This is a genomic window from Pseudomonas sp. MSSRFD41, assembly GCF_014230245.1.
GTDB lineage: Bacteria > Pseudomonadota > Gammaproteobacteria > Pseudomonadales > Pseudomonadaceae > Aquipseudomonas > Aquipseudomonas piscis.
This window is the reverse complement of the sequence record NZ_JACKZK010000001.1, coordinates 505,961-560,223: the sequence shown is the minus strand read 5'-3', so window position 1 is coordinate 560,223 and position 54,263 is coordinate 505,961. Positions and strand designations below refer to the sequence as shown.

58 protein-coding genes (2 of these 58 running past the window's edge) are annotated in these 54,263 nt (G+C 65.8%); 32 read left to right on the top strand and 26 right to left on the bottom strand.

All coding sequences use genetic code 11. The annotated features are described in order from the left end of the window. The 6 genes in view from H7A76_RS02680 to mdcA are tightly spaced (each overlapping or abutting the next) and all read right to left on the bottom strand, a layout consistent with a single transcriptional unit that may run on beyond the window. Positions 1-285, bottom strand: partial view of a malonate decarboxylase holo-ACP synthase gene (locus tag H7A76_RS02680; protein WP_185697072.1) — the start only. 345 nt of this gene lie to the left of the window's left edge; the window shows 285 of its 630 coding nt (coding positions 1-285); it begins with the start codon at positions 283-285; the stop codon falls past the left edge of the window. Continuing rightward, the gene (mdcE, locus tag H7A76_RS02675) at positions 279-1,082 is read right to left on the bottom strand and encodes a biotin-independent malonate decarboxylase subunit gamma (protein ID WP_185697071.1); all 804 of its coding nucleotides are present in this window, start codon (positions 1,080-1,082) and stop codon (positions 279-281) included. Before mdcE ends, H7A76_RS02680 begins: the two co-directional genes overlap by 7 nt. Then, positions 1,079-1,930 (bottom strand): biotin-independent malonate decarboxylase subunit beta, encoded by an 852-nt coding sequence (locus tag H7A76_RS02670; RefSeq protein WP_185697070.1) that lies wholly within the window; start codon positions 1,928-1,930, stop codon positions 1,079-1,081. Before H7A76_RS02670 ends, mdcE begins: the two co-directional genes overlap by 4 nt. Beyond that, positions 1,923-2,222, bottom strand: a complete 300-nt coding sequence (locus H7A76_RS02665) for a malonate decarboxylase subunit delta (protein WP_022641603.1) — start codon at positions 2,220-2,222, stop codon at positions 1,923-1,925. The genes H7A76_RS02670 and H7A76_RS02665 overlap by 8 nt, the downstream gene beginning before the upstream one ends. After that, positions 2,222-3,091 (bottom strand): triphosphoribosyl-dephospho-CoA synthase, encoded by an 870-nt coding sequence (locus H7A76_RS02660; protein WP_185697069.1) that lies wholly within the window; start codon positions 3,089-3,091, stop codon positions 2,222-2,224. Before H7A76_RS02660 ends, H7A76_RS02665 begins: the two co-directional genes overlap by 1 nt. After that, on the bottom strand, positions 3,091-4,767 hold the full coding sequence (gene mdcA / locus H7A76_RS02655) for a malonate decarboxylase subunit alpha (protein WP_185697068.1): 1,677 nt from the start codon (positions 4,765-4,767) through the stop codon (positions 3,091-3,093). Before mdcA ends, H7A76_RS02660 begins: the two co-directional genes overlap by 1 nt. 246 nt (positions 4,768-5,013) lie before the next feature. Here mdcA and H7A76_RS02650 point away from each other — a divergent pair, with 246 nt between their 5' ends. Next, on the top strand, positions 5,014-5,580 hold the full coding sequence (locus H7A76_RS02650) for an NADAR family protein (protein ID WP_185697067.1): 567 nt from the start codon (positions 5,014-5,016) through the stop codon (positions 5,578-5,580). Here H7A76_RS02650 and H7A76_RS02645 read toward each other — a convergent pair. From H7A76_RS02645 to pilG, 6 genes are all read right to left on the bottom strand, one after another. Beyond that, positions 5,577-6,035 (bottom strand): chemotaxis protein CheW, encoded by a 459-nt coding sequence (locus tag H7A76_RS02645; RefSeq protein ID WP_185697066.1) that lies wholly within the window; start codon positions 6,033-6,035, stop codon positions 5,577-5,579. The genes H7A76_RS02650 and H7A76_RS02645 overlap by 4 nt on opposite strands. Beyond that, a complete protein-coding gene (locus H7A76_RS02640; RefSeq protein ID WP_185697065.1) occupies positions 6,028-11,907 on the bottom strand; it encodes an Hpt domain-containing protein in 5,880 nt (1,959 codons plus the stop codon). Before H7A76_RS02640 ends, H7A76_RS02645 begins: the two co-directional genes overlap by 8 nt. Before the next feature lie 28 nt (positions 11,908-11,935). Further along, the gene (locus H7A76_RS02635) at positions 11,936-13,999 is read right to left on the bottom strand and encodes a methyl-accepting chemotaxis protein (RefSeq protein WP_185697064.1); all 2,064 of its coding nucleotides are present in this window, start codon (positions 13,997-13,999) and stop codon (positions 11,936-11,938) included. 131 nt (positions 14,000-14,130) lie between these two features. Further along, the gene (locus H7A76_RS02630; RefSeq protein ID WP_185697063.1) at positions 14,131-14,670 is read right to left on the bottom strand and encodes a chemotaxis protein CheW; all 540 of its coding nucleotides are present in this window, start codon (positions 14,668-14,670) and stop codon (positions 14,131-14,133) included. A gap of 11 nt (positions 14,671-14,681) precedes the next feature. Then, positions 14,682-15,047: a twitching motility response regulator PilH gene (pilH, locus tag H7A76_RS02625; protein WP_022641611.1), complete on the bottom strand. Its 366-nt coding sequence runs from the start codon at positions 15,045-15,047 to the stop codon at positions 14,682-14,684. Positions 15,048-15,104: 57 nt separating this feature from the next. Further along, positions 15,105-15,509 (bottom strand): twitching motility response regulator PilG, encoded by a 405-nt coding sequence (gene pilG, locus H7A76_RS02620; RefSeq protein WP_022641612.1) that lies wholly within the window; start codon positions 15,507-15,509, stop codon positions 15,105-15,107. 294 nt (positions 15,510-15,803) lie between these two features. Between pilG and gshB the strand changes: the two genes are divergently transcribed. The 7 genes from gshB to H7A76_RS02585 all read left to right on the top strand — a co-directional run bounded on the left by gshB (position 15,804) and on the right by H7A76_RS02585 (position 21,958). After that, positions 15,804-16,775 (top strand): glutathione synthase, encoded by a 972-nt coding sequence (gshB, locus tag H7A76_RS02615; RefSeq protein ID WP_185697062.1) that lies wholly within the window; start codon positions 15,804-15,806, stop codon positions 16,773-16,775. A gap of 130 nt (positions 16,776-16,905) precedes the next feature. Further along, positions 16,906-17,805, top strand: coding sequence for an energy transducer TonB (locus H7A76_RS02610; RefSeq protein WP_185697061.1), 900 nt, complete (start codon positions 16,906-16,908; stop codon positions 17,803-17,805). Between the two features lie 81 nt (positions 17,806-17,886). After that, positions 17,887-18,456, top strand: a complete 570-nt coding sequence (locus H7A76_RS02605) for a YqgE/AlgH family protein (protein ID WP_185697060.1) — start codon at positions 17,887-17,889, stop codon at positions 18,454-18,456. Further along, on the top strand, positions 18,456-18,893 hold the full coding sequence (gene ruvX / locus H7A76_RS02600) for a Holliday junction resolvase RuvX (protein WP_185697059.1): 438 nt from the start codon (positions 18,456-18,458) through the stop codon (positions 18,891-18,893). The genes H7A76_RS02605 and ruvX overlap by 1 nt, the downstream gene beginning before the upstream one ends. Before the next feature lie 258 nt (positions 18,894-19,151). Next, positions 19,152-19,658, top strand: coding sequence for a bifunctional pyr operon transcriptional regulator/uracil phosphoribosyltransferase PyrR (gene pyrR, locus H7A76_RS02595; RefSeq protein WP_185697058.1), 507 nt, complete (start codon positions 19,152-19,154; stop codon positions 19,656-19,658). Between the two features lie 27 nt (positions 19,659-19,685). Next, entirely contained in the window at positions 19,686-20,690 is a 1,005-nt protein-coding gene (locus tag H7A76_RS02590) for an aspartate carbamoyltransferase catalytic subunit (RefSeq protein ID WP_185697057.1), read from the top strand. Further along, on the top strand, positions 20,687-21,958 hold the full coding sequence (locus H7A76_RS02585; protein ID WP_185697056.1) for a dihydroorotase: 1,272 nt from the start codon (positions 20,687-20,689) through the stop codon (positions 21,956-21,958). Before H7A76_RS02590 ends, H7A76_RS02585 begins: the two co-directional genes overlap by 4 nt. Before the next feature lie 67 nt (positions 21,959-22,025). On the opposite strand, the gene H7A76_RS02580 is transcribed toward H7A76_RS02585, so the two are convergent. Beyond that, positions 22,026-22,445: a TM2 domain-containing protein gene (locus H7A76_RS02580; protein WP_185697055.1), complete on the bottom strand. Its 420-nt coding sequence runs from the start codon at positions 22,443-22,445 to the stop codon at positions 22,026-22,028. 250 nt (positions 22,446-22,695) lie between these two features. Between H7A76_RS02580 and H7A76_RS02575 the strand changes: the two genes are divergently transcribed. After that, a complete protein-coding gene (locus H7A76_RS02575) occupies positions 22,696-23,319 on the top strand; it encodes a C40 family peptidase (protein ID WP_185697054.1) in 624 nt (207 codons plus the stop codon). A 44-nt stretch (positions 23,320-23,363) separates the two neighbouring features. Here H7A76_RS02575 and H7A76_RS02570 read toward each other — a convergent pair whose 3' ends face one another. After that, positions 23,364-24,398 (bottom strand): type IV pilus twitching motility protein PilT, encoded by a 1,035-nt coding sequence (locus tag H7A76_RS02570; RefSeq protein ID WP_185697053.1) that lies wholly within the window; start codon positions 24,396-24,398, stop codon positions 23,364-23,366. A gap of 203 nt (positions 24,399-24,601) precedes the next feature. Between H7A76_RS02570 and H7A76_RS02565 the strand changes: the two genes are divergently transcribed. The 11 genes from H7A76_RS02565 (at position 24,602) to H7A76_RS02515 (ending at position 32,093) form a co-directional block, all read left to right on the top strand. Further along, positions 24,602-25,300 (top strand): YggS family pyridoxal phosphate-dependent enzyme, encoded by a 699-nt coding sequence (locus tag H7A76_RS02565; RefSeq protein ID WP_185697052.1) that lies wholly within the window; start codon positions 24,602-24,604, stop codon positions 25,298-25,300. A gap of 33 nt (positions 25,301-25,333) precedes the next feature. After that, a complete protein-coding gene (gene proC, locus H7A76_RS02560) occupies positions 25,334-26,152 on the top strand; it encodes a pyrroline-5-carboxylate reductase (protein ID WP_185697051.1) in 819 nt (272 codons plus the stop codon). Between the two features lie 23 nt (positions 26,153-26,175). Beyond that, complete coding sequence (locus tag H7A76_RS02555) at positions 26,176-26,763, top strand: YggT family protein (RefSeq protein WP_022641623.1); 588 nt, start codon at positions 26,176-26,178, stop codon at positions 26,761-26,763. Continuing rightward, positions 26,763-27,056 (top strand): DUF167 domain-containing protein, encoded by a 294-nt coding sequence (locus H7A76_RS02550; protein WP_185697050.1) that lies wholly within the window; start codon positions 26,763-26,765, stop codon positions 27,054-27,056. Before H7A76_RS02555 ends, H7A76_RS02550 begins: the two co-directional genes overlap by 1 nt. A gap of 105 nt (positions 27,057-27,161) precedes the next feature. After that, the gene (locus H7A76_RS02545; protein WP_185697049.1) at positions 27,162-28,301 is read left to right on the top strand and encodes a homoserine O-acetyltransferase; all 1,140 of its coding nucleotides are present in this window, start codon (positions 27,162-27,164) and stop codon (positions 28,299-28,301) included. Between the two features lie 7 nt (positions 28,302-28,308). Then, positions 28,309-28,929, top strand: coding sequence for a methionine biosynthesis protein MetW (metW, locus tag H7A76_RS02540; protein WP_185697048.1), 621 nt, complete (start codon positions 28,309-28,311; stop codon positions 28,927-28,929). 26 nt (positions 28,930-28,955) lie between these two features. Next, positions 28,956-29,390 (top strand): DUF4426 domain-containing protein, encoded by a 435-nt coding sequence (locus H7A76_RS02535; RefSeq protein WP_185697047.1) that lies wholly within the window; start codon positions 28,956-28,958, stop codon positions 29,388-29,390. Then, complete coding sequence (rdgB, locus tag H7A76_RS02530; protein WP_085594454.1) at positions 29,387-29,983, top strand: RdgB/HAM1 family non-canonical purine NTP pyrophosphatase; 597 nt, start codon at positions 29,387-29,389, stop codon at positions 29,981-29,983. Before H7A76_RS02535 ends, rdgB begins: the two co-directional genes overlap by 4 nt. Beyond that, complete coding sequence (hemW, locus tag H7A76_RS02525) at positions 29,980-31,182, top strand: radical SAM family heme chaperone HemW (protein WP_260497894.1); 1,203 nt, start codon at positions 29,980-29,982, stop codon at positions 31,180-31,182. The genes rdgB and hemW overlap by 4 nt, the downstream gene beginning before the upstream one ends. A 9-nt stretch (positions 31,183-31,191) precedes the next feature. Then, entirely contained in the window at positions 31,192-31,515 is a 324-nt protein-coding gene (locus H7A76_RS02520) for a DUF3392 domain-containing protein (RefSeq protein WP_022641629.1), read from the top strand. 29 nt (positions 31,516-31,544) lie between these two features. Further along, a complete protein-coding gene (locus H7A76_RS02515) occupies positions 31,545-32,093 on the top strand; it encodes an RNA 2'-phosphotransferase (RefSeq protein WP_185697046.1) in 549 nt (182 codons plus the stop codon). A gap of 54 nt (positions 32,094-32,147) precedes the next feature. Here H7A76_RS02515 and trmB read toward each other — a convergent pair whose 3' ends face one another. The 4 genes from trmB to H7A76_RS02495 form a co-directional block, all read right to left on the bottom strand. Continuing rightward, the gene (gene trmB, locus H7A76_RS02510; RefSeq protein ID WP_185697045.1) at positions 32,148-32,873 is read right to left on the bottom strand and encodes a tRNA (guanosine(46)-N7)-methyltransferase TrmB; all 726 of its coding nucleotides are present in this window, start codon (positions 32,871-32,873) and stop codon (positions 32,148-32,150) included. Between the two features lie 9 nt (positions 32,874-32,882). Continuing rightward, on the bottom strand, positions 32,883-33,677 hold the full coding sequence (locus H7A76_RS02505) for a thiazole synthase (RefSeq protein WP_022641632.1): 795 nt from the start codon (positions 33,675-33,677) through the stop codon (positions 32,883-32,885). 168 nt (positions 33,678-33,845) lie between these two features. Next, positions 33,846-34,046: a sulfur carrier protein ThiS gene (gene thiS, locus H7A76_RS02500; protein ID WP_221775070.1), complete on the bottom strand. Its 201-nt coding sequence runs from the start codon at positions 34,044-34,046 to the stop codon at positions 33,846-33,848. A gap of 72 nt (positions 34,047-34,118) precedes the next feature. Further along, positions 34,119-34,499: a DUF423 domain-containing protein gene (locus H7A76_RS02495; RefSeq protein WP_185697043.1), complete on the bottom strand. Its 381-nt coding sequence runs from the start codon at positions 34,497-34,499 to the stop codon at positions 34,119-34,121. Positions 34,500-34,573: 74 nt separating this feature from the next. Here H7A76_RS02495 and mtgA point away from each other — a divergent pair, with 74 nt between their 5' ends. Beyond that, the gene (gene mtgA, locus H7A76_RS02490) at positions 34,574-35,296 is read left to right on the top strand and encodes a monofunctional biosynthetic peptidoglycan transglycosylase (RefSeq protein ID WP_085594448.1); all 723 of its coding nucleotides are present in this window, start codon (positions 34,574-34,576) and stop codon (positions 35,294-35,296) included. A 67-nt stretch (positions 35,297-35,363) separates the two neighbouring features. On the opposite strand, the gene rpoH is transcribed toward mtgA, so the two are convergent. The 4 genes from rpoH to ftsY form a co-directional block, all read right to left on the bottom strand. Next, on the bottom strand, positions 35,364-36,218 hold the full coding sequence (gene rpoH, locus H7A76_RS02485) for an RNA polymerase sigma factor RpoH (RefSeq protein ID WP_185697042.1): 855 nt from the start codon (positions 36,216-36,218) through the stop codon (positions 35,364-35,366). 113 nt (positions 36,219-36,331) lie between these two features. Beyond that, the gene (gene ftsX, locus H7A76_RS02480; RefSeq protein ID WP_185697041.1) at positions 36,332-37,354 is read right to left on the bottom strand and encodes a permease-like cell division protein FtsX; all 1,023 of its coding nucleotides are present in this window, start codon (positions 37,352-37,354) and stop codon (positions 36,332-36,334) included. Further along, positions 37,351-38,022 (bottom strand): cell division ATP-binding protein FtsE, encoded by a 672-nt coding sequence (gene ftsE / locus H7A76_RS02475; protein WP_022641638.1) that lies wholly within the window; start codon positions 38,020-38,022, stop codon positions 37,351-37,353. The genes ftsX and ftsE overlap by 4 nt, the downstream gene beginning before the upstream one ends. After that, complete coding sequence (gene ftsY / locus H7A76_RS02470; RefSeq protein WP_185697040.1) at positions 38,019-39,527, bottom strand: signal recognition particle-docking protein FtsY; 1,509 nt, start codon at positions 39,525-39,527, stop codon at positions 38,019-38,021. The genes ftsE and ftsY overlap by 4 nt, the downstream gene beginning before the upstream one ends. Positions 39,528-39,955: 428 nt before the next feature. Here ftsY and H7A76_RS02465 point away from each other — a divergent pair, with 428 nt between their 5' ends. The 5 genes from H7A76_RS02465 (at position 39,956) to H7A76_RS02445 (ending at position 45,305) form a co-directional block, all read left to right on the top strand. Further along, positions 39,956-41,311, top strand: a complete 1,356-nt coding sequence (locus H7A76_RS02465; protein ID WP_185697039.1) for a M16 family metallopeptidase — start codon at positions 39,956-39,958, stop codon at positions 41,309-41,311. Continuing rightward, positions 41,304-42,794 (top strand): M16 family metallopeptidase, encoded by a 1,491-nt coding sequence (locus tag H7A76_RS02460; protein WP_185697038.1) that lies wholly within the window; start codon positions 41,304-41,306, stop codon positions 42,792-42,794. The genes H7A76_RS02465 and H7A76_RS02460 overlap by 8 nt, the downstream gene beginning before the upstream one ends. After that, positions 42,794-43,414, top strand: a complete 621-nt coding sequence (gene rsmD / locus H7A76_RS02455; protein WP_185697037.1) for a 16S rRNA (guanine(966)-N(2))-methyltransferase RsmD — start codon at positions 42,794-42,796, stop codon at positions 43,412-43,414. Before H7A76_RS02460 ends, rsmD begins: the two co-directional genes overlap by 1 nt. A 63-nt stretch (positions 43,415-43,477) precedes the next feature. Next, the gene (locus H7A76_RS02450) at positions 43,478-44,479 is read left to right on the top strand and encodes a hydrolase (RefSeq protein ID WP_185697036.1); all 1,002 of its coding nucleotides are present in this window, start codon (positions 43,478-43,480) and stop codon (positions 44,477-44,479) included. Next, positions 44,472-45,305 (top strand): AraC family transcriptional regulator, encoded by an 834-nt coding sequence (locus H7A76_RS02445; RefSeq protein ID WP_185697035.1) that lies wholly within the window; start codon positions 44,472-44,474, stop codon positions 45,303-45,305. The genes H7A76_RS02450 and H7A76_RS02445 overlap by 8 nt, the downstream gene beginning before the upstream one ends. An 83-nt stretch (positions 45,306-45,388) precedes the next feature. Here the strand turns inward: H7A76_RS02445 and H7A76_RS02440 are convergent, their stop codons facing one another. Continuing rightward, complete coding sequence (locus H7A76_RS02440; RefSeq protein WP_185697034.1) at positions 45,389-46,243, bottom strand: sulfurtransferase; 855 nt, start codon at positions 46,241-46,243, stop codon at positions 45,389-45,391. Positions 46,244-46,279: 36 nt separating this feature from the next. Continuing rightward, on the bottom strand, positions 46,280-46,951 hold the full coding sequence (locus H7A76_RS02435) for a TetR/AcrR family transcriptional regulator (RefSeq protein ID WP_185697033.1): 672 nt from the start codon (positions 46,949-46,951) through the stop codon (positions 46,280-46,282). Positions 46,952-47,096: 145 nt separating this feature from the next. On the opposite strand from H7A76_RS02435, the gene H7A76_RS02430 reads away from it, so the two are divergent. From H7A76_RS02430 to H7A76_RS02410, 5 genes are all read left to right on the top strand, one after another. After that, positions 47,097-48,527: a coniferyl aldehyde dehydrogenase gene (locus H7A76_RS02430; RefSeq protein ID WP_185697032.1), complete on the top strand. Its 1,431-nt coding sequence runs from the start codon at positions 47,097-47,099 to the stop codon at positions 48,525-48,527. Positions 48,528-48,607: 80 nt separating this feature from the next. Further along, the gene (locus H7A76_RS02425; RefSeq protein ID WP_185697031.1) at positions 48,608-49,153 is read left to right on the top strand and encodes a twin-arginine translocation pathway signal protein; all 546 of its coding nucleotides are present in this window, start codon (positions 48,608-48,610) and stop codon (positions 49,151-49,153) included. 90 nt (positions 49,154-49,243) lie between these two features. Then, positions 49,244-50,839 (top strand): GMC family oxidoreductase, encoded by a 1,596-nt coding sequence (locus H7A76_RS02420; protein ID WP_185697030.1) that lies wholly within the window; start codon positions 49,244-49,246, stop codon positions 50,837-50,839. A gap of 115 nt (positions 50,840-50,954) precedes the next feature. Then, the gene (gene coaD, locus H7A76_RS02415) at positions 50,955-51,434 is read left to right on the top strand and encodes a pantetheine-phosphate adenylyltransferase (RefSeq protein WP_022641651.1); all 480 of its coding nucleotides are present in this window, start codon (positions 50,955-50,957) and stop codon (positions 51,432-51,434) included. Positions 51,435-51,570: 136 nt separating this feature from the next. Further along, positions 51,571-51,822: a YfhL family 4Fe-4S dicluster ferredoxin gene (locus H7A76_RS02410; protein ID WP_016963552.1), complete on the top strand. Its 252-nt coding sequence runs from the start codon at positions 51,571-51,573 to the stop codon at positions 51,820-51,822. Positions 51,823-51,903: 81 nt separating this feature from the next. Here the strand turns inward: H7A76_RS02410 and mutM are convergent, their stop codons facing one another. Next, the gene (gene mutM, locus H7A76_RS02405) at positions 51,904-52,716 is read right to left on the bottom strand and encodes a bifunctional DNA-formamidopyrimidine glycosylase/DNA-(apurinic or apyrimidinic site) lyase (protein ID WP_185697029.1); all 813 of its coding nucleotides are present in this window, start codon (positions 52,714-52,716) and stop codon (positions 51,904-51,906) included. Then, entirely contained in the window at positions 52,716-53,528 is an 813-nt protein-coding gene (locus tag H7A76_RS02400; protein WP_185697256.1) for an HDOD domain-containing protein, read from the bottom strand. Before H7A76_RS02400 ends, mutM begins: the two co-directional genes overlap by 1 nt. 214 nt (positions 53,529-53,742) lie before the next feature. Here H7A76_RS02400 and H7A76_RS02395 point away from each other — a divergent pair, with 214 nt between their 5' ends. Continuing rightward, on the top strand, positions 53,743-54,263 hold the beginning of the coding sequence (locus H7A76_RS02395; RefSeq protein ID WP_058437100.1) for a class I SAM-dependent rRNA methyltransferase. The gene runs 676 nt beyond the window's last position; the window shows 521 of its 1,197 coding nt (coding positions 1-521); the start codon lies at positions 53,743-53,745; the stop codon falls past the right edge of the window.

The window sequence follows — 54,263 nt, the reverse complement described above, 5'->3', positions numbered from 1 at the left end:
GAGCGCCGGCCAGGCCCGGCTCGACGGCACGTGGCGCAACGCCTCCGGGCGGACGCCACGCTGCACCGCGTCCAGCGCCAGCAACGCCGGGTAACGCTGCTCCCGGGCCGGGCCACGCAGCCCCACGGCGACCGAACCGGCAGCGCTCACCGCCCGGCGCACCACCACCGGTTGCCCCTGCTCCAGCACCTGCCGCGCCCACTCCGGCGCATCGGCCGCCAGTTGCCCGGGCCCCAGGCCCCACAGCAGGTCATGGGGCAACCAGTGAGCGCCGGCGCTCACCATTGCTCCCGCAGCAGTTGGCGGACCCGGCTCGAGGCCTCCCGGTTCGCCGCCCCCAGGCGCCCTTCGAGCCCAACGCCAGCGGCCCGTACATCGACAATGGCTTGCAGCAGGCATTCGCTGACCTGGTCCAGGTCCTGGGGGGTCGGTTGTTCGATGCGCTGCACCGGCAGGGTTTTCCACAAGAGGCCCAGGCCGGCATAGCTGTCGATGTCGTAGGCCATGGGCGGCACGCTGGCGGCCAGGGCTTCCAGTTCCTCGACGCTGCGCAGGGTGACCCGCGCCGCCGAGGCCTTGCCCATGGCGTGCACCATCACGCCCGGGTCGCGCAGGGCGATCAGCCGGTTGGCCTGGTAGCCGTGGGCCAGGAACGCCCCGGACATGGCCTTGCCCACCAGCAAGCCGAGCACCGGATGCCCCGCCAGGCGGGCCCGGGCGTAGCTGTCGGCGGCGCCGGCCAGGGCCTGGTGGATGCCCAGGGCTTCTTCGCGCCGGCCATAGGCCTGGCTCGGCACATCGACGATGGCGATCAGCGGTCGCTTGCGCGGCTGATCGCGGTCGGCGTCGATCACTTCATCCACCGCTTTGGCCAGGCCCCAGCCCTCCAGCAGGCCGACCTCGCCCTGGCGGGCGCGGGGAAAACGATTCTCCGGGTCGGCCACCACAGCGATAAAACGAACCGATTGCCCCCCCAGTTCACCATCGGCCACCCGCAGCGACGACGGCAGGCCGGCCACCGAAGCGGTGCCGCCACTCAGGGCGTTGAACCAGTTCAGGCCCCGCAAAGAACGTGCACTCATGAGCGGCCTCCTTGATACAGATCGCGAACCGTCGCCGCATCGATTTGCGCCGCCGTGTCCAGCCGGGCCAGGCATTGCAGATAGTGTTCGGCCTGGTGGCTGCGTTGCCGCTCGGGCAGACCGAGGGCCAGCAACTCGCGAACCTGGGCCCGGATCTGCGCCACGTCATCGGCCACATAGCGATCCACCAGGCCGCTGGCGAAACGCTGCTCGCCGCCGCTCAGGCTCCAGATGAAAGGCCGGTCGCGGGAGTCGTACTCCTCGATCCCGGCTTCCTGTTCGATCACCTGCGGCCCGTTCAGGCCCAGCCGCGCTTCTTGGGTCACCAGCAGGTAGCTGCACAGGCCGGCGGCGATCGACATGCCACCGAAGCAGCCGACGCTGCCAGCTACCACGCCAAGCACCGGCTGGTACTGGCGCAGGTCGACGATCGCGGCATGGATATCGGCGATCGCCGCCAACCCCAGGTTGGCCTCCTGCAACCGCACACCGCCGGTCTCCAGCAGCAGCACGGCGCGGGTGGCGATGCCCTGGCGGTTGTCCTCGGCCGCCAGCTCAAGGGCGCCGGCGATCTTCGCCCCGCCCACTTCGCCGAGGCTGCCGCCCTGGAATGCGCCTTCGATGGCGGCGATCACCACCGGCAGCCCAGCGATGCTGCCCTTGGCGATCACCACCCCATCATCGGCCTGGGGCACCACGCCCTGGCGCGGCAACCAGGGCGACATGACCCGCTGGAAAGGGTCGAGCAGTTCGCGAAAGGTGCCGGCGTCCAGCAACGCCCGGGCTCGCTGCCGGGCACCCAGTTCGACGAAGCTGTGCTGGTCGAGCAAGCGTGCGCTGTCAGTCATGGGCGATTTCCTCCAGGCCCTGTTCAAGGCGTAGGCGCACCACCCCCGGGGTGGCGCCGAAGTCATGGATGTCGATCAGCAGCGCCGGTGGCGTCTGCCCGGCGAACATGCGCTGGAACAGGTGCTGCCAGCGTGCGGCGCTGCCATTGACCGAGGTCTGGACCTGGATCTTCAAGGTGCCGGCCGGCGCCGGCTCCAGCAGTACTTCCAGGTCGCCGGAGCCGACACAACCCACCAGCGCACGGCCGCGACCGGAAGGGCCGGCGGGAAATTCAAAGGACAAGGTTTCCATCAGTTCGCTCCCTGGTCGGCGGCGGCCTCGATCCGGTCGAGCAGCAGGCAGGCGGCCAAAAGGTCGGCGGCGCCACCGGGCGAGGCATTCAAGGTCAGAAGTTGCAGGTCCAGCTGGTGCAGGCGCCGGCGTCCGGCGAGGCTGGCGCTGCCACCGGCCTCCAGCACCGCCCGGGCGCCATCCTGCATGGCCCGCAGGCCCGCTTCGCCCGCGCGGTAGAGCACGCAGGTGTCGGCCAGCCGGGTCATGATCGCCAGCAGCGCATCGAGCCGGGCGTTCTGCTCGCCATGGCCCCGGGCACGACTGCGCCGCAGCTGCGGCAGGCCCCATTGCAGCACCGCGGGAAAGCCCCGCTGGGCCTCCTCCCGGGCGCCGCCTACGCCGTAGCGCTGCGCCACCTGGGCACCATGGCTCAAGGGCCGTGGCGCATGCCGGTCTTCCAGCAGCGCCAGGCGCGCGGCGCGCCAGGCGACGCTGCCGGCCGCCCCGGAGCCAGGTTCCAGGGCGGCGGCGGCCACCAGCAGGCCCAGGGCCCAGATCGCCCCGCGATGGGTGTTCACCCCGCCGGTGGTGGCCAGCATCGCCCGCTCGCCTTCGCGACCGCTGCGCCCCAAGGCTTCGCGCAGCGGCAAGTCGATACGGGCGAATTGTTGCGCGGCCTCGGCCATGTCCTTGAAGGCCGGCCACAGGCTCAGGGCCGAGGCGTGCATCAGGCCCAGGTGCAGGTCACTGTGGGCACCATTGCCACGGCGGTCCACCAGGGCCGGCTTGGGCGACAGGTCGGCCTCGTCGATCAGCGCGTCCACCGCCAGGTCCGCCAGGCGCTCGGCCAGCCCCAGGGGCCGGGATTGCAGGTTGAATGCATGCATTACCAGCTCCTGAACTTGGCAGGTGGGTGATACAGGCCGCCGGACCACTGCACCAGGTCGGCGATGCTCTTGGCCGCCAGCAACTCGCGGCTGGCGTCGGTGCGGCGAATGCCCAGGTCCTCGGGCAAGGCGACCAGGCCCTCGCGGCGCATGCGCTGGGTATCCCTGGGGTCATGCCGCAGGCCGATGGCGGTGACTCCGGCCACGGCGGCGATCATCGCTCGGCGCTCCTCCAGGGTGCGGGCCTTGTACAGGTAGGCGATGCCTTCTTCGGTGAGCAGGTGGGTGACGTCGTCGCCATAGATCATGATCGGCGCCAGGGGCATGCCGCTTTTCTTCGCCACGTCCACCGCGTCCAGGGTCTCGACGAAGGTCGGTTTGCCGCCCTCCTGGAAGGTCTCGACCATCTGCACCACCAGCTTCTTGCCCCGCTCCAGCAGGGCCTGCGGCGCCGCGCCCTGGTCCAGGCGCATGTCCAGCCAGGCCGGGGTGCCATGGCGCCGGCCCCGGGGATCGTGGCCCATGTTCGGCGCTCCGCCGAAACCGGCCAGGCGGCCACGGGTCACGGTGGAGGAATGGCCGTCGCCATCCACCTGCAAGGTGGCGCCGATGAACAGGTCCACCGCGTATTGCCCGGCCAGCTGGCAGAACATCCGGTTGGAGCGCAGGGAACCGTCGCGACCGGTGAAGAACACATCGGGACGGGCGGCAATGTAGCTTTCCATGCCCAGTTCGGTGCCAAAGCAATGCACGCTGTCCACCCAGCCGCTTTCAATGGCCGGGATCAGGGTCGGATGGGGATTGAGGGTCCAGTTGCGGCAGATCTTGCCCTTGAGCCCCAGGGACTCGCCATAGGTGGGCAGGATCAGCTCGATGGCCGCGGTATTGAAGCCGATGCCGTGGTTCAGCGATTGCACGTTGTGCTTCTCGTAGATGCCACGGATCGCCATCATCGCCATCAGCACGTGCACCGGCTTGATATGGCGCGGGTCGCGGGTGAACAGCGGCTCGATGTAGAACGGCTGGTCGGCCACCACCACGAAGTCCACCCAGGAGGCCGGGATATCCACCCGGGGCAACTCGCTGACGTCGTCCACCAGCTGGTTGACCTGGACGATGACGATGCCATCGCTGAAGGCCGCCGGTTCCACCAGCGCCGGGGTGTCCTCGGTGCTCGGGCCGGTGTAGATGTTGCCGGCGCGATCGGCCATGAAACCGGCGCACAGCACCACGTTGGGCGTCAGGTCCACCACCAGCCGGGCATAGAGTTCGATGTAGGTATGGATGGCGCCGACCTCCAGCAGCCCGTCTTCGAGCAACTGGCTGATGCGCAGGCTCTGGGTCCCGGCGAAGGAGAAGTCGAGCTTGCGGGCGATACCGCGTTCGAACAGGTCCAGGTGCTCGGCGCGACCGACGCTGGGCATGATCATGTGCAGGTCGTGGAGCCTGGCCGGATCGACCTTGGCCAGGGACCGGGAAAGGAAGTCCGCCTGCTTCTGGTTGTTGCCCTCCAGCACCACCCGGTCGCCGGGCAGGATCAGCGCCTCCAGCGCCGCGACGATCTTGTCGGTCGGCAACACCACGCCATCGGCGATGGCCCGCACCTGCTCGAGGCGCCGCTGCTTCTCGCTGCGCCGCCGCGACCAGCGCGGGTCGGGAGATAGTGTCGTTGTCATGCTCGCTCCACAGGTTCGCTGTCGTGGCAGCCACCATAGGAGCGCAGCCCGGCGGGCATCAATCAAGCTCGGCGTGGGAAAGTTACGCCAAGCGTAACGATTCGCCGGCCGGTTCCAGGCCCGGCGCGTTCCTGGCGCGACTCAACGATCTTCATACCACCCGGCGATGGCATCCCTCCTGGCGCCCGGTACACAATGCGCGCCGGATTGGCCGCTCAACGGCCGGAACACATGATGAGAGTCAGCATGGACACACCGATTCGCTCCAACCAGGACTTGCTGGGACAACTACAACGCGGCCTCAAGCCCGACTACCTGATGTTCTGGGGCCACCAGCCGCCCCGGGACGGACGGGTTTCCCAGAGCTGTTTCAGCCAGTGGTTCGACGCTGGCTTCGAGATCGATGGCATTCACTACCCCACCGCCGAGCACTACATGATGGCCGGCAAGGCCCTGCTGTTCGACGACCAGCAAACCCACGGGCGCATCCTCAAGGCAACCACCCCGGCGGACGTCAAACAGTTGGGCCGCGAAGTACGCGGCTTCGATGACACGCAATGGCAGGCAGCGCGTTTCGACATCGTGGTGCGCGGTAACCTGGCCAAGTTCAGCCAGCATCAGGCCCTGGGCGAATACCTGCTGTCCACGCGGGATCAAGTGCTGGTGGAAGCCAGCCCGGTGGATCGGATATGGGGCATTGGCCTGACAGCGGACGATGCCAAGGCCAGCCGGCCTGAGCAGTGGCGCGGGCTCAACCTGCTGGGCTATGCCCTGATGGAAGTGCGCGACCGCCTGCTGGCGGCCGAGGCCTAAGGCGCCAGCCCGGCCTCCACCAGCAGCTCCTCGAGGGCCGGCAGGTCCGGCACCCTGGCCACCTGCTCGGCGACCTGCACCGCGGCTTTCTCCAGGGAGGCCAGGGGTACGTCGACATAGCTGAGCTGGCTGTCGAGCTTGCAGGAGCGCGGGATGCCCTGCACCAGCAAGGCGATGAACTTCAGCTCCGGGCGCCCGCCCAGGGCATTGAGCACGACGATTCGCGCTCGCTCGCCGATCACCGTGGGGTTGCCACAGGCCGCCTCGAAGCTGACCAGCGCGATCTGCCGGTCGCGCCACAGCACTCGCCCCAGGTACCAGGGTGGCGAGTCCAGGTCGAAGCGCCCCTGCTGGTAGTCGATCAGCTCGGCCACCGCCACGTTGGGCAGGATCAGGGTGCGGTCGGCCAGGGGCAGCAACAGCCCGGTGAGGGTGCTGGAGCGATGGTCAAGCATGGTTCTTGCTCCACAGGGCGATGCTTTCCAACAGCACCGACTCTTGATAGGGCTTGCCGAGGTAGTCGTTGACGCCGATGGCCATGGCCCGGTCGCGGTGCTTCTGGCCGGTGCGCGAGGTGATCATGATGATCGGCAAGCGGTGCAGGCGCGGATCGTTGCGCACCTGGATCGCCACTTCGAAACCATCCATGCGCGGCATCTCGATATCCAGCAGCATCAGGTCCGGCGTGTGCTCGGCCAGCAACGCCATGGCGTCGACGCCGTCCTTGGCGGTCAGCACGCTCATGCCATGGCGCTCCAGCAAGCGGCTGGTGACCTTGCGCACGGTCACCGAGTCGTCCACCACCAGCACCAGCATCGGCCGCGGCGCCTGCGCCTCGCCGGCACCCTCCTCGCCAGGCGCCCGGGGCTGCGGCGGCGCGTCCTGGCGGGCGCGGATATGGGCCAGCAGGTCGAGGATCAGCACCACCCGGCCATCGCCGAGGATGGTCGCCCCGGACAGCCCCTGGACCGCGGCGAACTGCGGCCCCAGGCTCTTGACCACGATTTCCCGGGTGCCGAAGGTAGCATCCACCTGCACCGCGACCCGCTGTTCGTTGCATTGCACCAGCAACACCGGCAGCGCCTGCACCTGGCCCAGCAGCTTGGGCCGCGGCACGGTGTGCAGCAACTCGCCCAGATAGCACAGCTGGTAGCACTGGCCGGCGTACTCGTAGCGCGGCGGGTCGAGCTGGTAATAGGCGGCCAGCTCTCCCGGCATGACCCGCACGATGCCGTCCACGGTGTTGAGCGGGATCGCGTAGTGCTCGTCGCCACACTGGACCATCAACGCCCGGTTGACCGAAACGGTGAACGGCAGGCGGATGCGAAAGTGCACGCCCCTGCCGGCCACCGAGTCGATGCTCATGCTGCCGCCCAGCTGGCGCACTTCCTCGTGGACCACATCCATGCCCACCCCGCGCCCGGAGATCTGGGTGATCTTCTCGGCGGTGGAAAACCCCGGCTGCATGATGAACTGCAGCACCTCGCGGTCGCTGACCTGCGCCTGCGGGTCCAGCAGGCCACGCTTGATGGCCTTCTTGCGCACGGCTTCCAGGGGCACGCCGGCGCCGTCGTCACGCATGTCGAAGACGATATCGCCGCCCTCGCGGGACAGGTCCAGGGTGATCCGCCCCTGCTCCGGCTTGCCCGCCGCGCGCCGCGCCTGGGCTGACTCCAGGCCGTGGTCGACGGCGTTGCGCAGCATGTGCTCGAGGGGCGCGACCATGCGTTCCAGGACATTGCGATCCATTTCGCCTTCGGCGTTGCCGACCACGAACTCCACATCCTTGCCCAGCTCTTCGGCCACCTGGCGGACGATACGCCGCAAGCGCGGCACCATGCGCTCGAACGGCACCATGCGGGTACGCATCAGGCCTTCTTGCAACTCGGTGTTGATGCGTCCCTGTTGTTGCAGCAAGTCGGCAGCATCATGGTTGCGCCGGTCGAGGGTGTCCTTGAGGTCCAGCAGGTCCGAGGCCGACTCGAACAAGGCCCGGGATAGCTGTTGCAGCTGGGAATGGCGGTCCATCTCCAGCGGGTCGAATTCTTCGTAGCCCAGGCGCTCGGCTTCCACCTGCTGGCGGCTGAGGATCCGGCCCTGGGTCTCGGTATCCAGGCGGCGCAACTGGTCGCGGATCCGCTCGATGGTGGTTTCCATCTCGGTCAGCGCCACCCGGGCGTCATTGACCTGTTGTTCGATGCGGCCGCGAAAGATCGAGGTCTCCCCGGCCAGGTTCACCAGGTCGTCCAGCAGCTCCGCCGAGACCTTGACCATGTCGGCCGCGGCCGCCACCTCCGGCTGCGGCGCGACCGGCTCGGGTTTGCCGACCGGCGCCGCCAGTTCCGGGGTCGGGGTCGCCGCCCCCCGCGGATGGCTCAGGTCGTGGATGGCATCGATGAGCTTGCGGGCAGCCTCGATCGGTTGCCCGGCCCGGGCGGCGTCGAGCATCTGGGCCAGGCGGTCGTGGCTCTTCTGCAACAGGGTGAAGAGCACCGGGCTGGGTTGCAGCAAGCCGGCGGACAAGCCTTCGAAGAGAAACTCCAGCTCATGGGCCAGGTCGCCGATGGCGCTGATCTCCACCATCCGCGCGCCGCCCTTGAGGGTGTGCAGGTCGCGCAGCAGGGTCTCCACCTCCTGGCGGGACTGGGGATCGGCCTGCCAGCGGCTCAGGGCGGCGGCGGAGCTGTCGATGATGTCGAAGCCTTCTTCGAGGAAGATTTCCAGCAGTTCCGGGTCCTGGGCCGAGTGATCCGCCTCCTCGCTCTCGGCCCCGCTCTCGCCAGGGCCACTGGCCTGCTGCCGATAGCTGCGCAGTGCCTCGACCTGGGCCCGGGAGTCGTCCAGCGGCCGTTGGCCCTGCAACTGCCGGAGCAGCACCGCCAGTTGCTCATGGCTGCCACGCAGCAGCAGGCCCAGGGGTTGGCCATGGCTGTAGCGACGATCCACCAAGCCTTCGTACAGCGACTCCAGCTCCTGGGCCAGCTCCGCCACCGGCGCCACCTCGGCCATCCGCGCACCGCCCTTGAGGGTGTGCATGTCCCGTTGCAGGGAGGACAGCGGCGCGCCGTTTTCCGGATCGGACAGCCAGCGTTGCAGGGCCTGGTCGGCGCTGTCGAGGATATCCACCGCTTCCTCGAGGAAGATGTCCACCAGCTCGTCATCGGCTGCCTGCGGCGCCTGTTGCGCAAGGCCCGCGGTGGCAGCGCCCAGCTCGCTGATGCTCAGGGCCCGGCTGCCATCGCTCTTGACCAAGCCGGTGGCGGACGGATCCAGGCTTTCGTCCAGCAGCGCACGCAAGGCCCGGAGCCGCTCGGGCTGCGGGCTGACTTCCTGGCCGGCGGCCAGTTCGTCGAGCATGTTGATCAGCGCCTCATGGGCGCCCTGGGCCTCGTGGAAAAAGCGCTCGCTGACCGCCAGGCTGCTTTCTTCCACCGCGCCGTACAGGTCGAGCAAGGCTTCGCACAGTTCATCCACCGGCTGCAGGTCGGCCAGGTGCGCGCCTTCGCCCAGGGTGGTCAGCTCATCCAGCAGGTCGTTGAGTTCCTGGCGCTCGCCGGGATGCTGCTGCCAGCGCAGCAACAGGGTTTCGGCATCCAGCAGGATGTCCATGCCCTGGGCCAGGAAGTCGTTGATCAGTTGCGGGGCGCGCTTGGCCCGCGGTGCGCTGTCCGGGGCATCGAGCACGGCTTCCAGGCGTTCGCCGAGCAGGGCCAGGGCCCGGCCGGCCAGCGCCCGGGCGCCGTCGATGGCCGCCAACGGCGTGCTGTCCAACTGACGCAGGCCCTTGCGCAGCAGGCCCTCGGCCTCCAGCAGCAGCTCTACCTCGTCCAGGTCCAGGGGGATCAGGTGGGCGCGATACTCGCGCGCCAGCTGGTCGAAAGGACCGGCCAGCTCGGCGATCGGCCACACGCCGGCCATCGAGGCGCTGCCCTTGAGGGTGTGCAGGGCCCGTTGCAGGGCATCGCTGGCCTGCAACGGCAATTGTTCGGCGGCCTGGTCGAGGAAACGGTTGACGCTGTCCAGGTGGGTCTGGGCCTCGGCACGGAAGATCTCCAGCAACTGCGGGTCCAGGGCATCGTCGCGCGGCGCCGTGGGCGTGGCGCCGCTGGCCAGGGCATGGGCCCGGGCCGCCAGGCGGTCGACATCATCACGCTGGCGCTGGGCATGGGCGGCGTACTCGGCGATCAGTTCCGGCAACAGGCCCAGGGTATCGCCCACCAGCTGGCGCACCTGGACGCTGGGCTCCACGCTGTGTTCCAGCACCCGGTTGAGCAGGTTCTCCACCGCCCAGGCCAGCTCACCCAGCACCAGGGCCCGGACCATCCGCCCGCTGCCCTTGAGGGTATGGAAAGCCCGGCGCAACTCGCTCAGGGCGGACCGGCCCTGGGGATCGGCCTCCCAGCGCGGCAGGTACTCGCGGAGCATCTCCAGCACTTCCTCGGTTTCTTCGAGAAAGACTTCGCGCAGCTCGTCGTCCACCGGCGCCTCGCCCACCGGCGGCGGCAGCAGGCTGCCGGGGGTGCTCAGGGCCGGCGGATTGAGGAGCGAAACCGGCGTGGCCAGGGCGTCGGCCAGGGACTGCGCGACCTGGGGATCGTCCGCCAGCGTCAGCGCCTGCTCTTCGTGCGCCGGCAGCGGTGCCTGGGCCTGCGGCGCATACCCCAGGGCCACCAGCCCCTGCTGGGCGATGTCGAGGATCTTTTCTCCCGGCGCCTCGGGATCTTCGTTCAAGCGTTCCAGGTAGTAGTCCAGGCTAGCGATCACGTCCGCCAGGTGATCCAGCTGCTGCCAGTCCGGCAGGGCCCTGGCCGTCAACAGCCGCTCGCCGATAAAACCATTGCAGGCCTGCAGCAGCCCCGCCGCCCGGGGCAAGGGGATCATCGCCAGGGCTCCGCGCACCTGGGTCAGCAGCTCGGGCAGGGCCAACAGTGGCTCATGCTCCCAATCGGCCTCGATGGATTCGAGCAACAGTTCCTTGGCCTGTTGCAGGCAGGCCCGCGACTCCTTGATCACCAGTTGGTGGATCTGGGTCAGGTCGGTGGTGGGCAGGCGGCTTTCCTCGCGGCTCTCCGGCTCCACGGTGCCGGCCATGCCCGCCAGGGTAGCCTCGACGTACAGCAGCGCCCCGGCCACGTCCATCAGCACCGCGTCGTCGGGCGCGCGCTGGCCCTGGGCCAGGCTCTGGATCACCGCCAACTGGTCGATGATCACCTTGCGCGGCTGGCCGAAACCCAGCACTGCCAGGGTGTCGGCGATCTGCCGCAGGGGCGCGAGCAGGCCATCCAGGTCGTCGGCATGCTGGCGGTCGCTGCGCACGAACAGGTCCAGGCGTTCCTTGACCCGCACCAGGCCGTCGCACACCGCGGTCAGCACCGAGCGCAGGGCATCGCGGTCGGGGCCGGCCATGCGCGCCCGCTCTTCATCGACCACTGCGCTGTCGGGCAATGCGTCGTCCAGTCCGTAACGTTCTTTCATGGTCAGCATCAATGGGGTGGGATGGCGCGCCTTGGCGATATAGAACAACAGGCTCTTGAGCAGCTCTTCGGGGGCGGCCCGGTTGACCCCGGGCATGCCCTGCTCTTGCAGGCGCTTGAGTTCCTTCTCGGCATCCTTGAGCAAGCTGCGCACCGCCGGGCTGTTGGCAACCACGCCCTGGCGCATGCCTTCCACCAGCGCCGAGGCGATATGCCACAAGGGGGCCAGCGGCGCATCCTGGCACAGGGCTTCCAGGCGCTCGAAGACCTTGGCCATATGGCCCAGGCTGATTTCGTCGTCCTGCTCGCGCAGCAGGTCCACCAGGGCGGTTTGCAGCATATGCCGCAACTTGCGCAACTGGGTCGCCAGCTCCTGGGGCTCCAGCGCCGCCAGGGCCTTGTCGGTCAGCGGCGGCAGGCTGGGCAACTGCGGGCTGAACAGGCTGGTTTCCGAAAGCAGGCTCTCGCCACGGGCGCTGCGCAGGTCGTTGAGCAACGGCAGCACCACCAGCGGCAGGTCGCGACGTGCGCTCTGCACCCGGTCCAGGTACTGCGGCAACTGGCCAATGGCCTGGCGCAGCAGGCGCAGGGCTTCGTCGCGCTGGGCCACGCGCTCCTGCTGCAGGGCCAGGGCGAGCTTTTCCATCTCTTCGGCCAGCAGCGCCGCGCCGTAGAACTCCGCCATCTGCAAGCTGCCGTGGACCTGATGGATGCCTTCCAGGCATTGCTCGAGGGCATCGGGCGCCCGGGGATCCTCGGCCAGATGCTCCAGCGCCTGATACGCCAGCTTCAGGGTTTCGGCCATTGCGCCCTTGACCCATTCCAGGGCCACGTAGTCGTGCCGATCAACCATAACCACTCCAGTCAAAGCCTTGTTTCAGTCAGCGGTTGTCATTGGTGGCAGGCGCCCGGGTCGCCGGCAGGGTGAAGCCGGAAACCGAGCGGCGCAGCTGGCTGGCCATCTTCGCCAGGTTGCCGATGCTCTCGGCGGTCGCCGTGGAGCCGGACGAGGTCTGCGAGGTGATCTGCTGGATCACGTTCATGGTCAGGGAAATCTGCCCGGCCGAGGAAGTCTGCTGCTGGGCCGCGTTGGAGATGCTCTGGATCAGCGCCGCCAGGGTCTTGGATACGCCTTCGATCTCCTCCAGCGCCACTCCGGCATCCTGCGCCAGGCGTGCCCCGCGCACCACTTCGGTGGTGGTCTGCTCCATGGAGATCACCGCTTCGTTGGTGTCGGTCTGGATCGCCCGGACCAGGGTCTCGATCTGCCGGGTCGCGGCCGAGGAACGTTCCGCCAGCCGCTGTACCTCGTCGGCCACCACGGCAAAACCGCGACCGGCATCACCGGCCATGGACGCCTGGATGGCCGCATTCAAGGCCAGGATATTGGTCTGGTCGGCAATGTCGTCGATCAGGCTGACAATATCCCCGATCTCCTGGGAAGACTCGCCAAGGCGCTTGATCCGCTTGGCGGTGTCCTGGATCTGCTCGCGGATGTTGTCCATGCCATGGATGGTGTTGTGCACCACCTCGTTGCCCTTGTTGGCGATCTCCACCGAACGCTCGGCCACCGCCGAGGACTCGGCGGCGTTGGCCGATACCTGGTCGATGGATTGGGCCATTTCGTTGATCGCCGTGGAGGCTTCGGAAATCTGCTGCGCCTGGTGCTCGGAGGCTTCGGCCAACTGCATGGCGGTGGTCTGGGTTTCCTGCACCGCGCTCGCCACCTGGCCGGCGGTGAGGTTGATGGTGGCCACCAGGTCACGCAACTGGTCGACGGAGTAATTGATGGAGTCGGCGATGGTCCCGGTGAAGTCCTCGGTCACCGAGGCGGTCACCGTCAGGTCGCCATCGGCCAGGTCCTCGATCTCGTCCAGCAGGCGCATGATCGCGTTCTGGTTGCGCTCGTTCTTCTCGGCGGTCTCGCGTAGCTGGCGGTTGGTCTCGCGGACCATCACCAGGCCGATGAGGATGATCGAGGCCAGGGCCAGCAGGCCCAGGACATAACCGCCGATGGTGTCCAGCTTGCGGCTGCCGGCCAGGTTCTCGAAGCCGATGGCCAGGCGCGAGGCTTCGTCCAGCAGGGTCTGGGACAGGCTGAAGATATTGCCGGCCGACTCACGCACCTGGAACAGCTCGGGGGACGTCTCGAGGATTTCGTCCACGGAGCCTGAGACGAACTCGAACAGCTCGGAAATCTCCGTCAGCCGCGCCCTGGCATCAGGGTCCTCGACCTGGCTGATCTTCAATCCCGGGTTGCCTTGCAGCATGCCGTTGAGCACCTGGCCGAAGCGTGCGGCGTCGCGACCGAAGGCATCGGCGGCCTGCACGGCATTCTCGTCCCCGGCCAGCACGGTGTTGACCGCGCCGAGGATCCGCTCGGCCAGCAGCGACTGGCGCTGGGCCATGGCCACCTGGCTGGCGGGGGCGCCGCGCTGGAGGAGGATCTCCACCACCTTCTCGTATTCCACCTGCAACTGCGGCACGGTCTCGGCCAGGGTCGCGGCCACCTGGTGCAGCGACAGCACCGTCTGCTCGCTGGCGAGGATCGCGTCGGCGTTCTTCAGCAGTTTTTCCCAGTCCAGCTGCACCGCGCGCATCTCCTGGCGCAGCGCCACCGGGGCACCCGGCAGGCCGGTGGCCGGGTCGCCCTTCTTCAGGTAGCCCCAGCGCTGGGCAAAGTCATTGCGGGCATCGGCCAGCAGCTTGAACGCGGCAGCCTTGCCGGCCGCGGCCTCGGTGGCGTTCTTGGCGATGCGCTGGGACAGTACCCGCAGCTCGCCGGCATGGCCGATGTACTGCTTGTCGTAGGTGGCCTGGGTGTTGAGGTAGGCGAAGTTGGCGAACAGCAACATGATGAACACGATCAGCGCGATGAACAGCGCGACGATCTGCGAGCGGCTGCGGGAGCCTTCCTGGGGCTTGCCGGGTTTGGCTTTGGTCATCGATCAGGCCTGTGGCGAGCGGGGGATCCCGCATTCGGTCGCCCGGGACAGCCAGGCGGCGTGGATAGATCCAGGAAGGCCGGGGCCTCCCGTGGTACTGCGAACGGGTAATGCAGGCGCCTGGGCGCGGTTCACGCCGCCACCTCCAGGAACCCTGGCGAACGGACCAGGGCGAAGGGGCTGAACACTTGCCAGATCTGCTCGCGGCGAAACTGTCCCTGCAGATAGGGATTGATCGCGGTGTCGGCAAGATCGCTGAGGCCGGGCTCCAGGGTGTCCTGGGCAAAATGCTTGAGGCCCGCCACTTCATCCACCAGAAGGCCGACGAACAGCTCCTTGTATTCCACCACCAGCACCCGCCGCTGCAAGCGCAAGGGCGACACCTCGTGGCCGAGGAATGCGCACAGGTCCATGATCGGCAGCAGCCGCCCGCGCAGGTTGGCCACACCGCGAACCCAGGGCTTGACCCTCGGCAACAGGGTATGGCGCGGCTCGTGCAGGACTTCACTGACCTCGCCCATGGCCGCCACGTACCAGCGGTTGCCCAGGCGGAAACCGATGCCGCTCCAGCTGTGCTGGCGGGTTTCCTGGGATGGCAGGTCGGCGGCCAGCAAGCGGCAGCGCTGGTCGATCTCCAGCAGCAGTTCGAAGGCGGTCCGGGATTCGCTCATGGCACGGGCGGTCAGCCGGCCAGGACGTTGTTCAGGGTCTTGATCAGGGTCTCTTCTTCCACCGGCTTGGTCAGGTAGTCCCTGGCGCCCTGGCGCGTGCCCCAGACCTTGTCGGTTTCCTGATCCTTGGTGGTGATGATGATCACCGGGATATGGCTGGTCTCGGCATCCTTGGTCAACTGGCGGGTGGCCTGGAAGCCGTTGAGGCCGGGCATGACGATGTCCATCAGCACTGCATCGGGCTTCTCTTCCCGGGCCAGGGCCACGCCGTCGGCGCCATTCTCGGCCTTGAGCACTTCGTGGCCGTGCTTTTCCAGCATGCCGGTGAGTTTGTACATTTCGGTCGGCGAGTCATCGACGATCAGGATACGAGCCATGGTCTTCCCCATACGGTATAGGCGCGCGATCCACTGGCCGGGCGCCGCTGTGCGTGTCTACTGTGGCGCAAGCGCGACGAAGTCCGGGACATGGGCCCTGATCGCGCTGAGCAGTTCTTCCTTGCTGAAGGGTTTGGTCAAAAACTGGTCGGAGCCGACGATGCGGCCCTTGGCCTTGTCGAACAGCCCGTCCTTGGAGGACAGCATGATCACGGGAGTGGACTTGAACGCGCTGTTGTTCTTGACCAGCGCACAGGTCTGATAACCGTCGAGGCGCGGCATCATGATGTCGACGAAGATGATCCCGGGGTGATGGTCGACGATCTTGGCCAGGGCTTCGAAGCCATCCACCGCGGTGATGACCTCGCAGCCGACGTTCTTCAGCAGCATCTCGGCCGTGCGGCGAATTGTCTTCGAATCGTCGATCACCATGACCTTCAAGGCGTTGGATTGCTGTTCCATGTCTGCTCTACCGTCGCCCCAGCGAATCGATTTGATCGGGTACCGCTGGCCAATGCCCCAAACCCTTGAACTTCAAGGCCCCGGCCCGGCATGCGAGCCTTTTTAGCACACTCTCCCCCCTGCAATCCATGGACTACGCAGGGCAGTGGTTTTTCCTTGACCCAGGTCTCTGTCAGCGCCACTCTGACGCCACTTTCAGGAGCTGTTCCCGTGTGTCCGGCAACGCCGGCCCGTCACCGGACAGCGACCGACCCCCAGCCTGCTTCCACCCATTTGATTGAAGGAATCCGCCCCATGAGCGTTCGCGTCGGGATTGTCATGGACCCTATCGCCAGCATCTCCTATAAAAAGGACAGCTCGCTGGCCATGTTGCTGGCCGCCCAGGAACGCGGCTGGAGCCTCTTCTATATGGAGCAGCGCGATCTCTATCAGAGCGCCGGCGTGGCCCGGGCCCGCATGCGCCCGCTGCAGGTCTTCGCCGACCCACAGAAGTGGTTCACGCTGGAAGACGAGATCGACAGCCCGCTGAGCGACCTGGACGTGATCCTGATGCGCAAGGATCCGCCCTTCGACATGGAGTTCGTTTACTCCACCTACCTGCTGGAGCAGGCCGAGAGCGCCGGCGTGCTGGTGGTCAACAAGCCCCAGAGCCTGCGCGACTGCAATGAAAAGCTGTTCGCCACGCTGTTCCCGCAGTGCACCCCGCCCACGGTGGTCAGCCGCCGCGCCGATGTCCTGCGCGAGTTCGCCGCCCAGCATGGCGACGTGATCCTCAAGCCCCTGGACGGCATGGGCGGCACCTCGATCTTCCGCCACCGTGCGGGCGACCCGAACCTGTCGGTGATCCTGGAGACCCTGACCGTGCTGGGCAGCCAGCAGATCATGGCCCAGGCCTACCTGCCGGCGATCAAGGACGGCGACAAGCGCATCCTGATGATCGACGGCGAACCGGTGCCCTATTGCCTGGCGCGGATTCCGGCTGCCGGCGAAACCCGGGGCAACCTGGCCGCCGGAGGACGTGGCGAAGCCCGCCCGCTGAGCGACAAGGATCGCTGGATCGCCGCCCAGGTCGGCCCGACCCTGCGGGCCAAGGGCTTGCTGTTCGTCGGCCTCGACGTGATCGGCGAGCACCTGACGGAAATCAACGTCACCAGCCCGACCTGCATCCGCGAAATCGACAATGCCTTCGGCACCAACATCGGCGCGATGCTGATGGATGCCATCGCAAGCAAGCTGCAAGCCGCAAGCAACAAGCCGCAAGCTTGACCTGCATCACATGCAGCTGGTCGCTTGAAGCTTGAGGCTTACAGCTTGAAACCAACATTGCGTTATCATGCGCCGCCTGTGAAACCGTGATGTTGGTTTGTGCAATGCCTGCTGTGATGTCGAACTGCCAATGAGCCTTACGTCCGACCTGCCACCCGAGCTGGCCCACGGTGGCGTCCGCGCGGCCGATCGCCTGGGATTCACCCTGTTCCTCGCGGCGCTCCTGCACCTGGTGCTGATCCTCGGCCTGAGCTTTTCCTTCGCCGAGCCCCAGCAGATCAGCAAGACCCTGGAAATCACCCTGGCCACCTTCAAGAGCGAGACCAAGCCGAAGAAGGCCGACTTCCTGGCCCAGGACCACCAGCAGGGCAGCGGCACCCTGAACAAGAAGGCCATTCCCAAGACCACCGAAGTAGCGCCCTTCCAGGACAACTCGGTGAAAAAGGTCGTGCCGCCACCGTCGGTCAAGCCGCAAGTCAAGGAGGCCGCGCCCAAGGCGGCCGTGGCCACCACCGCGCCCAAGCCGAAGAAGACCGTGACCCAACGCGAAGAGGTCAAGCGCGAACCGACGCCCAAGGCCGACGCGCCATCGTTCGACAGCTCGCAGCTGTCCAGCGAGATCTCCAGCCTGGAAGCCGAACTGGCCAACGAACAGCAGCTGTACGCCAAGCGCCCACGGATCCACCGCCTGAGCGCGGCCTCGACCATGCGCGACAAGGGCGCCTGGTACAAGGACGAATGGCGCAAGAAGGTCGAGCGCATCGGCAACCTCAACTACCCCGAGGAAGCCCGGCGCAAGCAGATCTACGGCAACCTGCGGTTGATGGTGTCGATCAACCGCGACGGCTCGCTGTATGAAGTGCTGGTACTGGAGTCTTCCGGCCAGCCACTGCTGGACCAGGCCGCCCAGCGCATCGTGCGCCTGGCCGCGCCGTTCGCCCCCTTCACTGGCGACCTGTCGGACATCGACCGCCTGGAAATCATCCGTACCTGGCGCTTCGCCCGGGGCGACAAGCTGTCCAGCAACTGACCGCCCGGCCAGCGCCACGCCCCTGCTCGCGGGCGCATCGCCAGCTTGTCAGCCGGGCCCGCCACCGCCACACTAGCGCTCATGAAGAACCTCAGCCCCAGCTACCTCAAGCATCATTTCCTGATCGCCATGCCGCACATGGCCGACCCGAACTTTGCCCAGACCTTGACCTACATCGTCGAGCACAACGCCAATGGCGCCATGGGGCTGGTGATCAACCGCCCGCAGGACCTGAGCCTGGCCGATATCCTGGAGCAACTGCGCCCTGACGAAGACCCGTCGCTGCTGTGCCAGCACGTGCCGATCTTCAGCGGCGGCCCGGTGCAGACCGATCGCGGCTTCGTCCTGCACCCCAGCGGCCCGATCTACCAGGCCACGGTGGAGCTCGATGGCGTCTCGCTGTCGACCTCCCAGGATGTCTTGTTCGCCATCGCCGACGGCGTGGGCCCGACCAAGAGCCTGATCGCCCTGGGCTACGCCGGCTGGGAAGCCGGGCAACTGGAAGCCGAGCTGGCCGACAACGCCTGGCTGACCTGCCCGTTCGACGCCGACATCCTGTTCAACACCAGCAGCGAACTGCGCCTGGAAGCGGCCGCCCGTCACCTGGGGGTCAACCTCAGCCTGCTCACCAGCCAGGCGGGCCACGCCTGATGGCCTTGCGACTGATCCTGGGCTTCGACTACGGCACCCGGCAGATCGGCGTTGCCGTGGGCCAGGCCATCACTGGCCAGGCCCGCGAGCTGTGCACCTTGAAGGCGCAGAATGGCGTGCCGGACTGGAACCAGGTCGAGGCCCTGTTCAAGGAATGGCAACCCGATGCGGTGGTGGTGGGCCTGCCCCTGAACATGGACGGCACCCCGAGCGAGATGTGCCAGCGCGCCGAGAAGTTCGCCCGGCGCCTGAACGGCCGCTTCAACGTGCCCTTCTATACCCACGACGAACGCCTGACCACCTTCGAGGCCAAGGGCGAACGCCTGGCCCGGGGCGGCCAGAAAGGCAGCTACCGCGACAACCCGGTGGACGCCATTGCCGCCGCCCTGCTGCTGCAGGGCTGGCTCGACGAGCACGCCACGCTGCTGAATACCTAGCGACCGAATCCTGAGGATGCGCGGCCTGCGGCTGCGCGCCTCCTGGCCCGACACCAGCCACAAGAACCTGCCGACGATCCAGCGAGCGATGCTCGGGCGAGTCAGGAATGGCGCAGAAAGCGGAGTTTAGACACCTAAATGAGCATTTCGAAGCCACTTGCAACGCCCCACGAGCCAAGCGCAGCAGATCCCGGGCAAGTTCCAAGTCACCGCGCCCCGCTATCGGACAACAAGGCGCGAGCCCAAGAAGGAGCCACCATGAGCCTGCCCAATCCCGCCGCCCTGATCAGCCAGATGGCCATCGATCTCAACGCCCACCTGGTCCAGCGCGCCATCAGCGAGCCTCGCTTCATCGGTATCCGGACCGGCGGTGTCTGGGTCGCCCAGGCGCTGCTGGAAGCCCTGGGCAGCGACGCGCCCCTGGGCACCCTGGACGTTTCCTTCTACCGCGATGACTTCAGCCAGAACGGCCTGCACCCTCAAGTGCGCCCGTCCGAGCTGCCGTTCGAGATCGAAGGCCAGCACCTGGTGCTGATCGATGACGTGCTGATGAGCGGCCGGACCATCCGCGCCGCCCTCAACGAGCTGTTCGACTATGGCCGCCCGGCCAGCGTGACCCTGGTCTGCCTGCTGGACCTGAACGCCGCCGAGCTGCCGATCCGGCCGAATGTGGTGGGCGCGACCCTGTCGCTGGCGGCCCACGAGCGGGTAAAATTGTCCGGTCCTGCGCCGCTTCAACTCGAGCTCCAAGACCTCGCCCTCTAAACCCGCCCTTTTAAAGAGTCCATTGCGATGACGCCTCTAGACGCCAAGCGCCCGCTGCAGCTCAACGATCAGGGCCAGCTGCGCCACTTCCTCTCCCTCGACGGCCTGAACCGCGAGCTGCTGACGGAAATCCTCGACACCGCCGACTCCTTCCTCGAAGTCGGCGCCCGGGCGGTGAAGAAAGTCCCGCTGCTACGCGGCAAGACCGTATGCAACGTGTTCTTCGAGAACTCCACCCGCACCCGCACCACCTTCGAACTGGCCGCCCAGCGGCTGTCGGCGGACGTGATCACCCTGAACGTGTCCACCTCCTCGGCGAGCAAGGGCGAGACCCTGCTCGACACCCTGCGCAACCTCGAGGCCATGGCCGCCGACATGTTCGTGGTGCGCCACGGCGATTCCGGCGCCGCGCACTTCATCGCCGAACATGTGTGCCCGCAGGTGGCGATCATCAACGGCGGCGACGGCCGCCACGCCCACCCGACCCAGGGCATGCTCGACATGCTGACCATCCGCCGGCACAAGGGCGGCTTCGAGAACCTCTCGGTGGCCATCGTCGGCGACATCCTGCACTCGCGGGTCGCGCGCTCGAACATGCTGGCGCTCAAGACCCTGGGCTGCCCGGATATCCGCGTGATCGCGCCCAAGACCTTGCTGCCCATCGGCATCGAGCAGTACGGGGTGAAGGTCTACACCGACATGGCCGAAGGCCTGAAAGACGTCGATGTGGTGATCATGCTGCGCCTGCAGCGCGAGCGCATGCAGGGCGGCCTGCTGCCCAGCGAAGGCGAGTTCTACCGCCTGTTCGGCCTGACCACCACCCGCCTGGCCGGCGCCAAGCCCGACGCCATCGTCATGCACCCGGGCCCGATCAACCGTGGCGTGGAGATCGAGTCGGCGGTGGCCGACGGTCCGCATTCGGTGATCCTCAATCAGGTGACCTACGGCATCGCAGTGCGCATGGCCGTACTGTCCATGGCCATGAGCGGGCAGACCGCCCAGCGACAATTCGAGCAGGAGAACGCCCAGTGAAGCTCAGCATTCTCGGCGCCCGCGTCATCGATCCAAGCAGCGGCCTGGATCAAGTTACCGATCTGCACCTGGAAGCCGGCAAGATCGCCGCCATCGGTGCCGCTCCGGAAGGTTTCAACGCCGTCACCGTGATCGACGGCAAGGGCCTGGTGGCCGCCCCCGGCCTGGTGGACCTGAACGTCGCCCTGCGCGAGCCCGGCTACAGCCGCAAGGGCAGCATCGCCAGCGAAACCCGCGCCGCCGCTGCCGGTGGCGTCACCAGCCTGTGCTGCCCGCCACGCACCAAGCCGGTGCTGGACACCTCGGCGGTGGCCGAGTTGATCCTCGACCGCGCGCGCGAAGCCGGCAACAGCAAGGTGTTCCCGATCGGCGCCCTGAGCAAGGGCCTGGACGGCGAGCAACTGGCCGAGCTGATCGCCCTGCGCGACGCCGGTTGCGTGGCCTTCGGCAATGGCCTGGAGGGTTTTCGCAGCACCCGGACCCTGTGCCGGGCCCTGGAATACGCCGCCACGTTCGACCTGACGGTGATCTTCCATTCCCAGGACCGCGACCTGGCCGAAGGCGGCCTGGCCCATGAAGGCGCCACCGCCAGCTTCCTCGGCCTGCCGGGGATTCCCGAAAGCGCCGAGACCGTGGCCCTGGCCCGTGACCTGCTGCTGGTGGAACAAAGCGGGGTGCGCGCGCACTTCAGCCAGCTGACCAGCGCCCGCGGCGTGGAACTGATCGCCCAGGCCCAGGCTCGCGGCCTGCCGGTCACCGCCGATGTCGCCCTGTATCAGTTGATCCTGACCGACGAGGCGCTGATCGACTTTTCCAGCCTCTATCACGTGCAGCCGCCCCTGCGTTCGCACGCCGACCGCGAGGCCCTGCGCGCAGCGGTGAAATCCGGCGTGGTACAAGCCATCGCCAGCCATCACCAACCTCACGAGCGCGATGCCAAACTGGCGCCGTTCGGCGCCACCGAGCCGGGTATCAGCAGCGTCGAGTTGCTGCTGCCGCTGGCCCTGACCCTGGTGCAGGACGGCCTGCTGGACCTGCCGACCCTGATGGCCCGCCTGAGCGCCGGCCCTGCCGACGCCCTGCGCCTGCCGGCCGGCAAGCTGGTGGTGGGTGGCGCGGCCGACCTGGTGCTGTTCGACCCTGCCAGCTCCACCGTGGCCGGCGAGCGCTGGCTGTCCCGTGGCGAGAACTGCCCGTTCCTTGGCCACAGCCTGCCGGGCGCAGTGCGCTACACCCTGGTGGACGGCCATATCAGCCACCAGGGCTGATTGACCCTGTAGCCGCTGCCACAGGTGGCGGCTACAAGGATCGCCATCACCCCAGGCGATGACGGGATCAAAGGCGCTTGGCGTTCTCCAGGGAGACCTGGTCGTTCAGGGTCCAGAAGTCATACAGCACCCCGATGAAGAACAAGCCACCGGTGAACAGGTAGAGCACCCCGCTCAGCCATTTGCCCTGGTACATGCGGTGCACGCCGAACACCCCGAGGAAGGTCAGGAGTATCCAGGCCACGCTGTATTCCAATGGACCGGCGGTAAAGCGCAGGTCCGCTTCCCGATCCATGGAAGGGATCAGGAACAGGTCGATCAGCCAGCCAATGCCCAGCAGGCCGAAGGTGAAGAACCAGAGGGTCCCGGTCACTGGCTTGCCGTAATAGAAGCGATGGGCGCCGGTAAAACCGAATATCCAGAGCAGGTAGCCGATCACCTTGCTGTGGGTGTCGTGGGTCGCGGAATCCTGGCGATAGCTGTTCATCAAATGCCTCTTGGCGGGTGATAGATAAATTTTCTCAAAAACTTTGTGACTTTTTTACAGGCGCTCGACGTGTGGTCGATGCTACCTTCTCTTCCGCCAAAGCCTTGTGTTGCCTGACTTCTGACGGTTTTCTGCGTCAAGTTGCCGCCTCTTTGCCGAAGTTGACCCCAAGGTCTAGTCGACAAACGGCCTCGGAAGTGACCTGAAAGCTGTTATAAAGTTGCGCGCTAATCAATAAGAGCCTTGCCTAATGCGTCCATTTATCAAGACATGGCTGACCATTTGCCTATTAATGCCACTGGCCGCCCACGCCACCAACCGTGAGCAACGACTTCCCAACATCAACGGCTACACCCCGAAACCCCATGTTTCGACGGTCTCGGCCAAGCACAAGACCACGAGCCGGCACTCTACCCAACTGGCAAAGGTCGACAGCAAGCTGGTACCCCAGATGGGCGCCAAGCAAAGCAGCAACGTCCTCAGCCGCGCCGTCAATGCCCTGGGCACGCCTTATCGCTGGGGCGGCAGCAGCCCGAGCAAGGGTTTCGACTGCAGCGGCCTGGTGAAATACGCCTTCAACGACGTCGCCGCCGTGGACCTGCCACGCACTTCCAATGCCATGGCCAGCGGCCATGGGCAGAAGGTCGAGCGCAAGGATCTCAAGCCGGGCGACCTGCTGTTCTTCAACATCAAGAGCCGCAAGGTCAACCATGTAGCCATCTACCTGGGCAACGATCGCTTCATCCATGCTCCACGGCGCGGCAAGTCGGTCACCATCGACACCTTGAAGAAACCCTACTGGGACAATCACTACGTGGTTGCCAAGCGGGTCCTGCCCAAGGAACAGAAGACCCTGCGGGTCGTCCAGCGCTGATCCCGCCTCGCCGCCAGGCCAGCCTGGCGGCGCTTGCCCTCCCCTCACAGGCTCTGCGGCATTCGTGCCTTCTCCCGCGCCTGTTCGCGACTGATCAAGCCCTTTGCCAGCAATGCCTTCAGGCTCATGTCCAGGGTCTGCATGCCCTGGGCCCCGCCAGTCTGGATCGCCGAATACATCTGCGCCACCTTGTCCTCACGGATCAGGTTACGGATCGCCGTGGTGCCCAGCATGATCTCATGGGCCGCCACCCTTCCCCCCCCGATGCGCTTGAGCAGTACCTGGGCGATCACCGCCTGCAATGACTCGGCCAGCATCGAGCGTACGAGGGCCTTCTCCTCCCCTGGGAACACATCCACCAAGCGATCGATGGTCTTGGCCGCCGACGAGGTGTGCAGGGTGGCGAGCACCAGGTGCCCGGTTTCCGCAGCGGTGAGCGCCAGGCGGATGGTCTCCAGGTCCCGCAGCTCGCCCAGCAGGATCACATCCGGGTCCTCGCGCAGGGCCGCGCGCAAGGCCGTGGCGAAGCTCTGGGTGTCGCGGGCCACTTCGCGCTGGTGCACCAGGCAGCCTTGCGGCGGGTGGATGAATTCGATGGGGTCCTCGATGGTCAGGATGTGCTGGCGGCGAGTCCGGTTCAGGTGATCGACCATCGCCGCCAGGGTGGTGGACTTGCCGCTGCCGGTGGGGCCGGTCACCAGCACCAGCCCACGGGGCAACTCGCTGACCTGCCGGAATACCGGCCCCAGCCCGAGCTCTTCCAGGCTCTGCACCCGCGCCGGAATCAGCCGCAGCACCGCTCCCGCACCACGGGCATGCTGGAACGCATTGACGCGAAACCTGGCCACCCCGGGCAGTTCATGGGCGAAATCCAGGTCCTGCTGGCGGGCGAAGGCCTCGCGCTGCGACTCGCTCATCAGCTCATGGATCAACGCCAGCACCTGGGACGCATCCAGTACTGGCCCCTGCAGAGGGCAGATATCGCCATCGATGCGCAACAGCGGCGCCAGCCCAGCGGACAGATGCAGGTCGGAAGCGCCGCGCGAGACGCTCGATAGCAACAACTCGGTGATGTCCATAGTGCCCCCCAATTCCAGTAGAATGCCGCGAGCTTCAGACCCGTGCGCAGCCAACAGCCCGGCGGCCTGGTGCCGGACAATGCCCGGCGGGGCCCAGGAGCGTGGCTCGGGCCGATCGGCAGGCAGGGACTGGTGGATTCACGCGGCAGGTGGCGGCCCGGTTCGCAGGCTCCCGGCCGCAGATACTTTTGAGACGGAATCGAATGTCCACGATAGCAGACAACATCGCCCAGGTAGCCGAGCGCATCCACAGCGCCTGCCAGGCCGCACAGCGTGCCCCGGACAGCGTCCACTTGCTGGCCGTGAGCAAGACCAAGCCCGCCGCCGCGCTGCGCGAGGCCCATGCCGCCGGCCTGCGCGATTTCGGTGAGAACTACCTGCAAGAAGCCCTGGGCAAGCAACAGGAACTGGCCGACCTGCCCTTGAGTTGGCACTTCATCGGCCCCATTCAGTCGAACAAGACTCGCGCCATCGCCGAACACTTTGACTGGGTGCATTCCGTGGACCGCCTGAAAATCGCTCAACGCCTGTCCGAGCAACGCCCGGCCGAGCTGCCGCCGCTGAACATCTGCCTCCAGGTCAATGTCAGTGGCGAAGCCAGCAAGTCCGGCTGCACGCCCGCCGAGTTGCCGGAGCTGGCCCGCGCCATCGCTGCCTTGCCACGCCTGCGCCTGCGCGGGCTGATGGCGATTCCCGAACCCACCGAGGACCCTGCGGCCCAACACGCTGCGTTCGCTGCGGTACAGGATCTGAACAACCACCTGCGCGGCAGTCTCGGACTGCCCGTGGACACTCTATCGATGGGCATGAGCCACGATCTCGAAGCGGCCATCGCCCAAGGCGCCACCTGGGTGCGGATCGGTACCGCGCTGTTTGGCGCCCGCGACTACAGCCAGTCCTGAGGGACTGGCCCTGACCCCTGATAAGGACCTGTCATGAACACGACTCGTATCGCTTTTATCGGTGCCGGCAACATGGCGGCCAGTCTCATCGGTGGCCTGCGGGCCAGGGGCCTGGACGCCTCGCAGATCCGTGCCAGTGACCCGGGCGCCGAAACCCGGGCCAAGGTGGCCGCCGAACACGGCATCCAGGTTTTCGCCGACAACGCCGAAGCCATTGCCGGGGTCGATGTGATCGTCCTGGCGGTCAAGCCCCAGGCCATGAAGGCCGTTTGCGAAGCCCTGCGCCCGAGCCTGCAACCCCGGCAACTGGTGGTCTCCATCGCCGCCGGCATCACCTGCTCGAGCATGAGTGCCTGGCTGGGCGAGCAACCGATCGTGCGCTGCATGCCCAACACCCCGGCCCTGCTGCGCCAGGGCGTCAGCGGCCTGTATGCCACCGACCGGGTGAGCGCCGAGCAACGCCGCCAGGCCGAAGAACTGCTGTCCGCCGTGGGCACCGCCCTGTGGCTGGAGCAGGAGCAGCAACTGGATGCGGTAACCGCGGTTTCCGGTAGCGGCCCCGCGTACTTCTTCCTGCTGATCGAGGCCATGACCGCCGCCGGCGAGAAACTCGGCCTGCCACGGGAAACCGCCGCCCAACTGACCTTGCAGACCGCCCTGGGCGCTGCCCACATGGCGGTTTCCAGCGATGTCGACGCCGCCGAGCTGCGCCGTCGCGTGACCTCGCCGGCCGGCACCACGGAAGCGGCGATCAAGTCGTTCCAGGCCGACGGCTTCGAGGCCCTGGTGGAAAAAGCCTTGGGTGCCGCCGCGCACCGTTCGGCGGAAATGGCCGAACAACTCGGTCGCTAATTCGCCCCTACAAAGGAATCGATATGTTCGGACTCAACGACGCTGCCATCCTGGTGATCCAGACCCTGGGCAGCCTGTACCTGCTGGTCGTCCTGCTGCGCTTCATGCTGCAAGCGGTGCGGGCCAACTTCTACAACCCCATCAGCCAGTTCATCGTGCGGGCCACCCAGCCGCTGCTCAAGCCGCTGCGCCGAGTGATCCCCAGCATGTTCGGCCTGGACATGTCCTCGCTGGTGCTGGCCCTGGTGGTGCAGATGGTGCTGTTCGCCATCGTCCTGACCCTCTACGGCATCCCCTTCAACGTGCTGGGGCTGCTGATCTGGGCGCCGATCGGCATCTTCGCGCTGTTCCTCAAGATCTGGTTCTTCGCCATGATCATCAGCGTGATCCTGTCCTGGGTCGCGCCTGGCAGCCAGAGCCCCGGCGCCGAGCTGGCCTATCAGCTGAGCGAGCCGCTGCTGGCGCCGTTCCGCCGCATCGTGCCGAACCTGGGCGGCCTGGACATCTCGCCGATCCTGGCGTTCCTGGTGATCCAGCTACTGCAACAGGGGCTGATCCCGCGCCTGGCGTACTACGCCTTCATGCCCCGCGAGCTGTTCGGGCTGATCTGATGAGCTACTTCCGCTGGGACGGCGACGACCTCTTGCTCGATTGCCACCTGCAGCCCAAGGCCAGCAGCGATGAGTTCGCTGGCCTGCATGGCGATCGGCTGAAGATCCGCCTCACCGCCCCGCCCGTCGAAGGCAAGGCCAACGCGCACCTGATGGCGTTCCTGGCCAAGGCCTTCGGCATTCCCAAGAGCCATGTCAGCCTGGTCAGCGGTGAGTTGAACCGGCAGAAGCGGGTACGCCTGCAAGCGCCGAAGAAACTCCCCGAGCTGCCGGGCCTGGCACGTCCGGCCTGATTCGCAGGCCGTCCTTTCCAGTAGCCAAATCCAGGCCCGGGCTTTGCTTGCCGCTGGACACAGCGGTCTTTAGACTTACGCCTCATTTGAATGAGAGCAGGGTCGATGCCAACTGCCTTTCCCGCCGATTCCGTTGGTCTGGTCACACCTCAGGTTGCGCACTTCAGCGAGCCCCTGGCCCTGGCGTGTGGCCGCTCGCTACCGGCCTACGACCTGATCTACGAAACCTATGGCCAGCTCAACGCCAGCGCCAGCAACGCGGTGCTGATCTGCCATGCCCTGTCGGGCCACCACCATGCGGCCGGCTACCACAGCCCGGAGGACCGCAAGCCCGGCTGGTGGGACAGCTGCATCGGCCCGGGCAAGCCGATCGACACCAACAAGTTCTTCGTGGTCAGCCTCAACAACCTCGGTGGCTGCAACGGCTCCACCGGCCCCAGCAGCCTCAACCCGGAGACCGGCCGGCCGTTCGGCGCCGATTTCCCGGTACTGACCGTGGAAGACTGGGTGCACAGCCAGGCCCGCCTGGCCGACCGCCTGGGCATTGGCCAGTGGGCCGCGGTGATCGGCGGTAGCCTCGGGGGCATGCAGGCCCTGCAATGGACCATCACCTACCCGGACCGGGTCCGGCATTGCCTGGCCATCGCCTCGGCGCCCAAGCTGTCGGCGCAGAACATCGCCTTCAACGAAGTGGCCCGCCAGGCGATCCTCACCGACCCGGAATTCCACGGTGGTTCGTTCCAGGAACAGGGCGTAATTCCCAAGCGCGGCCTGATGCTGGCGCGGATGGTGGGGCACATCACCTACCTGTCCGACGACTCCATGGGCGAGAAATTCGGCCGCGGCCTCAAGAGCGAAAAGCTCAACTACGACTTCCACAGCGTGGAATTCCAGGTGGAAAGCTACCTGCGCTACCAGGGCGAGGAGTTCTCCGGGCGTTTCGACGCCAACACCTACCTGCTGATGACCAAGGCCCTGGACTACTTCGACCCGGCGGCCAACTGCGACGACGACCTGGCCAGGACCTTCGCCAACGCCACGGCCAAGTTCTGCGTGATGTCCTTCACCACCGACTGGCGCTTCTCCCCGGCCCGCTCGCGGGAACTGGTGGACGCGCTGATGGCCGCGCGCAAGGACGTCTGCTACCTGGAGATCGACGCCCCCCAGGGCCACGACGCCTTCCTGATCCCGATCCCGCGCTACCTGCAGGCATTCGGTCACTACATGAACCGCATCACGCTGTGAGGACACGATGAGAGCCGATCTGGAAATCATCCAGGAATGGATCCCCGCCGGCAGCCGCGTCCTCGACCTGGGCTGTGGTAATGGCGAACTGCTGAGCTGGTTGCAGCAACACAAGCAAGTCACCGGCTACGGCCTGGAGAACGATGCCGACAACATCGCCCAGTGCGTGGCCAAGGGCATCAACGTCATCGAGCAGGACCTGGACAAGGGCCTGGGCAATTTCGCCAGCAACAGCTTCGACGTCGTGGTCATGACCCAGGCCCTGCAAGCCGTGCACTACCCCGACCAGCTGCTGGACGAGATGCTGCGGGTCGGCCGCCAGTGCATCATCACCTTCCCCAACTTCGGCCACTGGCGCTGCCGCTGGTACCTGGCCAGCAAGGGCCGGATGCCAGTGTCGGAATTCATGCCGTACACCTGGTACAACACGCCGAACATCCACTTCTGCACCTTCGAGGACTTCGAGGAACTGTGCCGCGAGCGCCAGGCGCGGGTGATCAATCGCCTTGCGGTCGATCAACAACACCGCCATGGGTGGGCCAGTAAGCTATGGCCTAATCTGTTGGGAGAGATCGGCATCTACCGCCTCAGCAGTCCCGGCCTGCAGGATCACCAGGTCGCGGTTTGACCCACATCGCATCGAGGAGAACGATCATGGGACGTCTGGTCACTTTTCTATTGTCTGCCTGCCTGAGCCTCTCGGCCCTGGCGGCGGACCCGATCAAGGGCGAACGCCAGGAAGTGTTCGGCGACATCACCGTGCACTACAACACCTTCAACTCCACCTACCTGCAACCTGACATCGCCAGGGCCGCGGAGCTGGTTCGCAGCAAGAACCAGGGGGTGATCAACGTTTCACTGATCAAGGACGGCAAGCCATTGGTCGGCCAGGTCAGCGGCACGGTCAAGGACCTGACCAGCAAGAGCTTTCCCCTGAAGTTCCGCCAGATCACCGAACAGGGCGCGATCTACTACATCGCCCAATTCCCGGTGGAACAGCAGGAAAACCGCACCTTCACCATCAGCGTGCAAGCGGGTGGCGATACCAACAGCTTCAGCTTCAACCAAGAGCTATTCCCGGGCGAATGATGAACCTCACGCAACTCGTACTGGCCAGCCATAACGCCGGCAAACTCAAAGAACTCCAGGCCATGCTCGGCGCCTCGGTGCAACTGCGCTCGATCGGCGAATTCAGCAGCATCGAGCCCGAGGAAACCGGACTCTCGTTCGTCGAGAACGCCATTCTCAAGGCCCGCAACGCCGCGCGCATCTCCGGCCTGCCGGCCCTGGCGGACGACTCCGGCCTGGCGGTGGACTTCCTCGGCGGTGCCCCGGGTATCTATTCGGCGCGCTACGCCGATGGCCAGGGCGACGCGGCCAACAACGCCAAGCTGCTGGAGGCCCTCAAGGAGGTTCCCGAGCAACAGCGCGGTGCGCAGTTCGTCTGCGTCCTGGCCCTGGTTCGGCATGCCGACGACCCGCTGCCGATCCTCTGCGAAGGCCTGTGGCATGGGCGCATCCTTACTGCCGCCAGCGGTGCACACGGCTTCGGCTACGACCCGCTGTTCTGGGTGCCGGAGCGCAATTGCTCCAGCGCCGAACTGGACCCGGTGGAAAAAAACCAGCTCAGCCACCGCGCCCGCGCCATGGCCATCCTGCGGCAACGCCTGGGCCTGCAATGAACCATGATCCCGCCGCGTCGCCGCTGATCCTGGGCGGCGCGCAAGCGCCCCGGCCGGCCCTGCCCCAATTGCCGCCCCTGGCGCTGTACATCCACATCCCGTGGTGTGTACGCAAATGCCCCTATTGCGACTTCAACTCCCACGCCGCCAGCCCGACGCTGCCGGAAGAGGAGTACGTGGACGCCCTGCTGGCCGACCTCGACCAGGACCTGCCTGCCGCTCATGGCCGGGAACTGAGCTCGATCTTCTTCGGCGGCGGCACCCCGAGCCTGTTCAGCGCCCAGGCCCTGGGCCGGCTGCTGGCCGGGGTACAGCAACGCATCCCGTTCGCCAGCGATATCGAGATCACCCTGGAAGCCAACCCCGGGACCTTCGAGCAGGAGAAGTTCACCGCCTACCGCGCCCTGGGGATCAACCGCCTGTCCATCGGCATCCAGAGCTTCCAGGAGCAGAAGCTCCAAGCCCTGGGCCGCATCCACAGCGGTGCCGAAGCCGTACGGGCCGCCGACATGGCGCGCCAGGCCGGGTTCGACAACTTCAACCTGGACCTGATGCACGGCCTGCCAGACCAGTCCCTGGAAGATGCCCTGGGCGACCTGCGCCAAGCCATCACCATGAAGCCGACCCACCTGTCCTGGTACCAGCTGACCCTGGAGCCCAACACGGTGTTCTGGAGCCAGCCGCCGACCCTGCCGGAAGACGACATCCTGTGGGACATCCAGGAAGCCGGCCAGGCACTGCTGGCCGCGCATGGCTACGCCCAGTACGAGGTCTCGGCCTATGCCCAGTCCGGCCGTGCGGCGCGGCATAACCTGAACTACTGGAGCTTCGGCGACTTCATCGGCATCGGCGCCGGGGCCCACGGCAAGCTCAGTCACCCGGACGGGCGCATCCTGCGTACCTGGAAGACCCGCCTGCCCAAGGATTACCTGAACCCGGCCAAGCCGTTCAAGGCCGGCGAAAAGGCCCTGGATAACGATGAGCTGCCGTTCGAGTTCCTGATGAACGCCCTGCGCCTGACCGATGGCGTGGACGCGGCGCTGTTCGCCCAGCGCACCGGCCTGGACCTGGCCAGCCTCGCCGAAGGCCGGCGCCAGGCCGAACAAAGCGGCTTGTTGCAGGTCGAACCGTCACGCCTGGCGGCCACTCCCCGTGGGCAACTGTTCCTCAACGACCTGCTGCAATTCTTTCTGATCTAAGGAAATCACATGGATCTGGTACTCGACCTGCTTGCCACCGTGTCCCGCTGGAGCCGCAGCAACCTCTCGGAAATCTCCCTGGCGCTGGTGGGCTGCCTGCTGGTGCTGTTCGGCGCCGACATCAAGGGTTGGGTCGAAGCGCGCCTGGGCGGCCTCGCCGGCGCCCTGCGGGTACCGTTGATGGCCCTGCTGTGCATGATCGGCAGCGGCCTGGCGCTGATCTATGCCACGCCGTGGATCGTCCGCGGCCTGAGCCAGTTCAACAACTACAGCCTGGCGCCCGTGCTGCTGGTGGTGCTGGTGCTGATCGGCGTGGTCGCCGATCGCCGCTGATGCGGATCCCTGACTGAACAAGGATGCCTATGAGCAAGAGCCTCATGGAGACCACCAGCAAGTTCCTCAGCTATGTGCTGCGCCATGAGCCCCAGGCCATTGGCCTGGAACTGGACAGTGAAGGCTGGGGCGAGATCGACGCGCTGATCGCCGGCGCGGCCAGCGAGGGCCGGCCACTGACTCGGGAACTGATCGAGCAGGTCGTGCGCGACAACGACAAAAAACGCTTCACCCTGTCGGCCGACGGCCAGCGCATTCGCGCCGCCCAGGGCCACTCCAGCAAGGCCGTGCAGCTGCAACTGGAAGAACGCCAGCCGCCCGCGGTGCTTTATCACGGCACTGCCACGCGCTTCATGGATTCAATCAACCGGAAGGGCCTGATTCCAGGCTCGCGCCATCACGTGCACCTGTCCCAGGACCCCGACACTGCCCGCTCGGTGGGCCAACGCTACGGCCAGGTGGTGCTGCTGCAGGTCGACACCCAGGCCATGCAGGCCCAGGGCTGCAAGTTCTACCAGGCGGAGAATGGCGTGTGGCTGGCCGACCAGGTGCCGGCCAGCTGCATCACCGAGGTGTAGCGACCGGGCCATTGCAGGGCCCGGCAAGAGCCCCTCGGGAAGAGGGGCGGCAGGTCAGTCGAGCTTCTCGAACTTCAGGTCCCAGACGCCATGGCCCAGGCGCTCGCCGCGGCGTTCGAACTTGGTGATCGGACGCTCGGCCGGACGCGGCACGTACTTGCTGTCCTCGGCCAGGTTGCGATAACCCGGGGCGACGTTCATCACTTCCAGCATGTACTCGGCATAGGGCTCCCAATCGGTGGCCATGTGCAGGATACCGCCGACCTTGAGCTTGCTGCGCACCAGCTCGGCGAAGGACGCCTGGACGATACGGCGCTTGTGGTGCCGGCTCTTGTGCCACGGATCGGGGAAGAACAGCATCAGGCGATCGAGGCTGTTATCGGCCACGCAGCGGTTGAGCACTTCGATGGCGTCGCAGTCGTAGACCCGCAGGTTGGTCAGGCCCTGGGTCAGCACGCCGTTGAGCAGCGCGCCGACGCCCGGACGGTGGACCTCCACGCCGATGAAATCCTGCTCCGGGGCCGCCGCCGCCATTTCCAGCAGCGAGTGGCCCATGCCGAAGCCGATTTCCAGGGAGCGCGGCGCCGAACGGCCGAACACCTGGTCGTAATCCACCGGGGCATCGGCCAGGGGCAGCACATACAGCGGGGCGCCCTGCTCCAGGCCGCGTTGCTGGCCTTCGGTCATGCGTCCGGCGCGCATCACGAAGCTCTTGATACGGCGGTGCTGGCGTTCGTCGCCAGCTTCCGGCTGGATTGGCGTGTCGTTTGATTCAGTCATCAATGGCTCTTACTTGATCAGACCATCCAGCGGCGAGGATGCGCTGGCATAGAGTTTCTTCGGCATGCGACCGGCGAGGTACGCCAGGCGGCCCGCGACAATCGCGTGTTTCATGGCTTCGGCCATCAATACCGGTTGCTGTGCATGGGCGATGGCCGAGTTCATCAGCACCGCCTCGCACCCCAGCTCCATGGCGATGGTGGCATCGGAGGCGGTGCCGACACCGGCATCCACCAGTACCGGGACCTTGGCTTCTTCGAGGATGATCTGCAGGTTGTAGGGGTTGCAGATTCCCAGCCCGGTGCCGATCAGGCCGGCCAGGGGCATGACCGCGATGCAGCCCATTTCCGCCAGCTGGCGGGCGATGATCGGGTCGTCGCTGGTGTAGACCATCACGTCGAAACCTTCCTTGACCAGCACTTCGGCGGCCTTGAGGGTTTCCAGCACGTTGGGGAACAGGGTCTTCTGGTCGGCCAGGACTTCCAGCTTCACCAGGTTGTGGCCATCGAGCAGCTCGCGGGCCAGGCGGCAGGTACGCACGGCTTCCACCGCGTCATAGCAACCGGCGGTGTTGGGCAAGATGGTGTAGCGGTCCGGCGGCAGGACATCCAGCAGGTTCGGTTCGCCCGGGTTCTGGCCGATGTTGGTCCGGCGCACGGCGACGGTCACGATCTCGGCTCCGGAGGCCTCGATGGCCAGGCGGGTTTCTTCCAGGTCGCGGTACTTGCCGGTGCCTACCAGCAAACGCGACTGGTACGTCCGACCGGCCAGGACGAAAGGCTTGTCACTACGAACGTTGCTCATCGGAAATCCTCTGTTGGGGTGAGGTTCTTGCAGAATTCTTTGGTAGATCGAACGCCACGGGCAGGTAGTGCGCAGGAAAGGCAGAACAGGCGCCAATGCAAGGCCAGCCGACTGGCTGGGCATCGTGGGCGGCTTCAGCGCAGCGCTGCCGGGCGCGGCAGTTGCTGGCTAGCCGCCGCCGATGGCATGGACCACTTCCACCTGGTCACCCTCGTTGAGGGAGGTTTCAGCGTGCTGGCTGCGCGGAACGATATCCATGTTGAGCTCTACCGCGATTCGCCGTCCGCTCAGGTCCAGGCGCGTCAGCAGGGCCGCGACGGTCGAGCCATCGGGCAATTCAAAGGATTCACCGTTCAACTGAATGCGCATGCTCGAGGCCGCCATCACTTTTTAGGGGCCAGCATTCTAGCCCGATCATGACCTAAAGGTCAGCTACAAGCGTCAGGCCGCCGCCTGCAGGCGCCAGGCGGCAAGCCCCAGCAACAGCCAGCCGGCAAGGAAGGCCAGGCCGCCAAGCGGAGTGATGATGCCCAGCTTGCCGATACCGGTCAGGGTCAGCAGGTACAGGCTGCCGGAAAACAACAGGATGCCCAGGGTGAAGGCCGCTCCCGCCCAGGTCACCAGGCGTCCCGGCACTTGGGTGGCCAGCAGCGCCACGCCGAACAAGGCCAGGCAGTGCACCAGCTGGTAAGTGACTCCGGTGTGAAAAATGGCCAGGTACTCGGCGCTGAGGCGATTCTTCAGGCCGTGGGCGGCGAAGGCACCCAGGCCCACCCCGGTGAAACCGAAGAAAGCAGCCAGCATCAGGAAGCCACGCAACATGGGGAACTCCAGTCAGATTCCGCGCAAAGGGCCTGTATAATGGCGCGCTCAAACGGTTCGGCCAAGCCATCTCTATGCTGCGTTATCTGTTTCGTCGTCTGGTAAAAGCCTTGAAGTGGTTCGTCGTCGGCAGTATCGCGCTGGTGCTGCTATTGCGCTTCATACCGCCGCCAGGCACGGCCTTGATGGTGGAGCGCAAGATCGAATCCTGGGTCGACGGCGACCCCATCGACCTGCAGCGCAGCTGGAAACCCTGGGACGAGATCTCCGATAACCTCAAGGTCGCGGTGATCGCCAGCGAAGACCAGAAATTCCCCGAGCACTGGGGTTTCGACTTCGATGCCATCCAGGCAGCCCTGGCCTACAACGAACGCGGCGGCAAGATCCGCGGCGCCAGCACCTTGAGCCAGCAAGTGTCGAAGAACCTGTTCTTGTGGTCCGGCCGCAGTTACTTGCGCAAGGGCCTGGAAGCCTGGTTCACCGCCCTGATCGAGGTGCTCTGGCCGAAGCAGCGAATTCTCGAGGTCTATCTCAACAGTGCAGAGTGGGACGAAGGCGTGTTCGGCGCCGAAGCCGCCGCACGCCATCACTTCGGCGTCAGCGCCGCCAATCTCAGTCGCCAGCAAGCCAGCCTGCTGGCGGCGGTCCTGCCCAACCCCCGGGTCTGGAGCGCGGCTCGCCCCAGTACCTACGTGCTCCAGCGTGCCGGTTGGATCCGACGGCAGATGAGCCAACTGGGCGGGGCCGACTACCTCAATCGCCTGGACGAATCACGCCGGGCGCCCTGGGCCGAGTAGAACATCAAGGCACAAACAAAAACGCCCCGATCATCTCGGGGCGTCTGGTTTGTGGCCTGGCTGGCGCTTAGGCGGCAATGGACAGCTTCAGTTTGTTCATCGCGCTCTTTTCCAGCTGGCGGATCCGCTCGGCGGAAACGTTGTACTTCTGCGCCAGGTCATGCAGCGTGGCCTTCTCTTCGGCCAGCCAGCGCTGGTAGAGGATGTCGCGGCTACGCTCGTCCAGCACTTGCAACGCTTCATGCAGGTTGCTGGTGGAGTTGTCGCTCCAGTCAGCGTCTTCCAGCTGCAACGCTGGATCGTAGCGGTGATCTTCCAGGTAGTTGGCCGGCGACTGGAAAGCGCTGTCGTCATCGGCTTCGACAGCCGGGTCGAAGGCCATGTCCTGGCCGGTCAGGCGACTTTCCATCTCACGCACTTCACGCGGCTCAACGCCGAGGCTTTCCGCCACGCGATGGACTTCCTCGTTGTTCAGCCAGGCCAGGCGCTTCTTCTGGCTGCGCAGGTTGAAGAACAGCTTTCGCTGGGCCTTGGTGGTCGCGACCTTGACGATCCGCCAGTTGCGCAGGATGAACTCGTGGATTTCCGCCTTGATCCAGTGCACGGCAAAGGACACCAGGCGCACGCCCATCTCGGGGTTGAAGCGCTTCACGGCTTTCATCAGGCCGACGTTGCCTTCCTGGATCAGGTCGGCCTGGGCCAGCCCGTAGCCGGAATAGCTGCGGGCGATATGTACGACAAAACGCAGGTGGGCAAGCACCATCTGCCGAGCTGCCTCAAGATCCTGCTCATAGTAGAGACTCTCGGCCAGTTCACGCTCCTGCTCCGGCGTCAGCAATGGAATGCTGTTCACCGTATGCACATAGGCCTCCAGGTTTGCGCCTGGAACCAATGCGTAAGCAGGTTGCAAAGAAGTGGTCATACGAAAAAACCTCCGACTCACATAACTCGTGCAGTTCAGCACTGCGAAAATTGACCGGAAACCGCTAAACAAGTTCCCATGAACGCTGAAAGGTCAATACAAGCAAAAAGACACTACTTCGGTGCCAGCTCCCTCAGGTGACGGGCCACCGCAATCCACGCACCGATATAACCCAACAGCACCGCCCCTAGCAAGAGCGACAGACCGTCGGCGACAGGTACCCCCGCCAGGGCGAAATCGCTGCCGTAGAGGCCTGCCAGGCCCACCACCGCATCGTTCAACCAGTCCAGGCCGAAGGCCAGGACACCCCAGGACAAGATCCCCGCGCCGAAGCCATACAACGCGCCCATATAAAGGAAAGGACGTCGCACGTAGCTGTCTGTGCCGCCGACGAGTTTAATCACTTCGATCTCCGTGCGGCGGTTTTCAATATGAAGACGAATGGTATTGCCTATCACCAAAAGTAATGCAGAGACCAGCAGCACCGTCAGGCCGAAGACAAAACGATCGCCCAGCTTGAGGATCGCCGCCAATCGCTCGACCCAGACCAGGTCCAGCTGGGCCAACTGCACCTTGGGCATTTCCGCCAGGCGCTGGCGCAGGGCCTCCAGGGTGGTCTTGTCCACTTCCTGCGGCGTGACCAGGACCACGCCCGGCAGCGGGTTATGCGGCAGCTCGCGCAAGGCCTCGCCCAGCCCGGATTGCTGCTGGAACTCTTCCAGGGCCTTTTCCTTGCTGATGAATTCGGCATCCGCCACGCCCGGCAGGCCCTTGATCTGCTCGCTGAGGCTCTCGCCCTCGTTGGCCGATGCCCCCAGATCCAGGTACAGCGAGATCTGCGCCGCCCGCTGCCAGGAGCCGCCCAGGCGCTCGATGTTGTTGAGCAGCAGCGACAGGCCCATGGGCAGGCTCAAGGCCACGGCCATCACCAGGCAAGTGAAGAAACTGCCGATCGGCTGCTTGCCCAGGCGCCGCAGGCTGTCCAGCAGACTGGCGCGATGGCTTTCGATCCAGGCGTGCAGCAAGGTACCGAAGTCGGGACCATCGTCTTCGTCGCGTTTTTTCTTCGGCGGCGGTGCCTCGGAGGCCTTGGGCGCCACGCGCTCCGCCACTTTAGGGGTACGGGTGGCACTCATACGCCGGCCTCCCCATCGCCGATCAGGCGGCCACGTTGCAGGGTCAGCATGCGATGGCGCATGCGGGCAATCAGGGCCAGGTCGTGGCTGGCGATCAGCACGCTGGTGCCCAGACGGTTGATATCTTCGAATACGCCCATGATTTCCGCCGCAAGACGCGGGTCGAGGTTACCGGTGGGTTCATCCGCCAGCAGCAAGGCCGGACGGTGGACGATGGCGCGAGCGATGCCGACCCGCTGCTGCTGGCCGGTGGACAGGTCGCCCGGGTAGAGCTCGGCCTTGTCCGACAGGGCCACGCGTTCCAGGGCCGAGTCCACGCGCTTGGCGATCTCGGCCTTGGACAGGCCGAGGATCTGCAGCGGCAGGGCCACGTTGTTGAAGACCGTACGATCGAACAGCAGCTGGTGGTTCTGGAACACCACGCCGATCTGCCGGCGCAGGAACGGGATCTGCGCATTGCTGATCTGCCCCAGGTCCTGGCCGGCCAGCAGCAGTTTGCCCGAGGTCGGACGCTCCATGGCCAGCAGCAGGCGCAGCAGGGTGCTTTTACCGGCGCCGGAATGGCCGGTGACGAACAGGAATTCGCCGCGCCGGACGCGAAAGCTCAGCTCATGCAGGCCAACGTGACCATTGGGATAGCGCTTACCGACCTGTTCGAAACGAATCATGAACGCTCCCGCTCGGCAAACAGTGCCTGGACAAAGGGTTCTGCTTCAAAGGTGCGCAAGTCGTCGATGCCTTCGCCGACGCCGATGTAGCGGATCGGCAGGCCGAACTGCTTGGCCAGGGCGAAGATCACCCCGCCCTTGGCGGTGCCATCGAGCTTGGTCAGGGCCAGGCCAGTCAGCTCCACGGTCTGGTTGAACTGCTTGGCCTGGTTGATGGCGTTCTGGCCAGTACCGGCGTCCAGCACCAGCAGCACCTCATGGGGTGCGTCGGCATCCAGCTTGCCGATAACCCGACGAACCTTCTTCAGTTCTTCCATCAGGTTGTCCTTGGTGTGCAGGCGCCCCGCCGTATCGGCGATCAGCACGTCGATGCCACGGGCCTTGGCGGCCTGCACGGCGTCGAAGATCACCGAGGCCGAGTCGGCGCCCGTGTGCTGGGCGATCACCGGGATCTTGTTGCGCTCGCCCCAGACCTGCAACTGCTCCACCGCCGCGGCGCGGAAGGTGTCGCCAGCGGCCAGCATGACCTTCTTGCCTTCCAGCTGTAGCTTCTTGGCCAGCTTGCCGATGGTGGTGGTCTTGCCGGCGCCGTTGACGCCGACCACCAGGATCACGAACGGCTTGTTCTGCGCCACGACTTTCAGCGGCTGCTCCACCGGCTTGAGCATGCTCGCCAGCTCGGCTTGCAGCGAGGCGTACAGCGCGTCGGAGTCGGTGAGCTGCTTGCGCGCCACCTTCTGGGTCAGGTTCTGGATGATCACCGAAGTGGCCTCGACCCCGACGTCGGCGGTCAGCAGGCGGGTCTCCAGGTCCTCGAGCAGTTCGTCGTCGATGGCTTTCTTGCCCAGGAACAGGCTGGCCATGCCCTCGCCGATGCTGGCGCTGGTCTTGGACAGGCCTTGCTTGAGGCGGGCGAAGAAACCGACCTTGCTCTCCTCGTTGGGACGAACCGGCTCGACGGCCGCTACCGGCTCCGCGACAGGAGCAGGAGCAGGAGCAGGAGCAGGAGCAGGAGCAGGAGCAGGAGCAGGAGCAACAGGCTCGGGCGCGACGAACACCGGGGCAACAGGCGCCTGGACCTCAACCACAGGAGCGGCCACCGGGGCCTCGGCCACGGTCTCAGGTGCCGGAGCCACGGCCGGAATCGCCGGCGTCACATGCTCGGCCTGGACGTCCTCCACCAGCGCCACGGGCTCCTCGGCCACCGGCAAGGTCAGCCAGGGTTTGTGCTCTGGGTTCGGCGTCAGGGGCAGGTCGGGGGCGGCCGGCGCGGACGAATGCGGCTGGGCCTGGGGTTGCGCCAGCGATTCGGCGAGCGGCGCGGCCACCGGCTCGACCGGGGCGACACTCGGCGCCGGCTCGATGACTGGAGCCGCTACCGGCTCGGCCGGCACGGGTGGCGGCTGGACGACGGGTTCCTGCGGCTTCTTGCGCAGCCACCCGAACAGGCCTTTCTTCTCGCCAGCCGCGGCTGGAGTCTTTTTGTCGTCGTTGGAACCAAACATGGAGACGGCTATCTCAAGGTAGCGATGCGCCAGCAGGCGCCTCGGTAAATAAATTTTCGATGCAGAACAGACTATGTTTCATCCAGCTTGTTCACGCGCAACATACTGTCGAAATGCTCGGAAGCACCTCAAGGATCGATTTTACTAAAGGACTGGAGTGGCAAAATCGGCGAAACGTCGAATTTTAGCTGATAAATCAAGGATTATTGCCGGTAACTCATACAACCCGATCAAGTTATCGCCGACCCGCGAGAACCTGATAGGCGTGGCCGCCAGTAAAACGGATCAGTATCCTAGGGCGTGTCACCCCTCATTACCAGTACCGCGTGGCCACCCACAGCGCCCGGCCTGGCAATGAACGACGACACGCCCCAACCTCTCGCCCGCAGGCCGTTATCCGGCGGGCAGCCCAACAGGTTAAAAAACGAATGAATGCTCTAGCCCGCCGCGCCGCAGGCCTGCTGCTCAGCACAGTTTGTCTGCCTTTTGCAGCCCTGGCTGCCGATCCGCAACCCACCCACGAATTCACCCTCGACAACGGCCTGAAGGTCGTGGTCCGCGAAGATCATCGTGCCCCGGTGGTGGTCTCCCAGGTCTGGTACAAGGTCGGCTCCAGCTACGAAACCCCGGGCCAGACCGGCCTGTCCCACGCTCTGGAACACATGATGTTCAAGGGCAGCGAGAAGGTCGGCCCCGGCGAAGCCTCGTTGATCCTGCGGGACCTGGGCGCCGAAGAGAACGCCTTCACCAGCGACGACTTCACCGCCTACTACCAGGTGCTGGCCCGTGACCGCCTGGGTGTGGCCCTGGAGCTGGAGGCCGACCGCATGGCCAGCCTGCGCCTGCCGGCCGACGAGTTCAGTCGCGAGATCGAGGTGATCAAGGAAGAGCGCCGCCTGCGCACCGACGACAAGCCCATGTCCAAGGCCTACGAGCGCTTCAAGGCCATGGCCTACCCCGCCAGCGGCTACCACACGCCGACCATTGGCTGGATGGCCGACCTGAACCGGATGAAGGTCGAGGAGCTGCGTCACTGGTACCAGTCCTGGTATGTGCCCAACAACGCCACCCTGGTAGTGGTCGGCGACGTCACCCCGGACGAGGTCAAGGCCCTGGCCCAGCGCTACTTCGGCGCGATTCCCAAGCGTGACGTGCCGCCGGCGAAGATCCCCATGGAACTGGCCGAGCCCGGCGAGCGCCTGATCACCCTGCACGTGAAGACCCAGCTGCCAAGCCTGATGCTGGCCTTCAACGTCCCGAGCATCGCCACCGCCGAAGACAAGCGCGCGGTCAACGCCCTGCGCCTGGCCTCGGCCTTGCTGGACGGCGGCTACAGCGCGCGCATCCCGACCCAGCTGGAGCGCGGCGAAGAGCTGCTGTCCGGCGGTTCCTCCAATTACGACGCCTACACCCGCGGCGACAGTCTGTTCATGCTGTCGGCCACCCCCAACAGCCAGAAGAAGAAAACCATCGCCCAGGCCGAAGCCGGGTTGTGGCGCCTGCTGGACCAGTTGAAGACCACCCCGCCTTCCGCCGAGGAACTGGAGCGCGTGCGCGCCCAGGTGATCGCCGGCCTGGTCTACGAACGCGACTCGATCACGAGCCAGGCCACCGCCATCGGCCAGCTGGAAACCGTCGGGCTGTCGTGGAAGCTGATGGACACCGAGCTTGCCGAGCTGCAAAGCGTCACCCCGGAAGATATCCAGAAGGCTGCACGCACCTATTTCACCCGGGAACGTATGAGCGTGGCCCACGTACTGCCTGAGGAGTCCGCCCATGACTAAGCGCAAGAATGCTTCGCCGATCCTGCTGGGTGCCGCGCTGGTGGCGCTGATCACCGCCGGCGGCCTGTACCTGTCGCGCTCCGGCGAAAGCAACGCCAGCCAGGCCCTGGACAACGCCAAGAGCAGCCAGAAGCTGCAGTCCCTGGCCGAACTGGACGGCAAGGCCCCCGGCCACCGCAACCTCAATGTGCAGACCTGGAACACCGCCGAAGGCGCCAAGGTATTGTTCGTCGAAGCCCGTGAATTGCCGATGTTCGACATGCGCCTGACCTTTTCCGCCGGCAGCAGCCAGGACGGCGACGCCCCGGGCCTGGCCCTGCTGACCAACGCCATGCTCAACGAAGGCGTGGCCGGCCAGGACGTCGGCGCCATCGCCCGTGGCTTCGAAGGCCTGGGCGCGGACTTCGGCAACGGTGCCTACAAGGACATGGCCGTGGCCTCGCTGCGCAGCCTGAGCGCCACCGCCAAGCGCGAGCCGGCCCTCAAGCTGTTCGCCCAGGTGGTGGGCAAGCCGACCTTCCCGGCCGACTCCCTGGCACGGATCAAGAACCAGATGCTCGCCGGCTTCGAGTACCAGAAGCAGAACCCCGGCAAGCTGGCCAGCCTGGAGCTGATGAAGCGCCTGTACGGGGCCCACCCCTATGGCCACGCCAGCGACGGCAATGCCCAGAGCATCCCGGCCATCAGCCTGGCCCAGCTCAAGGCCTTCCACGCCAAGGCCTACGCGGCCGGCAACGTGGTGATCGCGCTGGTCGGCGATCTCTCGCGCAGCGATGCCGAGGCGATTGCCGCCCAAGTCTCCGCCGCCCTGCCCAAGGGCCCGGCCCTGGCCAAGATCGCCCAACCCAGCGAGCCCAAGGCGAGCATCGGCCATATCGAGTTCCCTTCGACCCAGACCAACCTGCTGCTGGCGCAACTGGGGATCGACCGTGACGACCCGGACTACGCTGCGGTCTCCCTGGGCAACCAGATCCTTGGCGGCGGCGGTTTCGGCACCCGGCTGATGAGCGAAGTCCGGGAAAAACGCGGCCTGACCTACGGCGTCTATTCCGGGTTCACCCCGATGCAGGTTCGTGGCCCGTTCATGATCAACTTGCAGACCCGCGCCGAAATGAGCGAAGGCACCCTCAAGCTGGTGCAGGACGTGTTCGCCGAGTACCTGAAGAACGGCCCGACCCAGAAGGAACTGGACGATGCCAAGCGCGAACTGGCCGGCAGCTTCCCGCTGTCCACCGCCAGCAACGCCGATATCGTCGGCCAGCTGGGCGCCATGGGCTTCTACAATCTGCCGTTGAGCTACCTGGAAGACTTCATGCGCCAATCCCAGGCGCTGACCGTGGAGCAGGTCAAGGCCGCCATGAACAAACATTTGAGCGTCGACAAGATGGTGATCGTCAGCGCCGGCCCGACCGTCGCCCAGAAGCCGCTACCACCCCCTACTGACAAACCCGCCGAGCAGCCGCTCGGGGTTCCGGAGCACTGATGGCCCGTCCAGCCCGTCCCACCAAGAAACCCGCCCACAACCCACACAACGGCGTGGGCCAGCTGCGCATCATTGGCGGCGAGTGGCGCAGCCGCAAGCTGAGCTTCCCCGACCTGCCGGGATTGCGCCCGACCCCGGACCGGGTGCGCGAGACCCTGTTCAACTGGCTCGCGCCCTACGTGCCCGGGGCCAAGGTGATCGACCTGTTCGCCGGCAGTGGCGCGGTATTTCTCGAGGCCCTGTCCCGTGGCGCCGCCAGCGGCCTGGCCCTGGACAACAGCAGCGTCGCGGTATCCAGCCTGCGCGAGCATCTGGGCACCCTGCGCTGCACCGTCGCTCAAGTGCAGACCGCCGACGCCCTGCGCTACCTGGAGACCCAGCCGGCGAGCGCCTTCGACCTGGCGTTCCTCGACCCGCCCTTCCACCAGGACCTGCTACCCACCGCCTGCGCCCTGCTGGAAGAGCGCGGCTGGCTGGCGGACGACGCCTGGATCTACACCGAAAGCGAGGCCGCCCCTTCCTCCCTGGGCCTGCCGATGCGCTGGCGCCTGCACCGTGAACAAAAATCCGGGCAGGTGTATTACGCCTTGTGGCAACGTATGGCAGACAACGCTGGCTAACGCCGGCCGGAACAAGGTACGCGGCCCGGCCGGGCCGCGTACCGCTGCATCGAGATACTCCCCGTGCCCGACTCGCCAGATCGCTTCATCCCCGCCTTCGGCCTAGGCAATCCGCACCTGCAGACCCTGTGGGGCCCGCTGTGGCGTCCGGCCACCGCGCTACAGCACCAGCGCGAACGCCTGTGGCTGGACGATGGCGACTTCCTCGACCTGGACTGGCACGGCCCCCATAGCGCCGAGGCACCGCTGGTGCTGGTGTTGCATGGACTGACCGGCTCCTCCAGCTCGCACTATGTGGCCGGCCTGCAGCAAGCCCTGGCGGCGCAGGGCTGGGCCAGTGCGGCGCTGAACTGGCGTGGCTGCTCCGGCGAGCCCAACCTGCTGCCACGCAGCTATCACTCCGGCGCCAGCGAAGACCTGGCCGCAGCCATCGCCCACCTGCGGGCCAAGCGCCCCCAGGCACCGCTATACGCCGTGGGTTACTCCCTGGGTGGCAACGTGCTGCTCAAGTACCTGGGGGAAACCGGTAGCGCCAGTTTCCTGCAAGGCGCCACCGCGGTGTCGGTGCCATTTCGCCTGGACCAGTGTGCCGATCGCATCGGCCAGGGGTTTTCGCGGATCTACCAGGCGCACTTCATGCGCCAGATGCTGGCCTACATCAAGGACAAGCAGCGCCAGTTCCAGCACGACGGCCGCCATGAAGGCCTGGCGACCCTGGCGCAGTTGGGCCCGCTGACGCGGATGCGCACCTTCTGGGACTTCGATGGCCGGGTCACCGCGCCGCTGCATGGCTTTGCCGATGCCCAGGACTATTACCGGCGCGCCTCCAGCCGCTATTTCCTCGGGGAAATCCGCACGCCGACCCTGATCATCCAGGCCGCCGACGACCCATTCGTGTTCCCCCACAGCCTGCCCGAAGCCAGCGAACTGTCGACCAGCACCCGCTTCGAGCTGCAGGCCAAGGGCGGCCACGTGGGGTTCGTCGACGGCACCCTCAAGCGTCCCGGCTACTATCTGGAGCGCCGGATTCCCCAGTGGCTGGCAGGCCTGGGACGCCATGGATAAGTCGTCCCGGGAGTCGATTCACTTCTGGCAAAGCGCGCCCCTGACCGGAGTCGAGTTGCTGTCCGCGCGCTACATCGAGCACCGCTTCGTACCCCATGTGCATGATGGCTTCGTGATCGGCATGATCATGGCCGGCGCCCAGCGCTACCGCTATCGGGGCGCCGAACACCTGGCGGGCAGCGGCACCCTGGTGCTGATCAACCCCGATGAACTGCACACCGGGGCCAAGGGCACCGAGGACGGCTGGCTGTACCGGGCCTTCTACCCGGACAACCGACAGGTGCTGGGGCTGCTGGACGAGCTGGAGCTACCCAGTGGCACCTTGCCAGCCTTCGGCGCGACGCTGTACCGCGACCCGGATCTGGTCACGGGTTTCAGTCATCTGCATCACCTGCTGGAAAGCCCGGCCACCGCCCTTCAACAACAGACCCTGTGGCGGGACATGCTGCTCCTGCTGCTGCAACGCCACGCCAAGGTCAAGGCGCCCCGCGAACCCGGGCAGGAACATCGGGCCATAGTGCAAGCCAAGGAATTGCTGCGTAGCCGGTTGGCTGAACCGCCCTCGCTGGAGGAGCTGGCGGCGGCGGTGAACCTGTCGCCATTTCACTTTGCCCGGGTATTCCGCCGCGCCACCGGGATTCCGCCTCACACCTGGCTGATGCAGCAGCGCATCGCCAAGGCCCGGGCCCTGCTGCGCGACGGCTGCCTGCCGCTGGAGGTGGCGACCCAACTGGGGTTCGCCGACCAGAGCCATCTGAACCGGCAGTTCAAGCAGGTCTATGGGGTAGCCCCGGCGGCCTACCGCAGCGCCTTGCAGGCACCCTGAACCCGGCATGCTCGCGTAAAGGCCAGGCTTGGGCCTGGTGGAGGTGAAGCGCGGCCTGGGGCTGCCAGGCCCGCCACAACGGCTCAGTCGCCCTTGGCCACAGGCCGCTGGGAATCGGTGATCCACTCGCTCCAGGAGCCGGCATACAGGCGGGCCAGGGGGTACCCGGCCAGGCACAGGGCGAACAGGTTATGACAGGCCGTCACGCCCGAACCGCAATAGGCCACCAACTGCTCCGGTGAACGCCCGGCGAGTTTTTCGGCAAAGCGTTGCTTGAGCTGCTCGGCCGGCAGGAAACGCCCATCACTGCCCAGGTTGTCGGTGAACGCCGCGCACTGCGCGCCGGGAATGTGCCCGGCCACCGGATCCATAGGTTCCACTTCGCCACGAAAACGCGGCAGGGCCCGGGCGTCCAGCAGGGTCAGGTCCGGCTGGCCCAGGCGCTGTTGCAAGTGCGCCGCGTCCAGCAGCAGGTGCGGGTCCGGCTGGCCGCTGAAGTGGCCGAGGACGGCGGGCGGCGGATCCAGGCTCAGGGGCAGGCCCGCGGCATGCCAGGCCTTGAGGCCGCCATCGAGGATGAACACGCCTTCACGCTTGCCCAGCCAGGCCAGCAGCCACCAGGCGCGGGCGGCATAAGCGCCGGGGCCATCGTCATACAGCACGATCTGGCTGTCGTTATCGATCCCCCAGGCTTGCAAGCGCTCCACCAGCCGGGCCGGGTCCGGCAACGGGTGCCGGCCGGTCGCGCCCTTGACCACGGGTCCGCTCAAGTCCCGGTTCAGGTCGGCGAAGTGCGCCCCGGCCAAGTGCCCCTCGGCATAGCTGCGTTGCCCGTAGTCCGGGTCTTCCAGGGCAAAGCGACAATCCAGAATCACCAGGCCGGGCTGCTGTCTCTTCTGGTCCAGGGCTAGCGGGCTGATCAATTGCGCGAGGGGCATAGCGGGCTCCTGTGAATACGTGTCGAAGGCTCGATCCTACTGCACTTCTTCCAGGGCTTGGGCCAGGGGCACGTAAAACTCTTCGAACAGTTTGTTGACCTCGTCCCGCGCCTGCTCGGTGACGAAGCCGGCTTCCAGGACCAGCACCTGGTAGACGCCACGCTTGATCGCTTCTTCACTCAGGTGGGTGGAGTTCTCGCGGGTGGTGCACAGGAACCGCACCCAGGAGGTGAGGATGATCCAGGCATTGAGGGTCAGGGATTCGATCTGCACCCTGTCCATGGCGATGATCCCGGCATCGACGAAACGCCCGTAGATAGCCATGCCCTGGATCAGGCAGCGCTGGGAGAAACGCCGGTAGCGCGCCGCCAGGTCGGGATCGCTGTCCAACAGGTGCTCCAGGTCGCGGTGCAGGAAGCGGTAGCGCCACATGGCCGCCAGCAGGGCCTGCAGGTAATAGCGCTTGTCCTCCACCGTGACCGCGCGCCCGGGCGGTGGGCGCAGGAAGCTGTCCACCAGGCTTTCGTATTCGGCGAAGAGCACGGCGATGATCGCCTGCTTGTTGGGGAAGTGGTAGTACAGGTTGCCCGGGGAGATTTCCATATGCGCCGCAATATGGTTGGTGCTGACGTTGCGTTCGCCCTGCTGGTTGAAGAGTTCGAGGCTGAACTGGACGATGCGCTCGCGGGTTTTTATACGTGGGGCCATGGATACGGGCTTTATTCGGAAGACTGGGGGCAGTTTACGACCTATCCCCCTGGGGATAAATCGAGAGCGGCATGGGAGGAGCAATTGACAATCTAGAGTATAAGCTCTAAAAAACTAGCCACCTCACAAAATTCGGAGCCCGATCATGTCTGCCGAGATCGCCTACCTTCAGGATTCCCTCCAGCAACAGGACGGGCTGCTCGAGCTGTTCGAAGCTCAGCGCCGGGCCTATGCCGCCCATCCGATGCCGCCAGCCGCCCAGCGCGACCAATGGCTCAAGGCCTTGCAGGACTTGCTCAACACCGAACGCCAGGCGCTGATCGACGCCATCAGCCAGGACTTCAGCAACCGCAGCGCCGACGAAACCCTGCTGGCGGAAATCATGCCCAGCCTGCATGGCATCCACTATGCCCGCAAGCACCTCAAGCGCTGGATGAAACCCTCCCGCCGCGCCGTCGGCCTGGCCTTCCAGCCAGCCTCGGCCAAGGTGATCTACCAGCCCCTGGGCGTTGTGGGCATCATCGTGCCGTGGAACTACCCGCTGTTCCTGTGCATGGGACCGCTGACCGGCGCCCTGGCCGCCGGCAACCGGGTCATGCTCAAGCTCAGCGAATCGACCCCCGCCACCGGCCTGCTGCTCAAGCAACTGCTGGCGCGGATCTTCCCCGAAGACCTGGTCTGCGTGGTCCTGGGCGAGGCGGAAGTGGGCATGGCCTTCTCCAAGCTGCGCTTCGACCACCTGCTGTTCACCGGCGCCACCAGCATCGGCAAACATGTGATGCGCGCCGCGGCGGAGAACCTGACCCCGGTGACCCTGGAACTGGGCGGCAAGTCCCCGGCCATCGTCTCCCATACCGTGCCGCTCAAGGATGCCGCCGAGCGCATCGCCTTCGGCAAGACCATGAACGCCGGCCAGACCTGCGTCGCCCCGGACTACGTGCTGGTACCGGAGGACCGTGTCGAGGCCTTCGTCGACACCTATCGCCAGGTGGTGCGCGGGTTCTTCCCGACCCTGGTGGACAACCCCGACTACACCGCGATCATCAACCAGCGCCAGCTCTCGCGGCTCAACGGCTACCTGAGCGACGCCACCAGCAAAGGCGCGCAGTTGGTACCGCTGTTCGACCAGGGCCAGGAGCGCCGCCTGCCCCACAGCCTGCTGCTCAATGTCAACGACGACATGACGGTGATGCAGGACGAGATCTTCGGCCCGATCCTGCCCATCGTGCCCTACAAGACCCTGGACCAGGCCCTGGCCTATGTCACCGAGCGGCCTCGGCCCCTGGCGCTGTACTACTTCGGCTACGACAAGGCCGAGCAGCAGCGAGTCCTCACCGAGACCCACTCCGGCGGCGCCTGCATGAACGACACGTTGCTGCACGTGACCCAGGATGACCTGCCTTTCGGTGGCATCGGCCCCTCGGGCATGGGTCATTATCACGGCCACGAGGGCTTCCTGACCTTCAGCAAGGCCAAGGGAGTGTTCATCAAGCAACGCTTCAACGCCGCCCGCCTGATCTACCCACCCTACGGCAAGTCGATCCAGAAACTGATCCAGAAGCTGTTCATCCGCTAGGCGCCTCGAAACCGCAGCGATTGCCAGGGCAGTCGCTGTCCGAGATTTTTCAACCAGTCGATCGCAGGGTAATAACAACAATGACCCCTAGCCTGTCTGAAACACCCGCGCTGTCGCGGCGCGGCCTGCTGAAAATCGGCCTCTGCGCCAGTGCCTTCCTGGCTACCGCCGGCCTTGGCGCCAGCCTCAGCGGTTGCTCGGCCAGCACACCGGCCAACGGTTATGCCATCTTGCGCAGCAATGAGTTGCCGTTCCTGAGGGCCTTGATCCCAGTGATGCTCGAAGGTGCCGTGGCGGCGGACAGGATGCCTGCCGCCGTCGACGGCGCCCTGATAAACCTGGACAACGCCCTCAACCATTTATCTCCGGAGATGCTCAAGCTCACCCAGCAACTGTTCGACGTGCTGGGCATGGCCGTGACCCGCGGACCCCTGACGGGAATCTGGGGCAGTTGGGAGAACGCCAGCGCCGACGATATCCGCAACTTCCTCAGTCGCTGGGAAAACAGCTACCTGTCGCTGCTGCGCATGGGCCACGCCTCGCTGCTGCAACTGGTGATGATGGCCTGGTATACCCGCCCCGAGTCCTGGGCCCACTGCGGCTACCCCGGGCCGCCCAAGGTCTGACCCAGCCAGCCGTTGGCACTGGCCGCGTCCGGGAGAGGCGCGGCTACCGTGCCGTTGCGCCACGACATCGATAATAAGAGAGCACCCGATATGCCTGTACCTGATCTGTTTCGCGAAGGCCTGACTCGTGGCTGGAAAACCTACAACGGCTCGCAACTGGAGCAGGACCTGACCCTGGAGGCTGATGTCGCCGTCGTCGGCAGTGGCGCCGGGGGCGGTACCACGGCCGAGATCCTCAGCGCCGCCGGCTACAAGGTGCTGTTGATCGAAGAAGGCCCGCTCAAGACCAGCGACGATTTCAAGATGCTCGAGGACCAGGCCTACACCAGCCTGTACCAGGAAGGTATCGGGCGCATGAGCAAGGACGGCGCCATCACCATCCTCCAGGGCCGCGCCGTGGGCGGCACCACCCTGATCAACTGGACCTCGAGCTTCCGCACCCCCGACCCGACCCTCGAGCACTGGGCCCGGGAGCATGGCGTGGTGGGCCACAGCTCGGCCGAGATGGCCCCCTGGTTCGAGAAGATGGAGCAACGCCTGGGCGTCGCGCCCTGGGTCATGCCACCCAACGCCAACAACGACGTGATCCGCAAGGGTTGCGAAGCCCTGGGCTACAGCTGGCACGTGATCCCGCGCAACGTGCGCGGCTGCTGGAACCTGGGCTACTGCGGCCTGGGCTGCCCGACCAACGCCAAGCAGTCGATGCTGGTGACCACTATCCCGGCGACCCTGGAGAAAGGCGGCGAACTGCTGTACCTGGCCCGGGCCGACCGCCTGCAACTCGATGGCGACCGGGTCACCGGCCTGCAATGCCTGGCCATGGACGCTCGCTGCGTGGCGCCCACCGGCCGCAAGATCATGGTCAAGGCCAAGCACTACGTGCTGTCCGGCGGCGGCATCAACAGCCCGGCCCTGCTGCTGCGCTCCGATGCCCCGGACCCGCATTCGCGCCTGGGCAAGCGTACGTTCCTGCACCTGGTGAACTTTTCCGCCGGACAGTTCGATGAGGTGATCAACCCCTTCTACGGCGCGCCGCAGTCAATCTATTCCGACCATTTCCAATGGCAGGACGGCACCACCGGCAAGATGGCCTACAAGCTCGAGGTACCGCCGCTGCAACCCGCCCTGGCCAGCACCCTGCTGGGCGGTTTCGGCCCCCAGAGCGGCCTGACCATGGAGCAACTGCCCCATACCCACGCCATGCTGGCCCTGCTGCGGGACGGCTTTCATCCCGACAGCACCGGCGGCAACGTCGAACTGCGCGGCGATGGCAGCCCGGTGCTCGACTACCAGGTCTCGCCCTATGCCTGGGACGGCCTGCGCCGGGCCTTCCACAGCATGGCCGAGATCCAGTTCGCCGGCGGCGCCAAGGCGGTCAAGCCGCTGCACAGCGATGCACGGTTCGCCAAGACCCTGGCCGAGGTCCGCAGCCAGATCGACGGCCTGGAGCTGGCCCTGTACCGCACCCGCCTGGGCAGCGCCCATGTAATGGGCGGCTGCGCCATGGGCCAGGACCCGAAGGTCGCCGTGGCCGACAGCCTCGGCCGTCACCACCAGTTGCATAACCTGTCGATCCACGACGGCTCGCTGTTCCCCACCAGCATCGGCGCCAACCCGCAGCTGTCGGTGTACGGCTTGACCGCGCAGCTGGCCACGGCCCTGGCCGAGCGCTTGAAAACCGCGTGATGAGGCTCGGTATCGATGATGCCCGCGGGGACTGGTACTCCAAAAGGCGACTTGGCCGACCGGAAAGGCTGCGATACCATCCGATTCCCCAACGGATTCCCGCCAGGACGACGCGATGAACCGAGTGCTGTACCCAGGAACCTTCGACCCTATTACCAAGGGCCACGGCGATCTGGTCGAACGCGCCTCGCGGCTGTTCGACCACGTGATCATCGCCGTCGCCGCCAGCCCCAAGAAAAACCCGCTCTTCCCCCTGGAACAGCGCGTGGAGCTGGCGCGAGAGGTGACCAAGCACCTGCCCAACGTTGAAGTCGTGGGCTTCTCGACGCTATTGGCGCATTTCGCCAAGGAGCAGAACGCCAATGTCTTCCTGCGCGGCCTGCGGGCCGTTTCGGATTTCGAATACGAATTCCAACTGGCCAACATGAACCGCCAGCTGGCTCCGGACGTGGAAAGCCTGTTCCTCACCCCGTCCGAACGCTATTCGTTCATTTCCTCGACGCTGGTCCGGGAAATCGCGGCCCTGGGGGGCGATATCACCAAGTTCGTCCATCCGGCCGTCGCCGAAGCCTTGACCCTGCGCTTCAAGAAGTAAGCCATCTGGCCCCCGCCAAGGGGGCCTGTGCCCGCTGTCAGCCATCGCGCCCGCGTGCACTGCGGGCGTCAATGCGGCACAATTGCGCGCATTCGTTTCTACATGCCCGGGCCCACCGCCCAGGCCGGAGTACCCCATGTCCCTGATCATCACCGACGATTGCATCAACTGCGACGTCTGCGAACCCGAGTGCCCCAACGCGGCCATTTCCCAAGGCGAAGAGATCTACGTCATCGATCCGAACCTGTGCACCCAGTGCGTCGGCCACTACGACGAACCGCAGTGCCAGCAGGTGTGCCCGGTGGATTGCATTCCCCTGGACGAGAACCGTCCGGAAACCGAAGAAGAGCTGATGGCCAAGTATCGCAAGATCACCGGCAAGGCCTGATCCGTTCGGCCCCTGGCGGCCCAGGTGCTTGCCAGGGCACGACGGGATGGATGCTGGCACGCAGCGCCAGTAACGCCCGGATCAGCTCTGGCAGCGTGGGCAGTAGACGCTGGCGCGCTGGCCCAGCTTGATTTCGCGCAATCCCGTGCCGCAGACCTTGCAGTGCTCCCCGCCTCGTCCGTAGACGAACAGTTCCTGCTGGAAGTAGCCGGGCTGGCCATCGCCGCCGATGAAGTCGCGCAAGGTGGTGCCACCCTGCAAGATGGCCGCCGCCAGGATCCGCTTGATCTCGATCGCCAGCTTCAAGTAACGCGCCCGGGAAATACCCTTGGCCTCGCGGCGTGGGTCGATGCCCGCGGCGAACAGGGCCTCGGTGGCGTAGATGTTGCCCACCCCCACCACCACGGCGTTGTCCATGATGAACGGCTTGACCGCCATGGAACGCCCACGGGACAGCTGGAACAGGCGCTCGCCGTCGAACAGGTCGGTCAGTGGCTCCGGGCCCAACCGCGAAAGCAACTCGTGGTTCAACGGGTCGAGGCTCCAGAGCATGGCGCCAAAGCGCCGTGGATCGGTGTAGCGCAGGGCCAGCCCCGACTCCAGTTCGATATCCACATGCTCATGCTTGGCCGCCGGCAGGCCGACTTCCACCAGCCGCAGGTTACCCGACATGCCCAAGTGGCTGATCAGGGTGCCGACTTCGGCATTGATCAGCAGGTACTTGGCCCGGCGGTCGACCTGGACGATCCGCTGCCCGGACAGGCGTATGTCCAGGTCCTCGGGGATCGGCCAGCGCAGGCGCCGGTCACGGACGATCACCCGGCTGACCTTCTGGCCCTCCAGGTGCGGCGCGATCCCGCGCCGGGTGGTTTCGACCTCGGGGAGTTCAGGCATCAGTGGGCGCCCAGCTCGCGCACGGTTTCCTTGAGGTTCTCGAAGTCGTAGTCCGACAGGCCGACATAATCGAGGACCAGGTGGCCGATGCTGTTCCATTCATGGTCTTCGACCTGGTTGCCCAGTACCCGGTACGAGGAGCAGATGTGCTCGGCCATCTTCAGGATCGCCAGCAGGTTCTTCAGCTGGCTGTTGCGCGAGGACTCGTCGCTGAAGATCGCCAGGGCGTTGTGATGGTTGGCGATGGCGTTGGTCACGTGTTCCGGCAGGCGCCAGGACTTGGCCGTGTAGTAGCCGACCACCGCATGGTTGGTGTTGAAGACCCGGTTCTCGGTATCCACCACCCGCTGCTCGGGCCCGGCACCGCCGTAGGCTTCTTCCAGTACCGTCATGTAGTCGGGGAAGCGCTTGAGCATCAGCGGCACGCCGCAGTCATGGAACAAGCCCAGCGCATAGGCCTCGTCCACGGCCTGGGCGCCAGTGCGCTTGGCCAGGGTCAGGCAGGTCATGGCCACGTCCTGGGCGGTGTCCCAGAAGCGGTTGAGGGTGACGATGGTCTCGTCGCTCATCTCGCCCTTGATCGACTGCGCGTTGATCAGGTTGATGATCGAGCGGCTGCCCAGGAGGTTCACCGCACGCTGGATCGAAGCGATCTTGTTGCTCAGCCCGTAATAGGGCGAGTTGACGATCTTCAGCAGCGCGCCAGACAGGCCAGGATCCTGGGAGATCAGCTTGGCGATCACCTCGAGGTCGGGATCGGGCATGTACTGCTCCATCTGCAGATCCACCATGATCTGCGGCTGGGGCGGCACACTGATGCCTTGCAGGGCCTGTTGAATCTGTTCGGCGGATAGCTCTTGGGACATAAGTACACACTCTGGGTCAGGCGGCGATTCTAACCCCTATCTCGGCAATGTTGGGCAAACCGACAGGAACTTTACCTTGCGCATTTAGCCGCAGGTCCAATGGCCATCACCGAACGCCTGCGAAGGGGTATAATCGCGCCCTTTTTTCCGGAGCGACGTCATGTCCCTGCCAAGCCTGCGCCTCAAAGCCAACGCCGACCGCCGCCTGCGCGCCGGCCACCTGTGGGTCTACAGCAACGAGATCGATGTAGCCGCCACTCCCCTGCACGGCTTCAAGGCAGGCGACCAGGCGCTGCTGGAAGCTGCCGGCGGCAAGCCCCTGGGCATCGTCGCCATGAGCCCCAACAACCTGATCTGCGCTCGCCTGCTGTCGCGCGATGCCAAGCTGGCCCTGGACAAGTCGCTGCTGGTGCACCGCCTGAACGTGGCCCTGTCCCTGCGCGAGCGGCTGTTCGACAAGCCCTTCTACCGCCTGGTGTACGGCGATTCCGACCTGCTGCCAGGCCTGGTGGTGGATCGTTTCGGCGACATCCTGGTGGTGCAGCTGGCCTCCGCCACCATGGAACGCCACAAGGACGACGTGATCGCCGCCCTGGTCCAGGTGCTCAAGCCCAGCGGCATCCTGTTCAAGAACGACTCCGCCGCCCGTGACGCCGAAGGCCTGGAACGCTACGTCGACAC

What these genes read in the sequence shown, in the direction of transcription:
- mdcE (WP_185697071.1), bottom strand. Translation starts at nt 1,082, where the DNA reads ATGAGTGCACGTTCTTTGCGGGGCCTGAACTGGTTCAACGCCCTGAGT.
- H7A76_RS02670 (WP_185697070.1), bottom strand. Translation starts at nt 1,930, where the DNA reads ATGACTGACAGCGCACGCTTGCTCGACCAGCACAGCTTCGTCGAACTG.
- H7A76_RS02665 (WP_022641603.1), bottom strand. Translation starts at nt 2,222, where the DNA reads ATGGAAACCTTGTCCTTTGAATTTCCCGCCGGCCCTTCCGGTCGCGGC.
- H7A76_RS02660 (WP_185697069.1), bottom strand. Translation starts at nt 3,091, where the DNA reads ATGCATGCATTCAACCTGCAATCCCGGCCCCTGGGGCTGGCCGAGCGC.
- mdcA (WP_185697068.1), bottom strand. Translation starts at nt 4,767, where the DNA reads ATGACAACGACACTATCTCCCGACCCGCGCTGGTCGCGGCGGCGCAGC.
- H7A76_RS02650 (WP_185697067.1), top strand. Translation starts at nt 5,014, where the DNA reads ATGGACACACCGATTCGCTCCAACCAGGACTTGCTGGGACAACTACAA.
- H7A76_RS02645 (WP_185697066.1), bottom strand. Translation starts at nt 6,035, where the DNA reads ATGCTTGACCATCGCTCCAGCACCCTCACCGGGCTGTTGCTGCCCCTG.
- H7A76_RS02640 (WP_185697065.1), bottom strand. Translation starts at nt 11,907, where the DNA reads ATGGTTGATCGGCACGACTACGTGGCCCTGGAATGGGTCAAGGGCGCA.
- H7A76_RS02635 (WP_185697064.1), bottom strand. Translation starts at nt 13,999, where the DNA reads ATGACCAAAGCCAAACCCGGCAAGCCCCAGGAAGGCTCCCGCAGCCGC.
- H7A76_RS02630 (WP_185697063.1), bottom strand. Translation starts at nt 14,670, where the DNA reads ATGAGCGAATCCCGGACCGCCTTCGAACTGCTGCTGGAGATCGACCAG.
- pilH (WP_022641611.1), bottom strand. Translation starts at nt 15,047, where the DNA reads ATGGCTCGTATCCTGATCGTCGATGACTCGCCGACCGAAATGTACAAA.
- pilG (WP_022641612.1), bottom strand. Translation starts at nt 15,509, where the DNA reads ATGGAACAGCAATCCAACGCCTTGAAGGTCATGGTGATCGACGATTCG.
- gshB (WP_185697062.1), top strand. Translation starts at nt 15,804, where the DNA reads ATGAGCGTTCGCGTCGGGATTGTCATGGACCCTATCGCCAGCATCTCC.
- H7A76_RS02610 (WP_185697061.1), top strand. Translation starts at nt 16,906, where the DNA reads ATGAGCCTTACGTCCGACCTGCCACCCGAGCTGGCCCACGGTGGCGTC.
- H7A76_RS02605 (WP_185697060.1), top strand. Translation starts at nt 17,887, where the DNA reads ATGAAGAACCTCAGCCCCAGCTACCTCAAGCATCATTTCCTGATCGCC.
- ruvX (WP_185697059.1), top strand. Translation starts at nt 18,456, where the DNA reads ATGGCCTTGCGACTGATCCTGGGCTTCGACTACGGCACCCGGCAGATC.
- pyrR (WP_185697058.1), top strand. Translation starts at nt 19,152, where the DNA reads ATGAGCCTGCCCAATCCCGCCGCCCTGATCAGCCAGATGGCCATCGAT.
- H7A76_RS02590 (WP_185697057.1), top strand. Translation starts at nt 19,686, where the DNA reads ATGACGCCTCTAGACGCCAAGCGCCCGCTGCAGCTCAACGATCAGGGC.
- H7A76_RS02580 (WP_185697055.1), bottom strand. Translation starts at nt 22,445, where the DNA reads ATGAACAGCTATCGCCAGGATTCCGCGACCCACGACACCCACAGCAAG.
- H7A76_RS02575 (WP_185697054.1), top strand. Translation starts at nt 22,696, where the DNA reads ATGCGTCCATTTATCAAGACATGGCTGACCATTTGCCTATTAATGCCA.
- H7A76_RS02570 (WP_185697053.1), bottom strand. Translation starts at nt 24,398, where the DNA reads ATGGACATCACCGAGTTGTTGCTATCGAGCGTCTCGCGCGGCGCTTCC.
- H7A76_RS02565 (WP_185697052.1), top strand. Translation starts at nt 24,602, where the DNA reads ATGTCCACGATAGCAGACAACATCGCCCAGGTAGCCGAGCGCATCCAC.
- proC (WP_185697051.1), top strand. Translation starts at nt 25,334, where the DNA reads ATGAACACGACTCGTATCGCTTTTATCGGTGCCGGCAACATGGCGGCC.
- H7A76_RS02555 (WP_022641623.1), top strand. Translation starts at nt 26,176, where the DNA reads ATGTTCGGACTCAACGACGCTGCCATCCTGGTGATCCAGACCCTGGGC.
- H7A76_RS02550 (WP_185697050.1), top strand. Translation starts at nt 26,763, where the DNA reads ATGAGCTACTTCCGCTGGGACGGCGACGACCTCTTGCTCGATTGCCAC.
- H7A76_RS02545 (WP_185697049.1), top strand. Translation starts at nt 27,162, where the DNA reads ATGCCAACTGCCTTTCCCGCCGATTCCGTTGGTCTGGTCACACCTCAG.
- metW (WP_185697048.1), top strand. Translation starts at nt 28,309, where the DNA reads ATGAGAGCCGATCTGGAAATCATCCAGGAATGGATCCCCGCCGGCAGC.
- H7A76_RS02535 (WP_185697047.1), top strand. Translation starts at nt 28,956, where the DNA reads ATGGGACGTCTGGTCACTTTTCTATTGTCTGCCTGCCTGAGCCTCTCG.
- rdgB (WP_085594454.1), top strand. Translation starts at nt 29,387, where the DNA reads ATGATGAACCTCACGCAACTCGTACTGGCCAGCCATAACGCCGGCAAA.
- hemW (WP_260497894.1), top strand. Translation starts at nt 29,980, where the DNA reads ATGAACCATGATCCCGCCGCGTCGCCGCTGATCCTGGGCGGCGCGCAA.
- H7A76_RS02520 (WP_022641629.1), top strand. Translation starts at nt 31,192, where the DNA reads ATGGATCTGGTACTCGACCTGCTTGCCACCGTGTCCCGCTGGAGCCGC.
- H7A76_RS02515 (WP_185697046.1), top strand. Translation starts at nt 31,545, where the DNA reads ATGAGCAAGAGCCTCATGGAGACCACCAGCAAGTTCCTCAGCTATGTG.
- trmB (WP_185697045.1), bottom strand. Translation starts at nt 32,873, where the DNA reads ATGACTGAATCAAACGACACGCCAATCCAGCCGGAAGCTGGCGACGAA.
- H7A76_RS02505 (WP_022641632.1), bottom strand. Translation starts at nt 33,677, where the DNA reads ATGAGCAACGTTCGTAGTGACAAGCCTTTCGTCCTGGCCGGTCGGACG.
- thiS (WP_221775070.1), bottom strand. Translation starts at nt 34,046, where the DNA reads ATGCGCATTCAGTTGAACGGTGAATCCTTTGAATTGCCCGATGGCTCG.
- H7A76_RS02495 (WP_185697043.1), bottom strand. Translation starts at nt 34,499, where the DNA reads ATGTTGCGTGGCTTCCTGATGCTGGCTGCTTTCTTCGGTTTCACCGGG.
- mtgA (WP_085594448.1), top strand. Translation starts at nt 34,574, where the DNA reads ATGCTGCGTTATCTGTTTCGTCGTCTGGTAAAAGCCTTGAAGTGGTTC.
- rpoH (WP_185697042.1), bottom strand. Translation starts at nt 36,218, where the DNA reads ATGACCACTTCTTTGCAACCTGCTTACGCATTGGTTCCAGGCGCAAAC.
- ftsX (WP_185697041.1), bottom strand. Translation starts at nt 37,354, where the DNA reads ATGAGTGCCACCCGTACCCCTAAAGTGGCGGAGCGCGTGGCGCCCAAG.
- ftsE (WP_022641638.1), bottom strand. Translation starts at nt 38,022, where the DNA reads ATGATTCGTTTCGAACAGGTCGGTAAGCGCTATCCCAATGGTCACGTT.
- ftsY (WP_185697040.1), bottom strand. Translation starts at nt 39,527, where the DNA reads ATGTTTGGTTCCAACGACGACAAAAAGACTCCAGCCGCGGCTGGCGAG.
- H7A76_RS02465 (WP_185697039.1), top strand. Translation starts at nt 39,956, where the DNA reads ATGAATGCTCTAGCCCGCCGCGCCGCAGGCCTGCTGCTCAGCACAGTT.
- H7A76_RS02460 (WP_185697038.1), top strand. Translation starts at nt 41,304, where the DNA reads ATGACTAAGCGCAAGAATGCTTCGCCGATCCTGCTGGGTGCCGCGCTG.
- rsmD (WP_185697037.1), top strand. Translation starts at nt 42,794, where the DNA reads ATGGCCCGTCCAGCCCGTCCCACCAAGAAACCCGCCCACAACCCACAC.
- H7A76_RS02445 (WP_185697035.1), top strand. Translation starts at nt 44,472, where the DNA reads ATGGATAAGTCGTCCCGGGAGTCGATTCACTTCTGGCAAAGCGCGCCC.
- H7A76_RS02440 (WP_185697034.1), bottom strand. Translation starts at nt 46,243, where the DNA reads ATGCCCCTCGCGCAATTGATCAGCCCGCTAGCCCTGGACCAGAAGAGA.
- H7A76_RS02435 (WP_185697033.1), bottom strand. Translation starts at nt 46,951, where the DNA reads ATGGCCCCACGTATAAAAACCCGCGAGCGCATCGTCCAGTTCAGCCTC.
- H7A76_RS02430 (WP_185697032.1), top strand. Translation starts at nt 47,097, where the DNA reads ATGTCTGCCGAGATCGCCTACCTTCAGGATTCCCTCCAGCAACAGGAC.
- H7A76_RS02425 (WP_185697031.1), top strand. Translation starts at nt 48,608, where the DNA reads ATGACCCCTAGCCTGTCTGAAACACCCGCGCTGTCGCGGCGCGGCCTG.
- H7A76_RS02420 (WP_185697030.1), top strand. Translation starts at nt 49,244, where the DNA reads ATGCCTGTACCTGATCTGTTTCGCGAAGGCCTGACTCGTGGCTGGAAA.
- coaD (WP_022641651.1), top strand. Translation starts at nt 50,955, where the DNA reads ATGAACCGAGTGCTGTACCCAGGAACCTTCGACCCTATTACCAAGGGC.
- H7A76_RS02410 (WP_016963552.1), top strand. Translation starts at nt 51,571, where the DNA reads ATGTCCCTGATCATCACCGACGATTGCATCAACTGCGACGTCTGCGAA.
- mutM (WP_185697029.1), bottom strand. Translation starts at nt 52,716, where the DNA reads ATGCCTGAACTCCCCGAGGTCGAAACCACCCGGCGCGGGATCGCGCCG.